This is a genomic window from Pelagibacterium sediminicola (genome assembly GCF_003390885.1).
Classification (GTDB): Bacteria; Pseudomonadota; Alphaproteobacteria; order Rhizobiales; family Devosiaceae; genus Pelagibacterium; species Pelagibacterium sediminicola.
In genome coordinates this window covers 1-57,671 of sequence record NZ_QMEL01000006.1, presented here as the reverse complement: position 1 = coordinate 57,671, position 57,671 = coordinate 1, and the positions used below count along the sequence as shown (strand labels likewise).

General features: G+C 61.2%; 52 protein-coding genes and 1 riboswitch (1 of these 53 running past the window's edge). Of the genes, 22 read left to right on the top strand and 30 right to left on the bottom strand.

What is annotated here, in order from left to right; all coding sequences use genetic code 11:
* Window positions 1-2,255 carry the 3' portion of an efflux RND transporter permease subunit gene (locus tag DQG18_RS10940; protein ID WP_116654305.1) on the top strand. The gene continues 1,060 nt to the left of window position 1, outside the view, so 2,255 of the gene's 3,315 nt are visible here — the last part of the coding sequence; its start codon lies beyond the left edge, outside the window; its stop codon occupies window positions 2,253-2,255.
* Between the two features lie 211 nt (window positions 2,256-2,466).
* Here DQG18_RS10940 and DQG18_RS10935 read toward each other — a convergent pair whose 3' ends face one another.
* The 7 genes from DQG18_RS10935 to DQG18_RS10905 all read right to left on the bottom strand — a co-directional run bounded on the left by DQG18_RS10935 (window position 2,467) and on the right by DQG18_RS10905 (window position 11,380).
* Window positions 2,467-4,368, bottom strand: a complete 1,902-nt coding sequence (locus DQG18_RS10935; protein ID WP_116654304.1) for an ABCB family ABC transporter ATP-binding protein/permease — start codon at window positions 4,366-4,368, stop codon at window positions 2,467-2,469.
* Window positions 4,369-4,397: 29 nt separating this feature from the next.
* Entirely contained in the window at window positions 4,398-4,724 is a 327-nt protein-coding gene (locus DQG18_RS10930) for an ArsR/SmtB family transcription factor (protein ID WP_245958443.1), read from the bottom strand.
* Between the two features lie 89 nt (window positions 4,725-4,813).
* Entirely contained in the window at window positions 4,814-6,541 is a 1,728-nt protein-coding gene (locus DQG18_RS10925; RefSeq protein WP_198669741.1) for a LysM peptidoglycan-binding domain-containing protein, read from the bottom strand.
* A 62-nt stretch (window positions 6,542-6,603) separates the two neighbouring features.
* Window positions 6,604-8,199, bottom strand: coding sequence for a citramalate synthase (gene cimA, locus DQG18_RS10920; RefSeq protein WP_116654301.1), 1,596 nt, complete (start codon window positions 8,197-8,199; stop codon window positions 6,604-6,606).
* Window positions 8,196-8,609 (bottom strand): endonuclease domain-containing protein, encoded by a 414-nt coding sequence (locus DQG18_RS10915; RefSeq protein WP_245958442.1) that lies wholly within the window; start codon window positions 8,607-8,609, stop codon window positions 8,196-8,198. The genes cimA and DQG18_RS10915 overlap by 4 nt, the downstream gene beginning before the upstream one ends.
* Window positions 8,610-8,779: 170 nt before the next feature.
* Window positions 8,780-10,159, bottom strand: coding sequence for a cysteine--tRNA ligase (gene cysS / locus DQG18_RS10910; RefSeq protein ID WP_116654454.1), 1,380 nt, complete (start codon window positions 10,157-10,159; stop codon window positions 8,780-8,782).
* A 213-nt stretch (window positions 10,160-10,372) separates the two neighbouring features.
* Window positions 10,373-11,380 carry a fumarylacetoacetate hydrolase family protein gene (locus DQG18_RS10905; protein ID WP_116654299.1) on the bottom strand — a complete coding sequence of 336 codons (1,008 nt, stop codon included), beginning with the start codon at window positions 11,378-11,380 and terminating at the stop codon, window positions 10,373-10,375.
* A gap of 245 nt (window positions 11,381-11,625) precedes the next feature.
* On the opposite strand from DQG18_RS10905, the gene DQG18_RS10900 reads away from it, so the two are divergent.
* On the top strand, window positions 11,626-12,744 hold the full coding sequence (locus DQG18_RS10900; protein WP_157970108.1) for a DUF2865 domain-containing protein: 1,119 nt from the start codon (window positions 11,626-11,628) through the stop codon (window positions 12,742-12,744).
* Here the strand turns inward: DQG18_RS10900 and gltX are convergent.
* The 9 genes from gltX to rpiA all read right to left on the bottom strand — a co-directional run bounded on the left by gltX (window position 12,668) and on the right by rpiA (window position 22,245).
* Complete coding sequence (gene gltX / locus DQG18_RS10895; RefSeq protein WP_116654297.1) at window positions 12,668-14,017, bottom strand: glutamate--tRNA ligase; 1,350 nt, start codon at window positions 14,015-14,017, stop codon at window positions 12,668-12,670. The genes DQG18_RS10900 and gltX overlap by 77 nt on opposite strands.
* On the bottom strand, window positions 14,014-15,684 hold the full coding sequence (locus DQG18_RS10890) for an NAD+ synthase (RefSeq protein WP_116654296.1): 1,671 nt from the start codon (window positions 15,682-15,684) through the stop codon (window positions 14,014-14,016). Before DQG18_RS10890 ends, gltX begins: the two co-directional genes overlap by 4 nt.
* Window positions 15,685-15,808: 124 nt before the next feature.
* Window positions 15,809-16,633, bottom strand: coding sequence for a hypothetical protein (locus DQG18_RS10885; protein WP_116654295.1), 825 nt, complete (start codon window positions 16,631-16,633; stop codon window positions 15,809-15,811).
* Window positions 16,634-16,997: 364 nt separating this feature from the next.
* Complete coding sequence (locus DQG18_RS10880) at window positions 16,998-18,377, bottom strand: class II 3-deoxy-7-phosphoheptulonate synthase (protein ID WP_116654294.1); 1,380 nt, start codon at window positions 18,375-18,377, stop codon at window positions 16,998-17,000.
* A 121-nt stretch (window positions 18,378-18,498) separates the two neighbouring features.
* Entirely contained in the window at window positions 18,499-18,924 is a 426-nt protein-coding gene (locus DQG18_RS10875; protein ID WP_116654293.1) for a type II toxin-antitoxin system HicB family antitoxin, read from the bottom strand.
* Between the two features lie 88 nt (window positions 18,925-19,012).
* Entirely contained in the window at window positions 19,013-19,153 is a 141-nt protein-coding gene (locus DQG18_RS16090; RefSeq protein ID WP_157970107.1) for a hypothetical protein, read from the bottom strand.
* An 83-nt stretch (window positions 19,154-19,236) separates the two neighbouring features.
* Entirely contained in the window at window positions 19,237-20,616 is a 1,380-nt protein-coding gene (gene gor / locus DQG18_RS10870) for a glutathione-disulfide reductase (protein ID WP_116654292.1), read from the bottom strand.
* Window positions 20,617-20,937: 321 nt separating this feature from the next.
* Entirely contained in the window at window positions 20,938-21,456 is a 519-nt protein-coding gene (locus DQG18_RS10865; protein ID WP_157970106.1) for a DUF2059 domain-containing protein, read from the bottom strand.
* A 96-nt stretch (window positions 21,457-21,552) separates the two neighbouring features.
* A complete protein-coding gene (gene rpiA / locus DQG18_RS10860; protein WP_116654290.1) occupies window positions 21,553-22,245 on the bottom strand; it encodes a ribose-5-phosphate isomerase RpiA in 693 nt (230 codons plus the stop codon).
* A 253-nt stretch (window positions 22,246-22,498) separates the two neighbouring features.
* Between rpiA and DQG18_RS10855 the strand changes: the two genes are divergently transcribed.
* Together DQG18_RS10855 and moaA are read left to right on the top strand one after the other, a co-directional pair.
* Window positions 22,499-23,089 carry a L,D-transpeptidase gene (locus DQG18_RS10855; RefSeq protein ID WP_116654289.1) on the top strand — a complete coding sequence of 197 codons (591 nt, stop codon included), beginning with the start codon at window positions 22,499-22,501 and terminating at the stop codon, window positions 23,087-23,089.
* 101 nt (window positions 23,090-23,190) lie between these two features.
* Window positions 23,191-24,219 (top strand): GTP 3',8-cyclase MoaA, encoded by a 1,029-nt coding sequence (moaA, locus tag DQG18_RS10850; RefSeq protein ID WP_116654288.1) that lies wholly within the window; start codon window positions 23,191-23,193, stop codon window positions 24,217-24,219.
* Between the two features lie 204 nt (window positions 24,220-24,423).
* Here the strand turns inward: moaA and DQG18_RS10845 are convergent, their stop codons facing one another.
* The gene (locus DQG18_RS10845; RefSeq protein WP_116654287.1) at window positions 24,424-24,903 is read right to left on the bottom strand and encodes an Lrp/AsnC family transcriptional regulator; all 480 of its coding nucleotides are present in this window, start codon (window positions 24,901-24,903) and stop codon (window positions 24,424-24,426) included.
* Window positions 24,904-25,190: 287 nt separating this feature from the next.
* On the opposite strand from DQG18_RS10845, the gene DQG18_RS10840 reads away from it, so the two are divergent.
* Complete coding sequence (locus DQG18_RS10840) at window positions 25,191-26,714, top strand: sensor histidine kinase (protein ID WP_116654286.1); 1,524 nt, start codon at window positions 25,191-25,193, stop codon at window positions 26,712-26,714.
* Between the two features lie 320 nt (window positions 26,715-27,034).
* Here DQG18_RS10840 and DQG18_RS10835 read toward each other — a convergent pair whose 3' ends face one another.
* Window positions 27,035-27,718: a glutathione S-transferase family protein gene (locus tag DQG18_RS10835; protein ID WP_116654285.1), complete on the bottom strand. Its 684-nt coding sequence runs from the start codon at window positions 27,716-27,718 to the stop codon at window positions 27,035-27,037.
* A gap of 163 nt (window positions 27,719-27,881) precedes the next feature.
* On the bottom strand, window positions 27,882-28,895 hold the full coding sequence (gene cobT / locus DQG18_RS10830; protein WP_116654453.1) for a nicotinate-nucleotide--dimethylbenzimidazole phosphoribosyltransferase: 1,014 nt from the start codon (window positions 28,893-28,895) through the stop codon (window positions 27,882-27,884).
* A gap of 64 nt (window positions 28,896-28,959) precedes the next feature.
* On the opposite strand from cobT, the gene DQG18_RS10825 reads away from it, so the two are divergent.
* On the top strand, window positions 28,960-29,766 hold the full coding sequence (locus tag DQG18_RS10825; protein WP_198669740.1) for an adenosylcobinamide-GDP ribazoletransferase: 807 nt from the start codon (window positions 28,960-28,962) through the stop codon (window positions 29,764-29,766).
* A gap of 28 nt (window positions 29,767-29,794) precedes the next feature.
* Window positions 29,795-30,481: a retropepsin-like aspartic protease family protein gene (locus DQG18_RS10820; protein ID WP_116654283.1), complete on the top strand. Its 687-nt coding sequence runs from the start codon at window positions 29,795-29,797 to the stop codon at window positions 30,479-30,481.
* A gap of 249 nt (window positions 30,482-30,730) precedes the next feature.
* Here DQG18_RS10820 and dusA read toward each other — a convergent pair whose 3' ends face one another.
* Window positions 30,731-31,723: a tRNA dihydrouridine(20/20a) synthase DusA gene (gene dusA, locus DQG18_RS10815; RefSeq protein WP_116654282.1), complete on the bottom strand. Its 993-nt coding sequence runs from the start codon at window positions 31,721-31,723 to the stop codon at window positions 30,731-30,733.
* A 121-nt stretch (window positions 31,724-31,844) separates the two neighbouring features.
* Between dusA and DQG18_RS16325 the strand changes: the two genes are divergently transcribed.
* On the top strand, window positions 31,845-32,072 hold the full coding sequence (locus tag DQG18_RS16325; protein WP_198669739.1) for a hypothetical protein: 228 nt from the start codon (window positions 31,845-31,847) through the stop codon (window positions 32,070-32,072).
* Window positions 32,073-32,164: 92 nt separating this feature from the next.
* Here the strand turns inward: DQG18_RS16325 and DQG18_RS10805 are convergent, their stop codons facing one another.
* The 8 genes from DQG18_RS10805 to DQG18_RS10770 form a co-directional block, all read right to left on the bottom strand.
* Complete coding sequence (locus DQG18_RS10805; RefSeq protein WP_116654281.1) at window positions 32,165-33,055, bottom strand: ribokinase; 891 nt, start codon at window positions 33,053-33,055, stop codon at window positions 32,165-32,167.
* A 1-nt stretch (window position 33,056) separates the two neighbouring features.
* Window positions 33,057-34,877, bottom strand: a complete 1,821-nt coding sequence (locus tag DQG18_RS10800; RefSeq protein ID WP_116654280.1) for an ABC transporter ATP-binding protein — start codon at window positions 34,875-34,877, stop codon at window positions 33,057-33,059.
* Window positions 34,878-34,880: 3 nt separating this feature from the next.
* On the bottom strand, window positions 34,881-35,816 hold the full coding sequence (locus tag DQG18_RS10795) for an ABC transporter permease (protein ID WP_116654279.1): 936 nt from the start codon (window positions 35,814-35,816) through the stop codon (window positions 34,881-34,883).
* Window positions 35,813-36,790: an ABC transporter permease gene (locus DQG18_RS10790; protein ID WP_116654278.1), complete on the bottom strand. Its 978-nt coding sequence runs from the start codon at window positions 36,788-36,790 to the stop codon at window positions 35,813-35,815. The genes DQG18_RS10795 and DQG18_RS10790 overlap by 4 nt, the downstream gene beginning before the upstream one ends.
* Entirely contained in the window at window positions 36,787-37,767 is a 981-nt protein-coding gene (locus DQG18_RS10785) for a nucleoside hydrolase (protein WP_116654277.1), read from the bottom strand. Before DQG18_RS10785 ends, DQG18_RS10790 begins: the two co-directional genes overlap by 4 nt.
* Window positions 37,764-38,723 (bottom strand): nucleoside hydrolase, encoded by a 960-nt coding sequence (locus tag DQG18_RS10780; RefSeq protein WP_116654276.1) that lies wholly within the window; start codon window positions 38,721-38,723, stop codon window positions 37,764-37,766. The genes DQG18_RS10785 and DQG18_RS10780 overlap by 4 nt, the downstream gene beginning before the upstream one ends.
* Window positions 38,724-38,789: 66 nt before the next feature.
* Window positions 38,790-39,671 (bottom strand): dihydrodipicolinate synthase family protein, encoded by an 882-nt coding sequence (locus DQG18_RS10775; RefSeq protein WP_116654452.1) that lies wholly within the window; start codon window positions 39,669-39,671, stop codon window positions 38,790-38,792.
* A 25-nt stretch (window positions 39,672-39,696) separates the two neighbouring features.
* Window positions 39,697-41,244: an ABC transporter substrate-binding protein gene (locus DQG18_RS10770; RefSeq protein WP_116654451.1), complete on the bottom strand. Its 1,548-nt coding sequence runs from the start codon at window positions 41,242-41,244 to the stop codon at window positions 39,697-39,699.
* 126 nt (window positions 41,245-41,370) lie between these two features.
* Between DQG18_RS10770 and DQG18_RS10765 the strand changes: the two genes are divergently transcribed.
* Window positions 41,371-42,252 (top strand): LysR family transcriptional regulator, encoded by an 882-nt coding sequence (locus DQG18_RS10765; RefSeq protein ID WP_116654275.1) that lies wholly within the window; start codon window positions 41,371-41,373, stop codon window positions 42,250-42,252.
* Between the two features lie 166 nt (window positions 42,253-42,418).
* On the opposite strand, the gene DQG18_RS10760 is transcribed toward DQG18_RS10765, so the two are convergent.
* Window positions 42,419-42,718, bottom strand: coding sequence for a hypothetical protein (locus tag DQG18_RS10760; RefSeq protein ID WP_198669738.1), 300 nt, complete (start codon window positions 42,716-42,718; stop codon window positions 42,419-42,421).
* 142 nt (window positions 42,719-42,860) lie between these two features.
* On the opposite strand from DQG18_RS10760, the gene DQG18_RS10755 reads away from it, so the two are divergent.
* The 10 genes from DQG18_RS10755 (at window position 42,861) to DQG18_RS10710 (ending at window position 53,544) form a co-directional block, all read left to right on the top strand.
* A complete protein-coding gene (locus DQG18_RS10755; RefSeq protein WP_116654274.1) occupies window positions 42,861-44,021 on the top strand; it encodes a mandelate racemase/muconate lactonizing enzyme family protein in 1,161 nt (386 codons plus the stop codon).
* 19 nt (window positions 44,022-44,040) lie between these two features.
* On the top strand, window positions 44,041-45,213 hold the full coding sequence (locus tag DQG18_RS10750) for a M24 family metallopeptidase (RefSeq protein WP_116654273.1): 1,173 nt from the start codon (window positions 44,041-44,043) through the stop codon (window positions 45,211-45,213).
* A gap of 26 nt (window positions 45,214-45,239) precedes the next feature.
* On the top strand, window positions 45,240-46,682 hold the full coding sequence (locus tag DQG18_RS10745) for an amidohydrolase family protein (RefSeq protein WP_245958441.1): 1,443 nt from the start codon (window positions 45,240-45,242) through the stop codon (window positions 46,680-46,682).
* Window positions 46,683-46,719: 37 nt separating this feature from the next.
* A riboswitch (glycine riboswitch) is annotated at window positions 46,720-46,811 on the top strand.
* Between the two features lie 163 nt (window positions 46,812-46,974).
* Window positions 46,975-48,228: a D-amino acid dehydrogenase gene (locus DQG18_RS10740; RefSeq protein WP_116654448.1), complete on the top strand. Its 1,254-nt coding sequence runs from the start codon at window positions 46,975-46,977 to the stop codon at window positions 48,226-48,228.
* 120 nt (window positions 48,229-48,348) lie between these two features.
* Complete coding sequence (locus DQG18_RS10735; RefSeq protein ID WP_116654272.1) at window positions 48,349-49,437, top strand: NAD/NADP octopine/nopaline dehydrogenase family protein; 1,089 nt, start codon at window positions 48,349-48,351, stop codon at window positions 49,435-49,437.
* Window positions 49,434-50,324 carry a dipicolinate synthase subunit DpsA gene (locus DQG18_RS10730; protein WP_116654271.1) on the top strand — a complete coding sequence of 297 codons (891 nt, stop codon included), beginning with the start codon at window positions 49,434-49,436 and terminating at the stop codon, window positions 50,322-50,324. Before DQG18_RS10735 ends, DQG18_RS10730 begins: the two co-directional genes overlap by 4 nt.
* The gene (locus DQG18_RS10725) at window positions 50,321-51,667 is read left to right on the top strand and encodes a dihydroorotase (protein ID WP_116654270.1); all 1,347 of its coding nucleotides are present in this window, start codon (window positions 50,321-50,323) and stop codon (window positions 51,665-51,667) included. Before DQG18_RS10730 ends, DQG18_RS10725 begins: the two co-directional genes overlap by 4 nt.
* On the top strand, window positions 51,664-52,353 hold the full coding sequence (locus tag DQG18_RS10720) for a resolvase (RefSeq protein WP_157970105.1): 690 nt from the start codon (window positions 51,664-51,666) through the stop codon (window positions 52,351-52,353). The genes DQG18_RS10725 and DQG18_RS10720 overlap by 4 nt, the downstream gene beginning before the upstream one ends.
* 1 nt (window position 52,354) lies before the next feature.
* A complete protein-coding gene (locus tag DQG18_RS10715; protein ID WP_116654268.1) occupies window positions 52,355-52,555 on the top strand; it encodes a 2-hydroxymuconate tautomerase in 201 nt (66 codons plus the stop codon).
* The gene (locus DQG18_RS10710) at window positions 52,552-53,544 is read left to right on the top strand and encodes an isochorismatase family protein (RefSeq protein ID WP_116654267.1); all 993 of its coding nucleotides are present in this window, start codon (window positions 52,552-52,554) and stop codon (window positions 53,542-53,544) included. The genes DQG18_RS10715 and DQG18_RS10710 overlap by 4 nt, the downstream gene beginning before the upstream one ends.
* Before the next feature lie 262 nt (window positions 53,545-53,806).
* Here DQG18_RS10710 and DQG18_RS10705 read toward each other — a convergent pair whose 3' ends face one another.
* Window positions 53,807-55,153 (bottom strand): cytosine deaminase, encoded by a 1,347-nt coding sequence (locus DQG18_RS10705; protein ID WP_116654266.1) that lies wholly within the window; start codon window positions 55,151-55,153, stop codon window positions 53,807-53,809.
* Between the two features lie 175 nt (window positions 55,154-55,328).
* On the opposite strand from DQG18_RS10705, the gene DQG18_RS10700 reads away from it, so the two are divergent.
* Genes DQG18_RS10700 through DQG18_RS10690 form a run of 3 tightly spaced genes read left to right on the top strand, consistent with a single transcriptional unit; the run spans window position 55,329 to window position 57,537 of the window.
* Window positions 55,329-56,078 carry a GntR family transcriptional regulator gene (locus DQG18_RS10700; protein ID WP_116654265.1) on the top strand — a complete coding sequence of 250 codons (750 nt, stop codon included), beginning with the start codon at window positions 55,329-55,331 and terminating at the stop codon, window positions 56,076-56,078.
* Window positions 56,079-56,087: 9 nt separating this feature from the next.
* On the top strand, window positions 56,088-56,555 hold the full coding sequence (locus tag DQG18_RS10695) for a RidA family protein (protein ID WP_116654264.1): 468 nt from the start codon (window positions 56,088-56,090) through the stop codon (window positions 56,553-56,555).
* A gap of 1 nt (window position 56,556) precedes the next feature.
* Window positions 56,557-57,537 carry a CobW family GTP-binding protein gene (locus tag DQG18_RS10690; RefSeq protein WP_245958440.1) on the top strand — a complete coding sequence of 327 codons (981 nt, stop codon included), beginning with the start codon at window positions 56,557-56,559 and terminating at the stop codon, window positions 57,535-57,537.
* Window positions 57,538-57,671: the final 134 nt, after the last annotated feature.

Below are 57,671 nucleotides of genomic sequence, written 5' to 3'. Positions count from 1 at the left end.
GGGCCGCGTTCCTTATCGGCATGTCGATCCCACTCTCGTTCATGATCGCGTTCCTCTACATGCAGATGACCGGCATGACGATCAACATGATGGTCATGTTCGGCCTCGTGATCGCGGTGGGCGTGCTGGTGGACGATCCAGTCGTCGTCGTGGAATACGCCGAGCGCAAGCTTCAGGAAGGGGTTCCCAAGAAGGAAGCCTTCATCCAGGCGATGTACAAGATGTTCGTGCCGGTGATCGGGGCGACAGCGACGACGCTGGCGGCGTTCGTGCCGCTGCTGTTCTGGCCCGGCATCATCGGCAAGTTCATGACGGATCTGCCAACCATCGTTATCGTGGTAATGTCCGCATCGTTCATCTCGGCGCTGATCTTCATGCCGGTGCTCGGCGCCATCATCGCCTCGACCCATGTCGACCCGGCCCGCAAGGAAGCCGCCGACATCGTGATGTATCCCGAGAGATTTCACGTCGACAGAGTCAAGGGCCTGACGGGGGTGTATGTGCGGGTGATGTCAACGCTCCTGCACCACCCCATCCTGACTCTGCTCGTGGGCTTCGGCATCGTTTTCGGAGTGTTCTTTGCCTATGCGGCCAATCCCACGGGCGTCGAGGCCTTCCCTGCGTCCGAGCCTGAATACGCAACCGTAGCGGTCGTTGCGCGCGGCAATTACTCTCCCGAAGAAATCCGCGACATGCTGACCGAGGTCGAGGACGAGCTACTCAATGTCGTGGGCATCCAGGACGTCATCATGCAGTTCGGCACGACGGGCGCCATGGGCACCATGCCGCCCGACACGGTCGGCAATTTCCAGATCCAGCTCGTCAACTACAACAACCGGGTGCGGGCCGAGGAGATATTTACCGACATACGCTCGCGCGTTGCCGATATTTCCGGCCTGCAGGTTCAGGTGCTGGCCGCCGAAGACGGCCCTCCGGCGGGCAAAGACATCAACATGCGCGTCGAGAGCACCAATTACGAGACTCTCGCGCCTACCGTGGAGCGCATCCGGACATATCTGGAAACCGAGTTGCCCAACACAGCCGATATCGAGGACGGGCGCCCCTCGCCGGGCATCGACTGGCAGGTGACCATCGACCGGGTCGAGGCAGCGCGGTACGGTGTCGGCGTGCGGGAGCTTGCGCCCTATGTCCAGCTCGTAACCTCGGGTGTCAATCTGGGCACCTATCGCGATCAGCAGACCGGTGACGAACTCGACATCAAGGTCCGGCTTCCGATCGAGGAGCGGACGATGGATGCGCTCGATTCCATGCGGATAGCGACCCAGCAGGGCATGGTGCCGGTCTCGAACTTCATCAACCGCCAGCCGGTGCCCAAGGTTGCCAATATCGAGCGGCGCAACCAAGTCTATGTGATGCCGGTCGCGGCCAATCTGGTCAATCTGCCCGAGGGCGTATATCCCGCCGAGCGCGTCGCCGAGTTGCAATCGTGGCTCGATGCCCAGACCTGGCCCGATGGCACCACGTTCGCCTTTGGCGGGGCCGAGGAGCAGATGGGCGATGCCAATGCGTTCATCGGACAGGCCTTCATGGCGGCGCTGTTCATGATCTTCCTGATCCTGCTGCTCGAATACAACAGCTTCTATCAGGTGGCCGTGACGCTCTCGACCGTCGTCATGTCGGTGGCCGGGGTGCTGCTGGGCATGCTTGCGACGGGCATGAGCTTTTCGGCCATCATGACCGGGCTGGGGGTCGTCGCGCTGGCGGGTATCGTCGTCAAGAACGGTATCGTGCTGATCGATACCTATAACGACTACAACCGCGCGCAGGGCGTCGAGCCGATCACGGCCATGCTGCTGACCGCCGCGCAGCGCGTGCGGCCGGTGCTGCTCACCGCGTTCCTTACCGCGCTCGGCGTCATTCCGATGTGGGCGAATGTGGAATTCGACTTCATCCGCCGCGAGATCGTTGTGGGCGGCATCGCCGGGTTCTGGTTCGTCCATCTCTCTGCAGCGCTGGTGAGCGGACTGTTCTTTTCGACCGCGCTGACACTGATCATGGTACCGGTGATGGTCACCGCACCAGCCGTCATCAAGGCCCGCATCCGCGAGTTGCGCGACCGTTTCCGGAACCGCAGATCGGCCGATGACGAAATGCCCTCAGGCTTTGACGGCATGGCGGTCGAAGTCCCCGCCGCGCAAGGTGCGAGTGCGCATGTGGTGACCAAGGATACAACACTCGTCGAGCGTAACGAGAATGGGGTCACAGTGGTGTCGCGAAGACCGGCGGCTGAGTAAGACAAATCGAAAAAGCCCCGCTCTCAGGCGGGGCTTTTTTTATCGGGCGTTTATGGTTAGCATCGCAGCACCCCTCATCCGTCTCGGGCCTACGGCCCGATCCACCTTCTCCCTCAAGGGGAGAAGGGAAATCCTGTGGATGTTTCAGCTCTTGAGCCCCCCTTGAGGGAGAGGGGCTGGGGGCGAGGGGTGCTGCGGTGCCAGCCGGAACTTATTCTCCCCCCTCCCCCACTTCCTCGACCAGCCGCTCCCGCCGCGTGACGAAACCTTCAGGGTCGACCTGCGCGGCGCGGAGGCGTTCGCTGGCTTCGGCGGCTTCGCGCTGGCGGTTCCACATCTGGGCGTAAAGGCCGTTGGCGGAGAGGAGGGTTTCGTGGGTGCCGCGCTCGGCGATCGTTCCGTCACGCAGGACGATGATCTCGTCCGCGCTGATGACAGTCGAGAGCCGGTGGGCGATGACCAGCGTCGTGCGCCCCCTCGACACCTGGTCCAGCGCGGACTGGATGTCGCGTTCGGTCTGGGTATCGAGGGCCGAGGTGGCTTCATCGAGGATGAGGATGGGTGGGGCTTTGAGGATGGTGCGAGCGATGGCGACGCGCTGTTTTTCGCCGCCCGAGAGTTTCAGGCCGCGCTCGCCGACCTGGGTTTGGTATCCGTGAGGAAGCCGTTCGATGAAATCGGAGATCTGCGCCATTTCGGCGGCGGCGCGCACCTCGTCATCAGTGGAGTCCGGGCGGCCATAGCGGATGTTGTAGGCGATGGTGTCGTTGAAGAGGACCGTATCCTGCGGGACCATGCCGATGGCGGAGCGCAGCGATTCTTGCGTCACGTCGCGCACATCCTGACCATCGATGGCGATCCGGCCCGAAGTGGCGTCATAAAAGCGGTAGATCAGGCGGGAGATGGTGGATTTTCCCGCCCCGGACGGCCCCACCACGGCGATGGTCTTGCCGGCGGGCACCTCGAAGCTGATGCCCTTCAGGATTTTGCGATCCGCATCGTAGTGGAAATGAACGTCCTCGAATCGCAGGACCGGGCCGGCGATTGCAAGGGGTTGAGCCGCCGGAGCATCGGCAATTTCCGGCTTCTGACCAAGCAGGACGAACATTGCCTCGATATCGGCCAGCCCCTGCCGGATCTCGCGATAGACAAAACCGATCTGGTTGAGCGGGCGATAGATCTGCATCATGAAGGTGTTGAGCAGGACGAAATCGCCGACGCTGATGTCGCCGGCCATCACGCCCCGGGCCGCCATGATGGAAATGACGATCATGCCAAGCCAGAAAATGACGCCCTGTCCGAAATTGAGTACGCCCAGCGAGGTCCAGATGCGGGTGGCGGCACGCTCATAGCCCGCCATGGCGCCGTCGAAGCGGGCCGCTTCAAGCTTTTCGTTGCCGAAATACTTGACGGTCTCGAAGTTGAGCAGGCTGTCGACGGCCTTGGAGTTGGCGTCGGTATCGCTCTCGTTCATATCGCGGCGGATGGTAATACGCCAGTTGCTGGCGCTGACGGTGAACCAGAGATAGAGCGCGACCATGGCGAGCAATACCGCCACATACGTCCATCCGAACAGGACTCCGAAGACAACCCCCACGATCACGAACTCGATAATCGTAGGCGCGGTGTTGAGCATGGTGAAGCGCACGATCGTCTCGATGCCCTTGGTGCCACGCTCGATGATGCGCGAGAGCCCGCCAGTCTTGCGCTGGAGATGGAAGCGCAGCGAGAGACGATGGATATGGACGAAGGTCTCGTAGGCAAGGCGGCGCACCGCGTGCTGGCCGACCGAAGCGAACAGGATGTCGCGCAATTGCTGGAAACCCGCATCGACGATCTGTCCCACACCATAGGCAATGACGAAAACGATGGGAACGGCAAGCCCAAGGATCAACGCGGCGTCCGGGCCGGTGGCGTCGAACGCGTCGATGACGCCCTTATAGGCGAACGGCACCAGCGTCGTTGCCACCTTGGCGGCGAGCAGCGCGGAAAGGGCCAATACCACCCGCCTGCGCAGGTCGGGGCGGTCGGCGGGCCAGATATAGGTCCACAGGTTGCGGATAGTCGAAAGGGTGGCGCCCGCATCGGCGCTCACTTTGGGCGCAGTCGCCATTTGTTATGCCTTGAAGTCGGAGTGAGGTATCAGAATGTGCTTGCGAGCGTAGGGTTGCAGGCCGCTGGCACCCGCCCAAGTTTGTCGAGATAGGCGGTGACGGCGGTGCCGAACGCGGCGAGCCGGTCGATGCATACGCAATAATTGTTACGCGTGCCCCGCGCCTCACGCTCAATGATGCCAGCATCGAGCAGGACCTTGAGATGCTGGGAGACCGTGCTCTGGGCCAGAGACAGGCAGTCGGTGATGTCGTTACAGCAGCAACTGTCGGCCCGCGCCATCAGGATGCGCAGAATCTCGAGCCGGACCGGATGGCCAAGCGCCCGCAGGGTCAAAGAAAGCTGTTCGTCTTCCATGCCATCATCTTCCATCGTTATTTTACGATAGAAGAAATTTCCGCCGGAAACAAGTCCGGCGCGGATGGGTCCATCCCGACTTAACGGGATCAATCCTGTTCGCCGATCACCATATCGCTGCCCGGCAGGTCGAACACCTGACCCGGGTAGATCAGATCTGGGTCACGGATATGGTTGGCATTGGCCTCGTATATCTGGGTATAGCGAAGCCCCTCGCCATAAACGCGCCGCGCGATGGTCCAAAGGTTATCGCCACGCCGGATGATGACATGGCCCGATGTGGTGCGCTCGCCTTCGATGACACCGACAAGGGTTGGAACCGGTTCCGCCGCTGGCTGTGGCTCCGGGGCAGGCTCCGATACTCCCTCGGGCTCAGGCGTTGTCACGGGAGCGGCCTCCGGTTCAGACGCCACCTCGGGTGTGGGCTGGGACACAGGCGCTGGCGCAGAGTCCACGACAGGTTCGGGTTCCACAGCAAGCTCGGGCGCTTCGGCCACGGCGCTCACCTGTTCAGCTCCCTCAACGGGTGCGTCTACCGGATCGGGCTCGGGCAGATCGATGACGAAATCAACTTCCGCCCGCCCCACGACCTCGCCCTCCGCATCGATCATGTCGGCGCGGATGCGCTGCGATTGCGCCGTGAGCACGTTTTCCGCCTCGATCAGCCAACGGCCATCCTGAACCTCGGCCGTGCCGACCGGACGATTCTCCACGTAAAGACGCAGGACCAGATCTTCGGTGCCGCCACCGGCAAAGAAGTTGCGGTCGCCATCGATTTCAACGGCATCTATGGTGGGCGGCACGATCGCGACAGCGGGCGTCTCGGGCGCTTCCGGCGCGGCGGGTTCGGCAGGCGCGGCCACCGCAACCGTTTCCTCGACAGCCGGGCGCGGCTCCACGACGTCCTCCTGGACATCCGGCTCGGGCGCCGGCACCTCCTCTGCAACCGGAGTTGCATCGGGGGCTGAAGCTTCTTCCATCGCCGGAGTTTCTTGTGCGACCGGGGCTTGTTCGACGGCAGGCGCTTGCTCGACAGCCGGGGTTTCCTCGACAACCGGCGTTTCCGCCACGGCGAGCGCTTCCGTCTCGACGGGCGCAGGCGCTTCGGCCTTGGGCGTTGTATCGTTCGCCTCGGCAACGGCGACGATTTCCTCGGCTGGCGGCGCGGGTGTTTCAGCTTCGACCGGCTCGGGTGCCGGTTCGGCGGCAGGCTCGATCGCCGCTGGCGCAGCGGGCGTTTCGAGTCCCTGCAGTATCTCGCTCGCCGCCCCCGGTTCGGAAGCGACCACAAGGGGTTCACTGGTCCTGTCGTCCTGCACGATCACGACGATCGAGGTGGTGGCAAATTCTCCGGACGCCACGTCGAGCAGCCGCAGTTCCACGCCGCCCGAGGGCAGCGGCTCGGCGGTCACGTATGCAAAATCGCCGCCGGATTCGGTGGCCTCGCTGCCCAGCAGATCGTCATTGGCAAAAATGCGGACTTCACTGTCCGGGGTCGCGGCCCCCGCAATGACCGCTGATCCATCCGGCTCGACGCGCACGAGCGTGAACTCAGGCACCACAAGCGCCGCAACCGGTTCCTGCTCCTCGGGCTCGGGCTCGACAGTCTCCGGTTCAGGTTGCGCATCCGCTGCCACGGCGGCGGGTTCCGCCCCGAAATAAGCCTCGCCGATACATTGGCTGAAATCGCCGCGTTCGATGCAGCCCATGACCGTAGGCCCGGTGACGACACCTGCAACGACGACACCCGTGGTGACGGCGGCAATGACGGCAAGAACGACGGGAGTAAATGGGCCGGCCAGAGTTCCCTCCTCCAAAAAGCGGGCGACGCCTCAGCGCCGGTCATGAAGAATCGGCGATAGGTCTTCTGTTTTATGAACTATAGCGCGCCCTGCGTCTTCATCAATTTATAGGTAAAAGACTCATACAAAGCCTCGAACGAGGCATCAATGATATTGGGGGAGACGCCCACCGTGAACCAGCGCTCGCCCGTTCCGTCGCTGCTTTCGATCAGCACGCGGGTGATGGCGCCGGTGCCGCCATCCAGAATACGGACTTTGAAATCGACAAGCTCGAGATCGTCGATCCGTTGCGAATACTTGCCCAGGTCCTTGCGCATGGCCAGATCGAGCGCGTTGACCGGGCCGTTGCCTTCGGCGACCGACATGAACATCTCGCCCTCGATGTCGATCTTGACCACCGCCTCGGAGACGGTGATCAGATCGCCCCGCGCATTGTGGCGGCGCTCGACACCGACGCGATAGCTCGTGACGTCGAAGAAAAAGGGAAGCGTTCCCAACACTTTGTGAGCGAGAAGATAGAACGAGGCTTCGGCCCCGTCATAGGAATAGCCGCGCGCCTCGCGCTCCTTGACCTGCCGGAGCATCTTGTCGAGGCGCGGGTCGTCCTTGGCAAGATCGATTCCGAAACGCGCCAGCGCGGTCAGGAGGTTGGATTTTCCCGCCTGCTGGGAGACCATCACCGCGCGCTCGTTGCCTACGCTCTCTGGCGCCACATGCTCATAGGTCGAGGGGTCCTTGGCGAGCGCCGAGGCATGGATGCCCGCCTTGGTCGCAAAGGCCGATGCGCCGACATAGGGCGCCTGGCGATAGGGGGCGCGGTTCAATATCTCATCGAAGACGCGCGAAACATGGGTCAGGGTCCTGAGTTTTTCCACAGTGATGCCGGTCTCGAAACGCTCGGCGAACACCGGCTTGAGCACGAGAGTGGGAATCAGCGTCACGAGATTGGCGTTGCCGCAGCGTTCACCCAGCCCGTTGAGCGTGCCTTGTATGTGCCGCACGCCCGCGCGCACGGCGGCAAGCGAATTGGCCACGGCCTGACCGGTGTCGTCATGGGCGTGGATGCCAAGCCTGTCGCCTGGCGCAACGCTCAGCACATCGGTGACGATTTCCTCGATTTCCGAAGGCATGGTGCCGCCATTGGTGTCGCACAGCACCACCCAGCGCGCGCCGGCCTCCAGCGCGGTGCTGACAGAGGCGAGCGCATAGTCCCGGTTGGCCTTGTAGCCGTCGAAGAAATGCTCGCAATCGACGAACGCTTCCTTGCCCGCCGCGATCGCGGCGGCGATGCTTTCTGAAAGGCTCTTGAGGTTTTCCTTCGTCGAGATGCCCAACGCGAGCTTGACCTGATGGTCCCAGGCCTTGGAGACGAAGCATACCGCGTCGGCCGCCGACCCCACCAGATCCTGAATGCCGGGATCGTTGGCAACCGAACGCCCGGCCCGCTTGGTCATGCCGAAGGCGACAAACTGCGCCGATGTCGTGCGCTTTTCTTCAAACAGCGCGGTATCGACCACATTGGCCCCCGGATAACCACCCTCGACATAATCGATCCCCAACCCGTCGAGCAGCCCGGCGATGGTGATCTTGTCCTCAAGCGAAAATTCAACGCCCGTGGTCTGGGCGCCATCGCGCAGGGTCGTATCGAAAAGATAGAGGCGTTCTTTGGTCATTGAGTATCGCTGGATTGGAGTGGATGCCGGCCATGGGCGCTCGCGTCAAGACGGTTCCAGATAGCGTCGGAAACAGCGGCTTCCCCGGATGTGAGATCGTTGTTCCAGACACGCAGCACCTCAAACCCCTTGGCGGCAAGCCATTCATCGCGCCGGATATCGACCCCGTCGGCGTGCTGGCTGCCGTCGAGTTCGACGATCAGGCGCGCGGAATAGCAGACGAAATCCGCAATATAGGGGCCAATGGGCACCTGGCGGCGGAACTTGTAGCTGGCAAAGCGGCGATCCTTGAGGAGCAGCCAGAGCTTTTGTTCCGCCTCGGTGGGGTTGCGGCGCATGGTTTTGGCGAAACCGCGATTGCGCCTGGGGGTTTCGTGCCGCCATTGCGACCCGGCAGGTTGCCGGGGCACCGCAGCACCCCTCATCCGACCCGGCTGCGCCGGGCCACCTTCTCCCTCAAGGGGAGAAGGGCAACCGGGGCTCTTCGGTTCTTGAGCCCCCCTCTCCCCTTGAGGGAGAGGGGCTGGGGGTGAGGGGTGCGCGATCCCTCCCCCCTCGTCCGGCCTATCCCTCTTTCCACTCACCGCCTGACCTCCCACTTCGTCCGGCGCTCGCCGCTCTCGTCCTTGTAGTCCATCAGCTGGATACCCTGTTCGAGCAGTTCGGCGCGGATGGCGTCGGCCTTGGCGAAGTCTTTTGCGGCCAGCGCGGCAAGGCGTTCGGTGACGAAGTGTTCGGGGTCGAAGGCAGGTTGCACGTCCCGGCGAGCCAGCGTCAGGCCCAAAAGCTCATAGGCTGCCCTGAAATCGGCCGGGGTGATGGCACTGTCCTTGCGCTGGGCGCTCAGCCAGTTGATGGCGCCGGGGGTATTGAGATCGTCGGCCAGAAGAGCCACGAATTCAGTAGGCGCTGTTCCGGCCTCCACACCCTCGACATATTCGTGGGCACGTAGCGCGATGCGTTCGGCCTCCTCCAGCCGCGCCACGGAAAAATCGATCGGCTCGCGGTAGTGGGTCATCAGCATCGCCAGCCGCAGCACTTCGCCGGGCCATTTCCGGCCACCGAACGTGTCGGTTTCCAGCAGGTCGTGGATGGTGATGAAATTGCCCTCGGACTTGCTCATCTTCCGGCCCTCGACCTGAAGATAGCCGTTATGCATCCAGTAGTTGGCCATCATGTTGGTGCCGTGGGCGCAGCGGGACTGGGCGATCTCGTTTTCGTGGTGGGGGAAGATCAGGTCCAGCCCGCCGCCGTGAATGTCGAAAACCTGGCCCAGAAACGTCTCGCTCATCGCCGAGCACTCGATGTGCCAGCCCGGCCGTCCCCGGCCCCAGGGGCTCTCCCAGCCCGGTTCGTCCTCGCTCGAGAGCTTCCAGAGCACGAAATCGGCGGGATTTTCCTTGTGGGCTTCGACCGCGACACGGGCACCTGCGATGTTGTCCTCGAGTTTGCGCCCCGAAAGCTGGCCGTATTCGGGCATGGATTCGACGCGGAACAGCACCTCGCCGCCCGCCTCATAGGCGTGGCCCTTTTCGATGAGGCTTTCGATGATCGCGATCATGTCGCCGATATGTTCGGTGGCGCGCGGCTCGTGGGTGGGCTCCAAGCACCCGAGCGCCTGCGCATCCTCGCGGAACCGGGACGCGGTGGTTTCGGTCACCTTGCGGATCGCTTCGTTGAGCGGCAGACCGGGGAAGTCGCGGAGGGCGCGGGCGTTGATCTTGTCGTCGACGTCGGTGATGTTGCGCACATAGGTGACGTGCCGGTCGCCGTAGAGATGCCGGAGCAGGCGGAACAGCACGTCGAACACGATAACCGGGCGCCCGTTGCCGATATGGGCGAAATCGTAAACCGTGGGGCCGCAGACATACATGCGCACATTGGCGGGATCGATCGGCTTGAACGCCTCCTTATTCCGCGCGAGCGTGTTGTAGAGCCTGAGACTGGTAACGAGCGCCATCGAAAAGAGTCCCCACATGCGGTGTTTCACGCTGGCAGCGGGTCCAATCCGGTCTTGGGGATCAAAGAAAACCGCGCCGCCAGCGAGTGGTCAGCGAATAATGATGCAGCCGATAATGCAGATCGGTTTAACGGTTTTCATGGCGTGCACAATGGACTCGGGAGACGCGCAAATCAAGCGCGAAAAGGACGGCGCGCCAGCAGGTTGGGCAATTCAGCGGGCCAGCAGCGTCACGTCCTGTTCGATGGCGCCGAACACCGAGCGGCCATTTTCATCGACGGCCTCGATACGCACCCTGTCGCCGGGCTTGAGGAAAGGAGTGCGCGGGGCGCCGATCTTGATCTTTTCCATGGTCCTCGCCTCGACGATGCAGGAAAAGCCGATGCCGTTGCCCCGGATGGGCAGGATTTCCTCGTGGGCGTTGGCGACGGTGCCCGAGCCGATGATCGTGCCGGTGCCCAACTCGCGCGTGCGGGCGGCTTCCACGATGAGGTCAGCGAAATCGAAGCGCATGTCGATGCCTGCGTTGGGCTGGCCGTAAAGGCTCTTGTTGACGTGCGAGCGCACCTTGAGGTGCACGCGGTTGTCGCGCCAGTTCTCGCCAAGCTCGTCGGGGGTGACGAATACCGGGCCGAAACTGGTCGAGGGCTTGGCGTGGAAGAACCCGAAGCCGTTCTGGAGATCGTCGGCCACCAGCCGCCGCAGGGAGACATCATTGCAGATGCCGATGAGGCGGATGGCCGCCGTAGCCTCTTCTTTTGAAGGCATCATCGGCACATGGGCGGTGACCACAGCCACCTCGGCCTCGAAATCGATGGCCAGATCACCCTCGGGGACGACGATGGGCGCGGTGGGGCCGGTCAGGCTGTCCGAAGCCCCCTGATAAAGCAGCGGGCGCTGGTCCTGCAATTCGGCGTCCCTCGATCCCTTCAATGAGCGCACCCGGTCGAGGTGGACCATATAGCCCGCGCCATCGATCCACTGGAAGGCGCGAGGGATCGGGGCCAGCGCCTCGGAGGGCACGAAACGCATTCCGGCGATCTCGTTATTGTCGAGCTGGTCGGAGACGGCGCGCAGGATCGGGGCGCAACGGTCCCAGTCGTCAAGCGCCGCCTGAAGGTTGGGGGCGATCCGCCCCGCAGAAGCGAAGCGCGACAGGTCGCGCGAGACGATGACGAGGTGGCCATCCGGGCGGCCATTACGGAGCGTTGCGAGTTTCATGGGGGGACTATACCGGACACGTGATTGGCGTGAAGACCGTTTCAGCAGTTAGAGCATTCCCTGTTTTGATGGAATCAAAACAGGGAATGCTCTAAGTCTTTGTTATATCGCGTTTCCGAACCGCATAAGTGGTATCCACTTATGCTGGAAACGCTCTACAGTCTTGCTTTGCGGGAAAACGCCGCGTACCCCAATTGGCGATGCGGCGCGGGTTTGGTTTCATGGGACATGGCAGGGATTTGCGGTTGAGTTCCCTTGCACGGCTGATGCTGGCGGTCATGGCGGCGCTTACGCTTGTTGCCGCCGACATGTCGGTGGCGCTGGCCCAGAACCAGGCCTGTACGCAGATCATCGCGCTGTTGCGCGGGATCGAGCGCAATGTCGCCTATACCAACTACCAGAACATCGTTGCCAGCCTGCGCCAGACCGAGAACCGCGTGCGCCAGGACGAAAGCACGTGGATTCGCGGCGGGTGCCAGCAGGCGCTCAATGCCGGGCAGGCATTGAGCGGACAATGCCGGACGCTCGCCCAGGCCATCACCAGCGGGCGCTCGCAGGTGCAGCAACTGACCGGCGCGGCGCGCGAGGGGCAATCGCTGGCCCAGAACCGGGAGCGGCTGCTCCAGGATTCGGCACGGTTCAATTGCAGCGCGGGCGGCAACCAGAGCGGGGCCGCCTTCCCCGGCCAGCGCCAGCCGCTGCTCAACCAGATCTTTGGCGGCAACGATCCCTTTTTCGGCGACGACTACAGGGAATCCCCGTTCGATCCGTGGTCGACCATGGCCACGCGCCGTACGGTTTGCGTGCGGACCTGCGACGGGTTTTACTGGCCGATCAGCTTTTCGACGACCGACGATTTCATCGGGCAGGACGCCATCCGCTGCCACGAGATGTGTCCGGGCACCGACGTGCTGCTGTTTTCATACCGCAATCCGGGGGAAGAGCCCGAGGACATGATTTCGCTTTCCGGCGCCCCGTACCGCTCGATGCCCTATGCCTTCCTTTTTCGGCAGGAGGTTGCCGAAAACTGCTCGTGCCGGCAGCGCGAGGCGCTTGGTTCGATCACCATGGGCGACGGCGAGGACGGGCAGTCGCGCGCCATCATCGCCTTCGACGAGGTGACCTTCCCCCTGCCCCAACGCGATCCGCGCCGTGCGGCGGAGACGGTGGTGGCCGATACCTCGGGGCTGGTCGATATTCCGCTACCGCGCCCGCGGCCGCGCGATGACGGAACCGTCGCCCCGGTCACGACGCCCGCCTCGCGCAGCGCGGCGGATCTCAGGATCGTCAATTTCGGGGATCGGCCCGTCCGGATAGTCGGCCCAGAGACGCCTTTCGTCCCACGAGCGGAAGAAGCGTCCTGAGTTCAGGCCCATCGGGTCGCCCGGTCAGCGCCAACCGCAGCGGCATGAACAATTGGCGCCCCTTGCGCCCGGTCTTTTCCTTGAGCGCGCTGGTCCATGCCGCCCAGGTGGTCTCGTCCCACGGCTCGGGGGGTAACAGGCCGGTCGCGGTTGCGATGAAATCGGCGTCATCGGCTTCGATCACGGGCGTGATGCCGCCATCGACCAGCTTGCGCCATTCGGCGATGTCATCGAAGCGGGTGAGATTTTCCTTGAGCACGTCCCAGACCGCCGGATCGGTGATGCCGTAATCGGCAAGCCGCGTCCTTGCCGTTTCAAAATCCATGGCGTGGATCATGCGCGCGTTGAGCGTCGCCAGTTCCGCCGGATCGAAGCGGGCGGGGCTGTGGGAGATCATCGCAAAATCGAGTTTTTCCGCGATCGCCTCAAGGCCGGGATAGGGCTCGACGGGCAGCGACGTGCCGGTGACCGAGGCCATGATGGCAACCGCCAGAGGCTCATAGCCTTCGGCGCGCAAATCCCGCAGCGAGAGCGAGCCCAGCCGTTTGGAAAGCCCCTGCCCTTCGGCGTCGGTCAAGAGATTATGGTGGCCGAAGGCCGGGGCCGTCGCGCCAAGGGCCTCGAACAGCTCGATCTGGACACCGGTATTTGAGATATGATCCTCACCCCGGATGATATGGGTGACGTCCATCTCGATGTCGTCGACGACGGAGGTGAAGGTATAAAGATAGCTGCCGTCCTCGCGGATGAGGACGGGATCGGACATCGACGCGGTATTGACCGTCTGAACACCCCGGACAAGGTCGGGGAAGGTGACGGCGCGGCCATCGAGTTTGAAGCGCCAGTGCGGCTTGCGGCCCCCCGCTTCAAGCTCTGCGCGATCCTCGGGGGTGAGGTTCAGCGCCGCGCGGTCGTAGATCGGCGGGCGGCCGAGCGCGCGGGCCCGCTTGCGCTTGCGGTCGAGTTCGTCGGCGGTCTCGTAGCAGGGATAGAGCCGGCCTTCCGCGATCAGCCGGTCGCGAGCCGCATCATAGAGCGGCAGGCGGTCGGACTGGCGGACCTTGAGGTCGGGAACGATGCCCAGCCAGGCGAGGTCCTCCTCGATGGCATTCGCGAATTCCTCTTTCGAGCGCGCGGTGTCGGTGTCGTCCAGCCGCAGGATATATTTGCCGCCATGGCTTTTGGCAAACAGCCAGTTGAGGACAGCCGGGCGCGCATTGCCCAGATGCAGCAGGCCCGTGGGGGACGGCGCATAGCGCACGACAACGTTCATGGCGAAAGGCTCCCGTCGCGATAGCCCGAGGTGATGGGGTATCTGCGCCCGATGCCGAAAGCCTTGGGCGTCAGCTTGGGGCCGGGCGCCGCCTGACGGCGCTTGAACTCGGAGATATAGATCAGCCGCTCGATGCGCGCGACCAGATCGGCCTCGAACCCCTCGGCGGCCAGTTCGGCAATGGAGCACTCTTCTTCCACCAGCCCGGTGATGATCGCATCGAGCACGGGATAGGGCGGCAGGCTGTCCTGATCGGTCTGGTCGGGACGCAGTTCGGCGCTGGGGGCCTTGGTGATGATTTCGGGCGGAATGACGATGCCGGAGGGGCCGTGCACGTCGGAGGGATGGTAGCTGTTACGCCACGCGGCCAGCTCGTAAACCTGCGTCTTGAGCATGTCCTTGAGCGGGTTGTAGGCCCCGTTCATGTCGCCATAGATGGTGGCATAGCCCACCGCTACCTCGGACTTGTTGCCGGTGGTGATGAGGAGCGAGCCGAGCTTGTTGGAGATCGCCATCAGGATGGTGCCACGCATGCGCGATTGCAGATTTTCCTCAGTGATATCGGCGGGAAGGCCCGCGAAGAGGCCCTGAAGTTCCCTATTGGCCGCATCGACCGCACCGTCGATGGGTATGATGTCATAGCGCACCCCGAGCGTTTCCGCGCAGGCCCTCGCGTCGCGCAGCGAGGCCTCGGTGGTGTAGCGGTAAGGCAGCATGATGCAGTGGACGTTTTCCGGCCCAAGCGCATCAACGGCGATGGCTGCAACGACGGCGGAATCGATGCCGCCCGAAAGACCCAGCACCACGGACTGAAAACCGTTCTTGTGGACGTAATCGCGCAGGCCGAGCATGGCCGCGTGCCACGGCGCTTCCTTGACCGGCACGAGGTCGGTGACGAGACCCTTGACGCAGCGCCAGCGCCCCGCATCCTTCTGCCAGTCCGACATCACCATGTCCTCGATAAAGCTCTTGCCCTGAAAGGCGAGCGACCCATCCGGGTTGATGCCGAAGCTCGCGCCGTCGAACACCAGTTCGTCCTGCCCGCCAACCTGGTTGGAATAAAGGAACGGGATGCCGGTTTCCCTGACCCGCCGGCGCACGAGATCGAGCCGGATGTGCTGCTTGTTGCGCCAGTAGGGCGAGCCGTTGGGACAGAGCAGCATCTCGGCGCCGCGCGCGGCAAGCGTCTCGCAGACCCGGTCATGCCAGGCGTCCTCGCACACCGGAACTCCGATGGTGAGGCCCTTGATCGTCATGGGATCGGGGAGAGCGCCGGGGGTGAAATAGCGCTTTTCGTAGAACACGTCGTCGCTGGGCAGTTCGACCTTGTAGCGCCGGTCGATGATCGCGCCGTCTTCGGCAAGGATGACCGCGTTGTAGAGCTTGCCATCCGCGCACCAGACCGTGGGCAGCAGGACGGAAACGTTGAGGCCCTTGGTTGCCTTGGCCAGCTCCCGCGCCGCCGACATGGCTTCGATGACGAAGCGCGGCTTGAACAGCAGGTCCTCCGGGAAATAGCCGGTAAGGTAAAGCTCGGTGAACATCAGGATGTCCGCCCCCGCCGCCTCGGCCTCGTCGAGCGCCTTCCGCGCCCTCGCCAGATTGTCGCCGATCGCGCCAACCTTGGCGTTGAGCTGGGCCAGGGCGATGCGGAGCGTTTCAGTCACGGGCGGGTCCGGGATGGAGGGGAACGGGTCGGCGCAAGACTTATCTTGCGCGGGCGATGAGAGCAAGGCGGCACGAAACGCCGGACGGCAAGCCCTCCGGCGTCAGTATCGCTCGTGATGAACGTCAGAAGCTGGCGGTGAGCTCGACCACGGGGCCCCAGCGGAAGGTTTCGACATAGCGCTGCGCGCTGCCGGGATCCGACATGACATGGCCGTTGAGATAGGTGCCGCGCACGCCGCCGCGGATGGTGAACATGTCGGTGGGATGGAACCCGACCATCACCTCGGCGGAGCCCCCATAGAGCGAACCATCGAGATTGGAGATGGTCGTGGGGCCGTCCGTGTTGCGCATGGAACCGGAAACGACAGAATAGGGGATTGCAGCCACTTCGGCGTTGATATCGAAAACGTCGGCCACCTCGACCCGGCCGGAAACGCCGAGCCTCAGGCTGTGAATATCGAGCCCGATATTGCTGGGCGCCTCATGGGTGAATTGATAGCCGCCGAAAACGCCGAGCCGCATGCTGCCCGTGTCGAGCGGCGTATATCCGAAATCGGCGACGCCGTACGAGATGCGCCCGATCTGGTAGGCGCTGGTCTGTACCCCGTTCGTGCTGTATTCGCCATCGGCGATGGCGCCGAACCCGATATGCCCCTTGAGATAGGTCGAGGTCGAACGATCATCGATCCGCAAATGCCCCTCGAAGGAATGGGCCGTATCATTCGCCGAATAGGTGTTGCCGCCCGTCTGGAACGACTGGCCGCCCCAACTATAGAAATAACGCAGCCCCGCCTCGAAGGTCAGCGGGTCGTCATAGGTATAATCGACGGGATAGGCCGGTTTGAAGGCGGGCTCTTCATAGGACGACACGCCCCAATCAGCCGCGTGCACGGCCCCTGCCCCGGATGCCAGCGCTGCTGCCGCAATTATGAGGACGTAACGGGACATCGGCCCCCTCCAGATCAATCGAGATACATGCCAATGCACCCGTTATGACGCTGTTAGGGTTAAAGTTATGCTAAGCGGTCTCTTGAACTCACCGCTGGCACCGTTGCTTTTGGGAGATGGCGAACGTCTCGGCTCTTTCGCTTCCTTGAGGGGGAGGGCAATCGCATATGTTTCGGCTTACGCCGACTCCCCCCCTCCCAACCTCCCCCACAAGGGGGGAGGTGCTGGCCTTGTGCGTCGGGAGACAACAAGGAAAAGGAAACACCCTCCCCTTGATGGGGAGGGCTGGGGTGGGGTGAAGCCACACACGCAGATCCAGATGCGATAGCCCTGCCTTGAAAGGGAACGCGAAGCCGGTTTCGGCTCAGTAGCCCACGGCCTGCCTGGGCTGGCCGTTGCGCTGGCCGTGCATTTCCTCGGCGATGAGGAAGGCCAGTTCGAGTGCCTGGGAGGCGTTGAGGCGCGGGTCGCAGTGGGTGTGGTAGCGATCCGAAAGCGAGGCTTCGGTCACTGCCGAGACGCCGCCGGTGCATTCGGTGACGTCCGCCCCGGTCATTTCCACGTGCACGCCACCCGCGATGGTTCCCATCTGGCGGTGAATGTCGAAGAACGACTTCGCTTCCGAAAGGATGCGCTCGAACGGCCGGGTCTTGTAGCCCGAGGATGCCTTGATCACGTTGCCGTGCATCGGATCGCAGCACCAGACGACGGTGCGGCCTTCCGTCTTCACCGTCTCGATGAGGCGCGGCAGGTGGTCATCCACCTTGTCCGAACCGAACCGCGCGATGAGCGTCAGCCTTCCTGCTTCGTCATCGGGGTTGAGCGTATCCATCAGGCGCTTGAGGTCCTCGCTCGACAGCGAAGGGCCGCACTTGACGCCGATGGGGTTCTTGATGCCGCGGAAATATTCGACATGGGCATGATCGGGATTGCGCGTGCGGTCGCCGATCCAGATCATGTGGCCCGAGGTCGCGTACCAGTCGTTGGTGATGGAGTCGCGGCGGGTCAGCGCCTCTTCGTAGCCAAGCAGCAGCGCCTCGTGGGAGGTAAAGAACCTGGTTTCGCGCAATGCCGGGGTGTTTTCGGGGTTGAGTCCCAGCGCTCCAAGAAATTCGATGGCGTCCTCGATCTTCCTCGCAACCTCCTCATAGCGCGGATACCAGTTGGAATCCTTCATGAAGCCCATCGTCCATTCGTGAACACGGGTGAGGTTGGCGAAGCCGCCCGAGGAGAAGGCACGCAAAAGGTTGAGCGTCGCCGCCGACTGGCGGTACGCTTCGAGCTGGCGCAGGGGATCGGGCGTGCGCGCTTCGGGGGTGAAATCGATGCCGTTGATGATGTCGCCCCGGTAGGAGGGCAATTCCACGCCACCGATGGCTTCGATATCGGCCGAGCGCGGCTTGGCGAACTGGCCCGCGATGCGGCCAACCTTCACCACGGGCTTGGAGGCGCCATGGGTCAGCACCACCGCCATCTGCAGGAAGGCGCGGAAGAAGTCGCGGATATGGTCGGCCGCGTGCTCAGCGAAACTTTCGGCGCAGTCGCCGCCCTGCAAGAGGAAGGCTCTCCCGGCTGCGACCTCGGCCAGATTGGCCTTGAGGTCGCGCGCCTCGCCTGCAAAAACCAAGGGGGGAAACGAAGCGAGCCGGGCCTCGACCGTCTCGAGCTCTGTCTGGCTCGGATAGGTCGGGACCTGCAGGATTGGCTTGTTCCTCCAGCTGTCAGGTGTCCACGTGCTCATCATTTCACTCGCTTGTTTCAATAGCTAAAGCCCCGCGGGAACGCCGCGAGGGTGAGGTGGTCTACCAAGTCGGGCCGCCAATGCCAAGTAGCCTATAGTATGGCGCGTTGTCTCATGGCCGGGGTCAGGCGGCGTCTACGGAAATCACAAGACGTTGACCCAGTGCATGGAGTGCTGCAGACAACTGCGGTATTTTGGTCGCGTGATAAGGATCAAGCAGACGGCGCACGGCTTTTTCATCCCAATCGAGGCGGCGCGCCAACTCCCTTTGTGAAATTTCCGCCGCCGCAAATGCTTCGAGCACCGCAATCTTGGCGGCAACATCGGGTTCTGGCGCAATAATGGTCTGCCCTTCCGATGGCATCGGTAGTTTTCTGCCCTGCCTGAGATATTCGAGCATGACAACACCGAGTGCGTCGGCTCCATTGGCGCGGGCTTCGATATCCCCAACGCCCTCGGTGATGGCCTCCGGGAAATCCGGGAAGGTCACGACCGTCACCGCCGGATCGTCTCCGGGCTCGAGCAGAACGGGATAGGCATAAGTTCGCATGTTCTCAAAACTCCATCGCCGGATAGCCTGCCTAATCGAGACCCAACGCCTTCCTAATCTTGCGCGCGGTCTTTGGATCAATCTCGCGCTACGGCAGGGTGGTAAAGCGACCGCCCACGTGGATCATCGCGTGACCGCCCTTCCCTCGCCCCTTATGGACGGAAAAGTAAAGGCCCAGAGATTTGGCCTCTTTCCTGATCGCAGCGATGAAACGGTCACGTTTTTCCATCGGCGATCCACCCGGCAAGGCTCAATTATCGGACAAATTTGTCCGCATCTCAAGCATATTCGGACAAATCTGTCCGCAGAATCTCACACCGTCACCTTCTCCCCGTCCACGACGCGATAGGTGGGCAGTTTGAGCGTCACCAGTTCTTCCGCCGCCGTTGGGTGGATGGCGATGGTGCGGTCGAAGTCGGCCTTGGTTGCGTTCATGCCCATGGGGATGGCGACGAGCTGGATCATCTCCCCTGCCCCCGGCCCCAGAATATGACAGCCGAGCACCCGGCCCGTGGCGGTTTCGGTGATGAGCTTGAACATCATCTTGTCGGGCCGCTCGGACATCGTATTCATCATCGGGCGGAAACGGGCGATGTAGACGTCTATAGAGCGGAAGCGTTCGGCGGCAAGGTCCTCGGACAAGCCCGCGGTACCGATTTCCGGCTCGGAAAAGACCGCCGTGGGAATGAGATCGTAGGGCACCCTGGTGGGGGTATTGTTGAAGACGGTCTGGGCGAATGCCGCGCCCTCGCGGATCGCTACCGGGGTCAGCGCGGCGCGGCCCGTGACGTCCCCCACCGCGTAGATCGAGGGGCAGGACGAGCGCGAATAGGCGTCGACGACGATTGCGCCGGTCTGGTCGCGTTCGACGCCCGCGCTTTCCAGCCCCAGCCCGGATGTGTTGGGGTGGCGACCGGTGGCGAACATCACGGCATCGAAGCATGCCTGTTCGTCATGGGAGAAGTTGACGCAAACGCCTTCGCCTTCCTTTTCGAGCTTGCTGATGTGATAGCCGTAGCGCAGGCGTACGCCGCGCTCGCGCAACGCGTCTTCCAGCCCTTCGCGCACGTCCGGGTCGAACCCGCGCAGGATGCGGTCGCCGCGATAGACGAGGGTCGTATCGACCCCCAGGCCCGAAAAGATCGTTGCGAATTCCACCGCGATATAGCCGCCGCCCTCTATAAGAATGGTTTTGGGCAGAGTTTCGAGATGGAAAGCCTCGTTGGAGGTGATGCCCAGTTCGGCACCCTCGATGGACGGCTTGAACGGCGCGCCGCCGGTTGCGACCAGAATGTGCCCGGCCTTGAGCGTCTCGCCCGATTTCAGCGCCACCGTATTGGGACCGGTGATCGTTGCACGGTCGTGGAACAGGGTCACGCCGGACCCGTCGAGCAGTTTTTCATAGATGTTTTCGAGCCGGGCGATTTCCTTGTCCTTGTTGGCAAGAAGGGTCGGCCAGTCGAATTTCGCATCCACCTGCCAGCCGAAGCTGGGCGCGACATCGAACAGGTCTGGAAAGCGGGAGGCATAGACGAAGAGTTTTTTTGGCACGCACCCCCTGATGACGCAGGTGCCCCCGAACCGGTATTCCTCGACCACCGCGACCTTTGCGCCAAAGCCCGCCGCCATGCGCGCCGCACGCACACCGCCCGAGCCGCCACCGATCACCACAAGATCAAATTCTTCACTCATTGCCCAGACTCTTCATTTTATCCGCCACTAGATCATTTCACGTTTTGATTGAACCGGCACAGAGCGGCGCGTTTTGAAGGATCGCGCTGGATTGCCGGTAATGAATACCGGAATGACACTGGTGATTTTGGCAAGCTGCTGCCTAAAACTCCACCGTCACCCCGGTACTTGTTACCGGGGGCCAGAGCACGGTTTCCACAAAGCGTACAGCCTCGGTGATTCCGTCAAGACCTGAACCGCTCTAATGTGGACCGCCGCTCCGCGTAAAAAAACCCCTCGCGCGGGGCAAGGGGTTTTCATTTGTCCCGGATCGGGGGCAAATCAGACGCTATAGCCTTCTTCGCGCAGAATGGCACGAACACGGGCGAGGAATTCGCTCTCGGTATTGTTCCTCCAGACACCGAGGACGATCTGCAGATCCTGGTTGATGCCGGGATTGTTCGCGAGCAGCTTCTGGCCCACCTCGCCATTATAGAAGACAAGGATTTCCTCGAGCTCTTCCTGGGTAAACCGCATCGCATAGATACGCGCGAACTGGTTATAAAGCTCGGACTTGCGTTCGAGATATTCGGCATAGGCGGCATCGATGGCCTCGATGACCGGATCGGTCAGTGCCGGGTCCTGCTGGACGAGCACGCGCATGGTGTTGAGCCCGATCTCGATAAGCTCGTTCTCGTAAACCGCGGCGCCATCGGTCATATCGACATATGAGCGGGCGGCGGCGAGGTGTTCGGGAGAGATTTCCTGCTGGGCGCGGGCAACCGACATGCCCGAGACCGCGATGGCGCCTGCGAGCAAGAGCGCCACGGGAAGGCGGCGCAAGGAAAACGTTGTGGTCATTGTGCGTTCGGTCCCTTCCAAGTTGCCGTTCGGCATCGTTGTTCAATCGCGGAATCGAACCGGAAAAGTCTCCAGCTTTTCCTGATCCCGCTTCAGTCATCGATCAGACAGGCGGATAACACCATCCGGTGCCGCAAGATAGGCCTCATGGCACAAATCGAGGAACAGGCCGTGCTGGACGACGCCAGGAATGTCCAGAAGAGCCCGCGAGAGTGCTTCTGCGTCGGAAATACGGCCAAAAGATGCGTCGAGAATGTAGTGGCCGCCATCGGTCATGAACGTCGCGCCGTCCCTCTGGCGCAGCGCAAACCCGCCTTCGGCTCCGAACCGGTCCATGACCCCGGCAACGGCGCGGCGCGTTGCCGCCAGCCCGAACGGATTGACCTCGATCGGCAGCGGAAACTTCCCAAGGGTTTCGACCAGCTTGGACTGGTCGGCGATAACCACCATGCGCGCGGAGGCGGCCGCGACGATCTTTTCGCGCAAGAGCGCGCCCCCGCCGCCCTTGATGAGACGGAAACGGGCATCGATCTCGTCGGCGCCATCGATGGTAACATCGAGACTGTCGATGTCCTCCAGCGTGGCAAGGGGAATATCGAGCTCGCGGGCCTGGGTGGCCGTTGCTTCCGAGGTGGGAACGCACAGGCATTCAAAACCCCTCGCCACTCTGGCGCCCAGAAGGTCCACAAAATGCCAGGCCGTCGATCCCGTACCCAGCCCGATGCGCATGCCGGGCCGGATTTCCGCCATGGCCGCTTCGGCCGCCTGCCGTTTCAGCGCATCGCTCATCGCGCCACTCCATCGTTGAAACCATAGCAGGTTTCCGGCCTTGGCCGGGCTATGTCAACCGGACGAAAGGGGGATAGCCCCACTTTGGCGCGACCTATTGTCGCCCGATTGCAACACTTCACCGATGGGAGTGCGGAGGACTACTCAAGCTGTCGTGAAGTGCCTATGCGTGAATCGGCAATCAGATTATGCAGCGAAAGGTTTGACGAGTGGATTCGCGCGGGGCGGGCCATTCTGGAGGGGCTTGATAGCAATGAAATCTGTGTATCTGTTTTTGTCGGTCGTCCTGTTGGCGATCCTGTCGATGGGGGCAGCGTCAGCCAACCAGACCGTCCGTGTCTATGACGCCGACCTCAACACGTTCGTCGATCGCGAAACCACCGGCGCCTATGGCGGCGGAAGCCCGATCAAAAAACAGATCGTCGATTACGAGACCAACCTTGCCGTGGGCACGATCGTCGTCGAAACCAGCGAACGGCGGCTCTATCTCGTGCTCGATGGCGGCAAGGCCATGCGCTACGGGATCGGCGTGGGCCGCGAGGGCGCGACGTGGGCAGGCACCAACACCGTTTCGCGCAAGGCGGAGTGGCCGGACTGGCGCCCGACGGCCAACATGCTGCGCCGCGACCCCACCCTCCCCCGCTACATGGAAGGCGGACCCGACAATCCGCTCGGCGCACGCGCGCTCTATATAGGCTCCACCATGTATCGCCTGCACGGCACATCCGAACCCTGGACGATCGGCACCGCCGTGTCCTCGGGCTGCATCCGGCTTACCAATGACGACATCATCGACCTTTACAACCGCGTGCAGGTCGGCGCGCGGGTGGTCGTGCGGCGCTAACCTCTTCTCTTCCCCGAGTTTAAAGGCCGCCCCTTGAGGCGGTCTTTTTTTGTTATGCGGGTCTGTTTCTAAAGTGTGCGTAAAGACCTATAATCATAGCCATGCTTCATTCTGGTAGCCCAACAGCCTCATCCACGTTCCGCCCCCTGATCGACAGGTTCGGGCGGCAGGTGACGTATTTGCGGGTTTCAGTTACCGACCGGTGCGATTTCCGCTGCACCTATTGCATGGGCGAGGACATGACGTTCCTGCCCAAGAAGGACGTGCTGAGCTTTGATGAGATCCAGGCGATCGTTTCCGCCTTCGTTGCGCGGGGCGTACGCAAGCTGCGGCTGACGGGGGGCGAGCCGCTGGTGCGGCGCGACATCGTCAAGCTCATCGAAGCCATCTCCGCAACGCATCTGGCCTCTGGTGCGCTGGATGAATTGACCCTCACCACCAATGGCAGCCAGCTTGGAGTGCACGCCACGCGGTTGGCCGAACTGGGGATCAAGCGCATCAACGTTTCGCTCGATACGCTGGATGACGCGCGGTTCACGGCCATTACGCGGCGTGGGCGGCTCGGGCAGGTGCTCGACGGCATCGCGGCGGCGGATGCCGCGGGTATTGCCATCAAGCTCAATATGGTGCCGATACGCGGGGTGAACGACGATGAAATCATCCCCCTCCTCGAATGGGCGCATGGGCGCGGATACGACCTGACGCTGATAGAGGCAATGCCGCTGGGCGATGTGGCGATAGACCGTTCCGAGGCTCACCTCTCACTGCGCGAGGTGCGCGATCGGTTGGCTGAGACCTACGCGCTCGAACCCATGAACAAGCGCACCGGCGGGCCGGCGCGTTACGTGCGCGTAGGCGAGACGGGCGGAACGCTGGGATTTATCACCCCGCTTTCTCATAATTTCTGCGAAAGCTGCAACCGCGTGCGCCTGACATGCACAGGCCAACTCTATATGTGCCTGGGGCAAGACGACAAGGTGGACCTGCGGGCGGCCTATCGCGAGAGCGGGGCGGTGGGCCTCGACGCGGCGCTCGACCGGGCGATGATCCTGAAACCCAAGGGGCACGATTTCGAGATCGACCGCGCGGAGCCGGCAGTGCGGCGGCATATGTCGGTTACGGGGGGATAGACCCTATAAGCTGTTGCGCGTTTGCGGCAGCATCGCAGCCCCTCATCCGAGCTTTCGCTTTGCGAAAGCCCACCTTCTCCCACGAGGGGAGAAGGGCAACCCTGTGGAGGTTTCGGTTCTTGAGCCCCCCTCTCCCCTTGTGGGAGAGGGGCTGGGGGTGAGGGGGCCGGCGATACTTCCGCAAACGCCGGATGCCGATATGATCTACCCGTCGCTCAGCACCGCAAACTCCAGCGGCAAAGCCGTGGTGTATTTGATCTGCTCCATGGCGAAGGACGAACTGACGTCGCTGAGGGCGATCTTGGCGATGAGCTTTTTATAGAAGGTGTCGTAGGCCTGGATCGAGGGCACGACGACGCGCAGGAGATAGTCCACGTCCCCGCTCATGCGGTAAAATTCGACGACTTCGGTGAAATCCTCGACCACGGCGGCGAATTTGCGCAGCCAGGCGTCGTTGTGCTCGTTGGTCTTGACCGCCACGAACACCGTTACCCCCGCATTGACTTTTTGCGGATCGAGCACCGCAACGCGACGCTTGATGACGCCCTCTTCCTCCATCTTCTGGATACGGCGCCAGCAGGGGGTGGTGGACAGTCCCACCTTCCGCCCGATTTCGGCAACCGGCATGGTCGCGTCTTTTTGCAGCAACTGAAGAATTTTGCGGTCGAGCTTATCGAGCGCCATGTGAGCCCCTGAAATGAAATTCCGAGTCTTTGAGAAATTTTCCGCATAAATGGAAAATCATCCGCCCAGCTATAGCATTTGATGCGCTCGCATTGCCAGTGTCAAGGCGAGGCCGGAGGAAAACGCGTCACGCGGTCTCGTCCAAAACCGTTTGGGCTCCATCCGGCCCCTGACCCTAACCCTGTATTAACCATGCACGCCATAGGTTACGCCCAAGCGTAAGAGTAATCCGTTAGGCTTCGTCCGATGGATCGTGTTGTGTCCAGTTGAGTACCCGAGTTCCGATCATGCCCTCGAGTGTGGCGCATCAGGCGGCCGAAGCGCATAGAACGAGCCGCGACCAGCGGCGCAACGTGCAACGCACAGTTCTGGACGCCCGCCAGCGCCTGACGTCGAGTTCGGGCACCCGCGTTTCCTTCGATTACGACCTGCTCGACGACTATGCCTCGGCGCGTCTTTCCGGCTTCCTGCCCACCCTTCTGGTCATCGCCATTCTCACCGCCGCAGCAATCCTTTGGGTTTCCCCCAACATCGCGGCGATCTGGGCGGGGTTCGTGCTTACGGCCAATGCCGGCATTGCAATGCTGTGCCGCCAGTTCCGCCGGGCGCGGGCCGAGGCGTTCAATGCGCGGCGCTGGACGGCGATCTTCATCTCCGCCGAAACGATCAACGGGCTGGCCTGGGCGCTGATGGCGCTTCTGCCGGCGGTCGCGGGCGGGCAGGATATCCGCATCATCATCTTCGCCATGCTTCTGGTGGGGGTGGCCGTCAACGCGGTATCGACCCGCACCCTCCCCCGCGCAACGCTGGTTTCAACCCTCCCCCCTTCCCTTGCGGTGGGCGCGATGCTGGTCTGGTCGGGGGGGACGCTCAACTTTGCGCTGGCGGCGGTCGCCATGGGAGCATTCTTCTTTTTCCTCTTTCTTGCCAAGCAGTTGCACAGGTCCGAGTTGGGCAATCTCGAACACCAGCTCGAAAAGGATGCCCTAATCCTCGAACTGGAGGAAGCACGCAACATGTCGGATGAGGCGCGGCGGCATGCCGAACAGGCCAATATCGCCAAATCCCGGTTCCTCGCCACGATGAGCCACGAGTTGCGCACCCCACTCAATGCGATCATCGGGTTTTCCGAGGTGCTGAAATCCGAGCTTCTGGGTGCGCATACCGTGCCGCAATACAAGGAATATGCGGGCGATATCCACGCCAGCGGGCAGCACCTTCTCAACCTCATCAACGAGCTGCTGGACCTCTCGCGCATCGAGGCGGGGCGGTACGATCTCAACGAAGAGGCGGTGAGCCTTGGCGAGATCGCCGACGATTGCCGCCGCATGCTGGAAATTCGCGCCCGGGCCAAGAGCATCGAGCTGGTCTTTTCGCGCGAGGACGCCCTGCCAAAACTCTGGGGCGACGAGCGCGCCGTGCGCCAGGTGGTGCTCAACCTGCTCTCGAACGCCATCAAGTTCACCCCGCAATCGGGCCGCGTGGAAGTGACCGTAGGGCGCAGCAAGGATGGTGGGCAGTTCGTCAAGGTCAAGGATAACGGGCCGGGCATTCCCGAAGAGGAAATCGAGACGGTCCTGTCGTCCTTCGGCCAGGGCACGCTGGCCCAGAAGACCGCCGAACAGGGTGCCGGGCTCGGCCTGCCCATCGTCCAGAAGATCATGGACCTGCATCAAGGGCGGTTCGACCTGTTCTCCAAACTGCGCTTCGGCACCGAAACCATCGCCACCTTCCCCCGCGCCCGCGTGATGGAAGGCATGGCGCCGGTGGTCGAGCGCCGGACGCTCGAAATCTATTCGGAAGTCGGATAATTAGACGAATTGAACGGATCGCGTTCAGTTCGTTCAGTCATTTTTTTCGGGCTTCATCCTGTCGTCCCCTTTTCGATCAGCGAGCTATGGTTGGTGCCAGTGGCAGCATAGCGGTGCCGCGAAAGGCGAGGATAAATCCAGTTGGAAGCACGCGCCTGTGCCAGCACCCCTCTCCCTCAAGGGGAGAGGGGTGCTCAGGAACCGAGACATCCACGGAATCCCCTTCTCCCCTTGCGGGAGAAGGTGGCCGGAGAGAAGCGGAGGTCGGATGAGGGGTGCTACGATGCTTACTGGAAGGTGAATTGACCAGAGCTTTCGCGCTAAACCGCGCGCAAATCCTCGATCAGCGTGCCGATACCCGGGATTTCGGCGTCGTGGGGCTTGTCGCGGATGGTTTCGGCGATGCCAGCCTCGTACCAGTCCTTCATGGCGGGAAGATCGAGGAGGCGCTGGGCGTAGCGGTGTGCGGTTTCGCCCAGTTCCAGCCCGTAGGTCTGGATGCGGAAGGCGACGGGGCAGAAGAAGGCGTCCGCGGCGGTGAAATTTTCGCCTGCGAGGAACGGGCCGCCGAAGCGGCTGAGACCTTCGGTCCAGAGTTCGTCCAGGCGCGCGATGTTCTGTGCCAGCACCGGGGCGGTCTCGTGGAGCTCTACGCGCACGCCGACATTCATGCCGCAAATGTTGCGCAGGGCTGAAAAGCCCGAGTGCATTTCGGCGCTGGCCGAGCGGGCCCAGGCGCGGGCGGCCCGATCGGCGGGCCAGACCTGGGGGTGGTCCTCGGCCACATATTCAACGATAGCGAGCGAATCCCAGACGGTAACGCTGCCATCGACGAGGCAGGGCACGAGGCCGGTGGGGGAAAACTTTCGGAAGGTTTCGTAGCTGCCCGCGTCAAGGAACGGCATGAAACGCTCCTCGAAGGCAATGTCGAGCGCCTTGAGCAAAACCCAGGGACGCAGGGACCAGGACGAATAGTTCTTGTTGGCTATGTAGAGGGTGTACATGGTTTTCCTCCCAATAACGATGCCGCTGCGTTTGCCGTCAATATCGCCTGGGCCCCGGTAATGAATACCGGGGTGACATTGGAGGAGAGGTGGGCTTGAAAGCCAACCAAAACCATCATTGTCATTCCGGGATTTATTCCCGGAATCCAGCAAGCTGCAAGTGCTACAACTTTCCTTCTACCGCAGCTTCCGCGAACGTTGCCATGTTCTTGTGCAGATGCAGCGCGGTCTTGCACAGTATGGCGCCAAGCGCCGCGCCCGTCCCCTCGCCCAGCCGCATGCCCAGATCAAGCAGGCCCCTTTCGCCCAACGCTTCGAGAGCCCTTGCGTGGCCGTTTTCGGCGGAGGTGTGAGCGAAGAGGCAATGGTCGATGGCGGCGGGGTTGACGGCGTGCGCGATGGCGGCGGCGCTGGTGGCGACGAACCCGTCGATGATGACCGGAACCTTCTGGTGGCGGGCCGAAATGATGGCACCGAGCATGGCGGCAATTTCGCGGCCGCCCAGATGGCTGAGGATTTCAAAGGGGGTGTTCAGCCGCCCGGCGTGGCGCTGGAGCGCGCGGTCCACCGCATCGGCCTTGCGTTTCAGGCCCTCGTCATCGACGCCCGTGCCGCGCCCTACCCAATCCGCGCCGGTGCCGCCATAAAGCGCGGCGTAAATGGCGGCGGCGACGGTGGTGTTGCCGATGCCCATTTCCCCGATGCACAGCAGATCGACCTCGCCGGCGATGGCCTCCATGCCGTAGGCGATGGTGGCGGCGGTGGCGCGCTCATCCATCGCGGAAACGACGGTTATGTCGCCGGTGGGGACTTCGAGGGCGAGCTCGAAGACGCGCAGATTGATTTCATGCAGCGCGCAGATCTGGGAAATGGCCGCGCCGCCATTGGTGAAGTTGGCAACCATCTGCCGCGTCACCTCGCGCGGGTAGGCCGAAATGCCCTGATCGGTAACGCCGTGATTGGCGGCGAAAATCGCGACCATAGGGTCTTCGATGGTCGGCTCTGGCTTGCCCTGCCAGCGGGCGAGAAACTCGACGAGCCCTTCAAGCTCTCCAAGCGAACCGGCGGGCTTGGTGAGTTGGGCATCGCGCGCCCGCACCGCCGCAACGGCGGCTTCATCGCCATCGGGGCCGAGCATCAAAAGATCCTGAATGTCGGCAAAGGCTGAGGCGGACATGGCGACTCCGGAATTGAGGTGATAAGAGGAATGCCGTTTTGCGGCATGGAAAAGGAAAAGGCAATTGAGCCAAGGCGACACACCCTCGCCCGCCGCCCGATTTGCGCGGCCGCTTGCCGATCTGGTCATGGCGCTGCGGTTCTTTTCCCGCCTGCCGACGGGCAAGGGCACACACGAGAAGCCGGATCTTGGGCGGATCGCCCCCGTGTTGCCGCTGGCAAGCCTTGCGATCGGTGCGGGTCCGGCAGCGCTGCTTTTCGTCTTCGTCCATGCCGGGTTCCCTGCCCTTTTTTCCGCGCTTCTTGCCGTTGCCGCCGCCGCCCTCGTTACCGGTGCGATGAGCGAGGACGCGATTGCGGACGCGGCGGACGGGCTGTTCGGCGGGGCGACATCGGCGCGGCGGCTCGAGATCATGAAAGACAGCCGCCACGGCAGCTACGGAGTGCTGGCGATCGTCTTCGTCGTGGGGCTGAAGGTCGCGGCGCTCGCGGCCATCGCGGGCCACAATCCGCTGGCGGCGACGCTGGTCTGGCTGGCGGCCACGACGATGGCGCGCTCAGGGGCGCTCTACCTGCCCATGCGGCTCCCTCCGGCCCGCACGGATGGCGCGGCGGCGGCAGCGGGCGGGGTGCCGGGGAACGCCTTTGCGCTGGGGAACGTTTTGGCTCTTGTACTGGGGCTCGTCCTAGCGGGCGCTTTTACCGGGATATGGGGCTTTGTCCTCGCCTCGGGGTGCGCGGCAGTCGTGGCGCTGGGCTGGGCAAGGCTGTGCCGCAGGCTCGTGGGCGGGCAGACGGGGGATTTGACGGGGGCGGCGCAGGTGCTGCTCGAAATTGCCATATTGGGCGTGTTCATGCGCCTGATCGTTTGATGCTTTTCCTTGAGATAATGGACCCCGGATGCTGTTCGTCGCCTTTGCCATCCTGATCACCGTTGGCATTGCGCTGGCCATCAATGCGGATTTCGGGGCCATTTTCGGGCTGACGCAGGACCAGACGGCGCGGGCGATCCCGCTTGTCGTCATCCTCACGCTGCTGGCCAGCACGCTGGTGGGGCGGCGGCATCGGCTAGGCGAGATCGTTGGCGGCTTTGCGGTATGGATCGCGATCGGGGCGGTATTTTTCGTGGGCTATGCGTTCCGCGACGATTTTTCAGGAATCGGGCAGCGGCTGATGAGCCAGTTGCAGCCGGGGGTAGCGATCGTCAACCCGGAAACCGGAAACGTGGAGATCGCCCGCTCGTTCGGCGGCAGCTTCCGGGTCGATACGGCGGTCAACGGGGTGACGCTCCCGATGATCTTCGATACCGGCGCTTCGGCGGTGGTGCTATCGCTGGACGATGCGCGACTTGTGGGGATCGACACGGAAAACCTTTCGTTCCGCGTGCCGGTGCAGACCGCCAATGGCACGAGCTTTGCTGCCCCGGTGACGCTGGAGCGGATCGAGGTGGGCAACATCGCCCGCGCCCGCATCCGGGCGTTCGTCGCGCAGGAAGGTGCGCTGGAAACGAGCCTTCTGGGCATGACGTTCCTTGAAACCCTGTCGCGCTATACGGTGAGCCGCGACAGCCTCGAAATGCACGACTAAAGCCGTTGCGGGTTTTGACCGGATCAGCCTCAATCTTCTTTGCTGCCCCGGCGAAAGCCGGGGCCCATGCTGCAAAGTTCACCGTGTTGGATGGTTCGCTGTGGATCCCGGGTCGAGCCCGGGATAGCGGCGGAGACAAGCCGATCGTTTCGATCAAAATCCGACACGACCGCCCCGTCTCTCGCTTCGCCGGTGAACGCGGGAAGAATGTGCGGCTGCTTCCATCAGAATCTGAAACGATCCAGCTAACTACGCCGCCTGGGCACGGTCCAGGGTGGCGAAGGCCTCGGCGATGACCTCTGGGCACGCGCCGGGCTTGGAGGCGTCGACCGAAAGGATCTGGCGGAAGCGGCGTGCGCCGGGGCGGCCGTTGGCCAGCCCCAGCATGTGGCGAGTGATCTGGTTGAGGCGCGTGCCCCTGCCCCGTTCGGCCTCGGCATAGGCGGTCATTGCCTGCTCGATATCGAGGAGCGTAGGAGCGGGACGGGTTGCGCCGAAAAAGCGGGCATCGACATCGGCAAGGATCATCGGGTCATGATAGGCGGCGCGGCCAAGCATGACGCCATCGACGTGGGCGCGGTGAGCCTGGGCCTCATCGAGCGAGCCGATACCGCCATTGATATAGACCAGAAAGGCGCCCAGCCGCTGCTTGAGGCGGTAAACGCGCGGGTAGTCGAGCGGAGGAATGTCCCGGTTTTCCTTGGGCGAGAGGCCCTTGAGCCACGCTTTTCGCGCGTGGACATAAAGCGCATCGATCCCGGTGGGCAGGACCGCGTCCACGAAGCGGTCGAGATCGGCTTCGGTGTCCTGATCGTCGATGCCGATGCGGCATTTTACCGTGACGGGGGTATCGGTCGCATCGCGCATGGCGGTGAGGCAATCGGCGACCAGACCGGGCTCGGCCATGAGGCACGCACCGAACCTGCCCGATTGCACCCGATCGGACGGGCACCCAACATTGAGGTTGATCTCGTCATAACCAAACCGGTCGCAAATCCTGACGGCCGCGGCGAGTTCTGCCGGATCGGAACCACCCAACTGAACGGCGACAGGATGCTCGCTCGCATCAAAAGCCAGCAACCGCCCGGCATCCCCATGCACCAGCGCAGCGCTTGTCACCATCTCGGTGAACAGCAACGCATGCGACGACAATCGCCGGTGAAGAAACCGGCAATGGCGGTCCGTCCAGTCCATCATGGGGGCTACACTGAAACGCCGAGACGCTGCGACCGCTGATTTCATTGTATTTTCTTCATAAATTTGATGCGCGTGTTGCGTAACGTTGCGTTATCGACCATATGCGACGAGGTTTCAGACGAGGCAGGATCACAAAGTAACACCGCAATAGGGCTTTGTGATACTCGTGGAAACCATCGTTGCCAGACCTCGAAAGAACAACACCGCCGCCTATATGGCGAAGATCGTCCGCAAAAGCGAGGGCAAGGTGGTCTATCGTGAGACGGCGACATTCGATATCGGCTACATCAAGACCATTCCCGCTCATGCCGCAGCCGTTCACGGCGTGGTCCCGTCTACCGAAGGTATCGGCCTGGCGCGCGTCGCTCTGTGCTCACGAAGGATCAGGAGTTGAGCCCCACCAAGGCATCCGAAATCCTCCTTGGCCATGGCATTTAAGTCCGCCGTCGCGATCTACGGTAGAACACAGTCAACCTGAGGCCGAGGTCAGATCGTCTGCGCCAGCCGAGCCGTGGTCTCTTCGGCATAAGGGATGCTTTTCTGGCTGCCACGTTGTGCGCAGGCCAGTCCAGCCGCGCATGAGGCGCGTTTCATCGCGTCTTCCAGCGTCAGGCCGCGATCCAGAGAGGCGGCAAGTACACCGATGTAACAGTCACCCGCCGCCGAAGTATCAATGATATCAACGGAAATCGCAGGCGCGAAAGCATGCCTGCCATCGGCGAAGGCCTGCGAACCATTTCCACCAAGTGTGCACAGGACACCTGTACCAAGGCGTCGTGAAAGCGACTCACAATCCGGCGTGCAACCGAGCCATCCGCCGAGCGCCTGAGCTTCGTCCTCGTTGACGACAACGAGGTCAAACAGGGACAGTATTGCCGGTTCGACGGGGATTGCCGGTGCAAGATTGAGGATCGAGCGTTTTCCCGCCATTTTCACGCGACGCGCCAATTCCGCCATTTGCCGCGGATCCGTCTCCATCTGGAAAAGAAAAGTACTGGCCTCGGCAAGAAGCATATCGTCGACCTGGCTTGCACGGGCCTCCATGTTGGCCCCCGGGGCAACGGCAATCAGGTTGTGCCCCTGGTCATCAATGAAAATCGAGGTGCAGCCGGTCTGCTGTTCCACTCGCACCACCCTCGAAAGGTCGATCGCGTGGGAGTCAAGGCCGCTCAAGGCGGTGTCGGCGATTACGTCCGCGCCAACCGCACCCACCATCGCAACCCTGGCGCCGTCACGCGCAGCGGCAAGCCCCTGATTGGCGCCTTTCCCGCCCGGCTCAATGCGCAGGCCGCTGGCCAACAGCGTCTGACCGACAACCGGCATAACAGGCATATCGAAGATGAAATCACAATTGATCGAGCCGAAAACAACGATCATTTCAGGCGGCCGTTTCCAGCGAGTCGACCAGCACAAAATGTTGCTCTCCCACTTCGCGATAAAAATGCTCTGACGGCAGATAACCGGCATTGTGATAGGGGCTGCGGATTTCGTCGTTGGAGATGTGACGGACGCGCCGACGCTCAGGGTCCGCAATCGGCACGGCGGCCATCAACTTGCGTGTATATGCGTGCGCCGGGTTCTCAAATACCGCGTGTCGCGGGCCGATCTCGACGATTTCACCCATATACATCACCGCCACGCGATGGCTGATGCGTTCCACAACCGCCATGTCGTGGCTGATGAACAGGTAGCCGAGGCCAAGCTGTTCCTGAAGATCGAGCATCAGGTTGATAACCTGCGCCTTGATCGACACATCGAGCGCCGAGACGGCTTCGTCGGCGACGATGAGTTTAGGATCCAGTGCAAGCGCACGGGCGATGCAGACGCGCTGCCGCTGTCCACCGGAGAACTCGTGTGGAAACCGATCCGCCATAGAAGGAGACAGGCCAACTTGTTCGAGTAGCGAGCCGACACGTTGCCGCGCCTGTGCACCGTTCAGGAGGCCGTGTGCGATCATCGGCTCGGCGATAGCATCACCGATGCGAATGCGCGGGTTGAGACTTTCATAGGGATCCTGGAAGATCATCTGGGCGTTGCGACGTATGTCTGCCAGTTCTCCCTTGCCAGCACGCGCTACGTTGCGGCCGCCGATCTCAACCGTTCCAGAGGTCATGTCGGTGAGGCGGATGATCGAACGCCCGGTGGTGGATTTTCCGCAGCCGGATTCGCCAACCAGGGAGAGAGTTTCACCTGCCCGCAATGCGAATGAGACGTCCTCAACCGCATGGATATTACCAACGGTGCGGCGTAGAATCCCCTTTCTGACGGGGAAGCGGGTCACCAACTTATCAACCTTCAGGATAGGCTCGGCATCCATTCGGACGGTATCCGCCGTCCGCGGCACCGGCTGTACCTCACCCGTTGCCATGTCGACTATGGGAAAGCGCAGGGGACGCGGTTCGCCTATCATCGAGCCGAGTTGCGGCACCGCCGACAGAAGCGCGCGCGTGTATGGATGGGCGGCGTCGCGGAAGATGTGTTTGGTTGTATCGGTTTCGACAACCTCGCCGCGATACATCACCACCGTGCGGTCCGAGATTTCCGCCACCACTCCCATGTCGTGGGTGATGAACAGGACGGACATGCCTTCTTCGCGCTGTAGCGTCTTGATCAGCTCCAATATTTGCGCCTGGATCGTGACGTCAAGTGCGGTGGTTGGTTCGTCGGCGATCAGCAACCTCGGTTCGCAGGCGAGCGCAATGGCGATGACGACACGTTGGCGCATGCCGCCGGAAAAACTCATCGGATACTCGTTCAACCGCGCCTTGGCGGATGGGATACGCACTTTGTCAAGCAATCGTGCCGCCTCTGTCATCGCCGCCGTATGATTGAGGCCCTTGTGCTGCATCAGCACCTCGGTGATCTGGTCGCCAATCTTGAGGACAGGATTGAGCGACGTCATCGGCTCCTGAAAGATCATGCCGATGCGGTTGCCCCGGATGGCCTGCATTTCCTTTGCCGGCAGAGACAGCAGATCATGGCCCTCAAACTCGATGTTGCCGGTCGAACGGGCGTTGGGGCCGAGCAACCGCATGATCGACATAGCCGTCACGCTCTTACCGGAGCCGGATTCCCCAACAACCGCCACCGTTTCGCGTGCGGCGATACTGAAGCTGACATCGCGCACAACGTCGCGCCATTCGCTGTCCACCTTAAAGGCCGTGGTCAATCCGGAGATGGAAAGGATCGGTGCGGTCATGGGTCAGCCCTCCCGACGCGGATTAAGAATATCGCGCAAAGCATCGCCGATGAGGTTGATGCCGACGATGAGCAAAAGCAGCGTGATACCTGGGAAAAAGCTGATCCAGTAATCGCCTGACAGCAGATATTCAAAGCCGTTGGAAATCAGCAGACCGAGCGACGGCTCGGTTACCGGCAAACCAATGCCCAGGAAGGATAAAGTCGCTTCCAGCATGATCGCGTAGGCGACGCGCATCGTGGCAACGACGATCAGAGGCGGCACGCAATTGGGCAGGATGTGGCGGAAGATGATCCGCCGATCGGAGAGTGCCAACGAACGTGCAGCATCGGTGTAGGCCCGCTTACTTTCGACCAAAGCCGAGCCACGTACCGTGCGTGCATAGTAGGCCCATTGGGTGACAACCAGCGCAATGATGATCTTGTCGACACCCTGCCCAAGAATTGCGAGGAAGATCAGAGCGATCAGGATGGCCGGGAAGCTGAGCTGGATATCGACGATGCGCATCAGTACGGCGTCGGCACGGCCGCCGGCATAGGCGCTGAGCAGACCGATGCTGGTGCCGATTGCGAGTGCTATGGCTGCGCTGGCAAGGCCGACAAGGATCGAGGTGCGCAGGCCATAAAGGATCGCGCTGAAAAGGTCACGGCCCTGATCGTCTGTGCCGAGCAGGTAGGTCATGCCTGATATGCCCTGCTCACCTGGCGCCAGACGCCCGTCCATGATGTCAAGTTGGGCGAGATCGTAGGGATTTTGCGGTGCGAGAACGGGCGCCAGCACCGCCACAACGACCAGAATGCCGACAACGATGGTGCCAATCAGTGCAAGCCGGTCACCCAGAAGCGACACCACTACTCGCCTCAGCGGCGATGATGCAGGACTGGCGGCGGCCTCCATTCCGGCATGTACCGAAGCGGCCTTTTCGATTGGCTGACTCATCTTGAACCTCCCTCGAAACGAACGCGGGGATCGACGATCGAATACAAGATGTCGACCAGCAGATTGATGACGCTGAACATGACGACGGTGATCATCAGGTAGGCCAGGATCACAGGCCGATCGAGCACGCTGATGGCGTCGATAATGAGCTTGCCCATACCTGGCCATGCGAAGATCGTCTCGGTCACCACAGCGAAGGCGATGAGTGAGCCAAGTTCGAGTCCGATAACCGTGATGAGCGGGATCAACGTATTCTTGAGGACATGAACGCGCAGGATACGCTTTTCGGAGATGCCCTTGGCACGCGCGAAGCGCACGAAATCGAGTTGCATCACCTCCATTACACCGGCGCGGGTCAGGCGAATAATCAGCGAAATCTTGAACAGCGCGAGGTTAAAGGCGGGCAAGAGCAGATGCGACCATCCGTCCAGTGAGAGAAAACTGACGGGCACGCCGAAGAGATCGACGGTATCGCCGCGCCCCGATGCTGGCAGCCAGCCAAGCTGGACGCTGAACACCATAATCATGACAAGGCCGATCCAGAAGGTCGGCAGGCTAAAGCCGAGGATTGAGAAGGCCATCACAGACTTCGAGGCGAAGCTGTCCGGCTTTAGCCCGGCCCAGATGCCGAGCGGAATCCCCAGCACCAGCCCCATTGCCAACGCGGTGAAGGCGAGTTCCAGCGTTGCCGGCAAGCGTTGGAGGATGAGGTGGCGCGCAGGCTGATTGAAGATGAAGGAATTGCCGAGATCACCTTGCAGCGCGTTGGAAACGAATACGAGGTATTGCTCCCATACGGGGCGGTCGAGACCGAACGCCCGGATGATCTCCAGCCTTTCGGCCGGGGTGGCCATGGGACTCAAGAGCACATCGACCGGGTTGCCCACCATGTAGAGGCCGACAAACACCAGAACGCTCATGACGAACAGCGTCACGACTGTCTGGAACAGACGACTTAGAAGGTAACTGCTCATGCGACGATCTCCCTTCCTTCGGGCGCCTCTCGTGTCGCGCCCAATCCCGCGATGCGCTCCGTGACCAGCCGGCGATAGCCGGCCTCGTCGACCGCGTCGATTACGTGTGCATTGGGGCTTTGTCCGGTCACGCCGTGGAAATCCGCCCAGCTATGCCCGGCAGTTGGGCCGCAGGTCGTCACGCCGACTGCTGCCTCGCGACCGTGGAAAAGCTCCGGTCGTAGCAGCCATGCGACGGCCATCGCATCGTGAACCGGACCGCCGGGGCGGCCGAAGCGCTTTTCATCGCTGCGGTCATAAGCGCGCAGCAGTTCGGCCATTGCCCTACCGCACACACCGTCACGCGCTTCAAACGCGCTGAAATCGGCTTCCGTGAACAGCGCCTGAAACGTGACGTCGAGCGGCAGCAACGTGAGCGGGACGCCAGACCGCCAGACGACATCGGCTGCGTGCGGATCGGCGTGGATATTGTATTCCGACCACGGCGTGCGGTGACCAAGTGCTGCGAACGCGCCACCCATCATGACGATCTGCCTGATGCCGGGCGCCACCTCTGGATGAAGCCGCAACGCAAGCGCGATGTTGGTCAGCGGTCCGATGGCGCACAGCGTTATGCCGCCGCCCCGCCGCGCCGCTTCACGCGCCCGTTCGGCGATGAAGCGGATGGCCGAGTCAGGTTGCGGGACGAGGTCGGTCGGAGGAACCAGATCGTCGGCGAAGCGGCCGACATGCGCGTATTTACCCAGCACCGGCTCACGTATCAGAGGCCGCGAGGCGCCCGCCAGCACTGGCAGGTTGCAATATCCGGCAAGTGCTGCCAGCTTGCAGGCGTTCACCAGGCTCGCCTCCAGCCCGACATTACCGGCAACGACCGAAATACCCAAAAGGTCTATCTCCGGCGACGCCATCGCTAGCAGGATCGCCGCTGCGTCGTCGACGCCGGGGTCGGTGTCGATGATGACCTGGTGGCGGCTCATGCGGCAATATCCGGGTTGTAGCGGGAGAAGCGGTCAAGAAACAGGTCGATCACGCCCGCAGCGTCCACCTGAGTCACGATCTCGGCGTTGGGCGCGAGGCCGCTGCTACCGTACCAGTCGGCCACGGTTTGCCCCATGCACAATTCACTTTCGTGTTCAATGAAGATACGCGCGCGCTTCGTCTTGAAAAGACGCGGCGCCAGCAGCCAGGCAATCACCAACGGATCGTGCAGCGGGCCGCCGCGTGAACCGTATCGCTCAACCTGGTTACGATCCCAGAAGGCCATGAGATCCGCCACCGAAGCTGAGATGCGGCCGCTTGCTGCCTCGAATTTCTTCACGTGATCGGGTGTGAGAATGACCTGGTGCGTTGCGTCAAGTGGCAATGCCACGATCGGGATTCCGCTCGAAAACACTACATGTGCCGCGTGTGGATCGGTAAGCATGTTGTACTCGGTCGTCATCGTACGATTGCCCGGCTCACGATAGGCTCCGCCCATCATGACTATGCGTTTGATGCCATCAGCGATCTTCGGGTCTATACACAGCGCCATGGCGAGGTTGGTCATCGGCCCAAGGCAGCACAAGGTGACTAACTCTCCAGTGCGTCGAGCCTCGCCCAACCTGTCGACGAGATATTCGACCGCGCCGTTTTCTTCCGGCTCGGCAATCGGGGCAGGCAGGCATGTGTTGCCAAGGCCGGTATTGCCGTGGAACTGCCCGCGGATCGCCTCGCGCACGAGAGGACGATGGCTACCGGTGTAGACGGGAATGTCGGCTCGGCCTCCCAACTCGCATATTTGCAGTGCGTTACGCACCGTCTGCTCCACCGGCTGGTTGCCCGAAACCGCTGTGATGGCGAGGATATCGAACTCTGGCGACACGAAAGCCGCAAGCAGCGCAATCGCGTCGTCGATGCCGGGGTCACAGTCGATGATAATTTGTGTAGCAGTCATGTATCCGCCTATGCGACGGCGGTCTGCCGCCGGCGTCTGGTATTGTTGTATACTTGCCGTATCGAGCTAGAGCGCGCCGACCGACCGGAGCACCCCGGCGATCTCGTCGCGCGCGATATCGTCCAGCGGCACCTGCGGCGCGACGGGATCGCCCACTGCAAATCCCTGTAGCTGCAGCGCCGCCTTAATGCAGGCAGCAATGGAGTATTTGGCGAAGATCTCGTTCACGCGCCACAACGGGCGTTGCAGGTCCATGACGCGGGGCCAGTCGCCCGCGCGGGCGGCCTCGTAGAGATCAACGCTTTGCCTGGCGACGATGCAGGCGGGGCCGGCCATCCAGCCAACGCCACCTATCATCAGTACGCAGGCCGGAATATGCGCGGATGCCGAGAATACCTGCATACGCCCGTGCGTGCGCTCGATGATCGACAGGAGCCGCCCCGTATTGGTAGAGGCGTCCTTGATGTAGCCAATATTGCCGACATGGCTGAGCCGCTCAATTACCGGCAGGCTGAGATCGGAACGCTGGAACTGCGGATTGGTGTAGAGGACGACGGGCCGTCCGCCGGCGGCCGCAGCAACAGCCCTGAAATAGGCTTCGACGCCGGTATCGCCTACCGGGAAATAGGCTTCCAGTATGGCGAGAATGCCGTCGACACCGGCCTCGACCAGCGCCCTCGTCTGCGCCACGGCATCGGCCGTGGTGGTCGAGGCGACACCCGCCACCACCGGCACCCGCCTGCGATTGGCGTCGACTGTCGTTTTCACCACCTGCAGACGCTGTGCGTTCGACAGATAGGCAAATTCGCCGGTGCTGCCCAGCGGCGCGAGGCCATGAACGCCCTGCCCGACCAGATGCTCGACGAGATCGCCGAGGACGGCGGTGTTGACGCCGCCCTCCGCATCCGTCGGTGTCACCAGATAGGGGAATACGCCATGGAACGACATCGGCGACACCTCCCTGGCTCCCCGCCTATTCGGCGCTCACATAGTAGGGCAGCGTGTAGCCGTCCGAACGACCCTCATAGGTCAGACCGCCCTTGGCCGCCCAGGTGTTATCGAGGAAGAACAACGGAATGATACCAAGGTCGCCCATGGCAATCTCCGTTGCTTTCTTCAGAAGCATTTCGCGCTCATCGTCGTCCAGCGTCGCGCGCGCCTGACCGAGTATGCCGTCGAACTCGGGGCTGGAGTAGCGGCCGCGATTGCCCTGCCCTGCCTGCTCGCCGTAGGTCTCCAGAAGCGGCCCCAGCACGCCGGACGGCTCGCCGGTTTCCACCGCAGCGCCGCCCATGATGAAGCTGAATTCCAACGCCGAGGCGCGCGAGAAATAGACGCTGCCCGGCAGCGTCTCGACCGAGGTCCTCACCCCGATCCGGCTGAAGAACTGGCCGAGCGCCTGAGCGACCCGCGAGTCGTTGGGATAGCGGTCGTTCGAGGCATGGAAAGTCAGCGTGAAACCGTCCGGATAGCCGGCCTGGGCCAGCATTTCCCTGGCGCGGTCGGGATCATAGGGATCGACCGTCAGCGCGGCATCGTAACCAAAATAGCCTTCCGGAACGACCTGGCCGGACGGCGTGCCCTGGCCATCCATGACCCGGTCGACGATTGCCTCGCGGTTGATCGACAAAGACAGCGCGCGCCGCACTTCCGGCTTCAGCAGCGGGTTCTCGCCGCCTGGTCCGCTGGCGAATGGCGACTCTTCCCGATCCTGATCCATGTGCAGATACATCAGGCGGTTGCCCGTGGCCTTGATGACGTTGATTGACGTGCTGTCTTCCAGACGGCGGGTGTCGGCCGTCGGAATATTCTCGATCAGATCGACATCGCCCGACAGGATGGCGGCAACGCGGGCGCTGTTGTTACTGAAGATGCGGAACGTGACTTTTTCCCATTCCGGCGCACCAGCCCAATAGGTGTCGTTGCGCTCAAGAACGATCTCGGCATCTGGTGTCCACGACACGAACCTGAACGGGCCGGTGCCGATGACGCCATTGCCCCTGTTCATCTCCTCGGTCGAGGTCTCGCCCTGTGAAGCGGGAATGATGGCGATGCGACTGAGATTGTTGAGAAGCAGTGGCGTCGGCCCGTCGGTCACGATCCGAATGGTGTGCGGATCGACTACGATGACCTCACTGATTGCCCGGACGTAGGGCGTGAACGAACTCGGACTGTTGGTGGCCGCGACCGGCACGCGACTGATACTGGCGACGACGTCATCAGCCGTGAAGTCACTGCCGTCGTGAAACTTGACGTCGGTCCGCAGCTTGAACTGCCAGGTGATGTCGTCGAGCCGCTCCCAGCTTTCAGCCAGCGCGGGCTGAATCTGCTGGTGCGCATCCTGGTTAACCAGCCCATCGAAGATATTGCGCGCCATCGCACTATTGGGACCCACCACATAGAAGTGCGGGTCCATCGAGGTAGCAGAGGCAGACAGGCCAACCGTCAGATCACGTGCCGTCGCCGTAAGCGGCAAAAACACTACAGATGCGGCAAGCACGGCCGCTGCGATAATTCTCATGGTAAATTCCTCCCCGTTCGAACGGTTCTTAAACAAACGCATCCGCTTGCATAGATCTTTCGCAAGGTGATTAAAAATTGCATTTAAGCCTGCTATCATGCCTAAATATTATAAGGAGAGGCATTCATGCGCCTGAAACCGCGCCAGCTTGAAGCCTTCCGCCACGTGATGCTTGCGCACGGCGTGACCGCAGCGGCGGATGCGATGAACATAACCCAGCCAGCCGTAAGCAGGCTGATCCGGGATCTCGAGATGGCTATCGGGATGACCCTTTTTAATCGGCAAGGTGCAAGGCTCAGGCCAACACCGGAAGCGGATCTGCTTTTCCACGAGGTCGAGCGTCTCTATATCGGCATCGATCAGGTGGCGCGGGCGGCAAACGATATTCGTCAACACAAGAACGTCGTGCTGCGTATCGGGAGCGTCTCCTCGCTGGTACGGCCGTTTCTGCATCAGGCGCTCATCGATATCACCGGTGAACAACACGATCTGCCGCTGGTACTGGACGTCGAAAACAGCCGACACATCTGGGACATGGTCGAAAATAACCATTACGATCTGGGCTTCGTATTCGGGCCCCCGCGTCCCGGCGACATGCAAACGGTGCGTCTGTGCAACTCACAAGCGGTCGCAGTGATGCGGCGGGATCATCCACTTGTCGAGTGCGAGATCATCACGCCGTCCGATCTCGCCAACTATCGCGTGCTAACGGCCGGGCGCAATTCCCCGCTCAGACGCGGGCTCGATCTCGCCTTTGCGGCGGCCGAGACCGCGCCGCTCAACATGATGGAAACATCAATGCTCAACTGCTGCCATTTCGCGGCGGCGGGAATGGGGGTCGGCATCGTCGACCATATCACGATGCGAGCGGCTGGTGTCTCGCTATGCGCAAAACCCTTTCTGCCGCAAATCGACGTTTCCTATTATGCAGTGCGTCCAGCGGGAGGCCGCACTATCCACGTGCTCGATGAAATCGTCGCCCGGATGCAGAATCTGCTTTCGGGGTGAAACACATCCGCCAACTACAACAAATGTCGTATCGGCATGGACATAAAGCGTTCGAGCAAGGACGGATCTGCAGCATGGCTGGCGCAGATTGTCGCAACAGGCGGTGGCAAGTTCCTGCTTCATGGAAACAAGACGTTTGAGCGCCGTTCGACCTGCTCTTTTGTTGTCAATCGACTTCCTCGTGCAGATGTCGTTCAAAACGCTCGATCAGGGTATGCATCTGCGCCCGCGCTGCGGAAAATTCGGCCGATTCTTTCCTTGCCGCCATGTCTTCGCGGTAAGCACTTTCCGATGAGAACTCGCAGCGCCACTGCACGTTCGGACCTTCTGCTTCCAGCCGTGCAAATGTGCGGCCTTCCGGCAAGCCCAATCTCTTGCGGATAGCCGTCGCTCGCCTGCGCTGAAGAAGGACTTCTTCTTCCCTCCCGGGCTTGGCGTAATAGTTCGTCGTCTCAATTATCATCATTTCTTCCTTTCAGGGCCATCAGACTGCCTTTGCCCATAGCCGAAACTTCCATGCTTGACGAAGCACAATGCCACCAGTAGTGTGTGATCACAATTGGTGATCTCATCAAGCTATAACGTGCCTAGCGTCAAAAGGAAACTCCGTGCCCACGATCAAGACAGTCGAAACCCTCGTTGTGCAGCTTCCCACCCGGCGTGAACACAAATGGGCGGGATTAACCGAAGTGATCGGACGCTACGTGCTGGTCAAAATCACGGACAGCGACGGGCGTGTCGGGTGGGGCGAGGCCCCCGCACTCAAGGATTGGGGTGGAGAGTTCGGACGCTATTTCGGCGAATCCGCTATCACCGTGAAGGCGGTTATCGACACTTACCTCGCTCCGGCAGTTGCCGGCATCGAACTGGGAAACATCGCAGAGCTCCATGCCCGAATGGACGCAATCATTCGTGGATATCCTTATGCGAAAGCAGCGGTCGAATTCGCCGCGTACGACGTCACCGGCCGGTGGCTCGACGTTCCTGTTCACGTCCTTTTGGGCGGAAAGTCGCGTGACCGCATACCCGTCACCCATTCGATCGGCCTGATTTCCATCGATGAAGCGCGATCCGAAGCGGCTCAACTCGCAGCCGAGGGCATCAAGACGATAAAGATCAAGATCGGGGTCGACCCTGAACGTGACGTTGCCATGGTTCATGCTGTCCGCGAAGCCGCAGGCGATGCCATGGAGCTGTGCGTGGACGCGAACGAGGGCTACAAATCTCCCGGCGAGGCAGTCCAGATCATTCGTCGCTTCGAAGGCTGCCGCATCAAATATGTCGAACAACCCGTCATGGGGATCGAGCGGATTTCCGAGGTCGCAAGGCGGATCGACGCTCCGGTCATGGCCGACGAATCCGCATGGAACGCCCATGACGCGATTCAAATCATCAATCAGGGTCAGGTCCAGATCATCTCGATCTATACGACCAAAGCAGGCGGCCTCTACAAGGCCATGGAAGTGGGCGCAGTGTGCCGCGCCGCAGGCATTCTCTGCAACGTCAACGGTTCGATCGAAACCGGGGTAGGCAATCTGGCAAACGTTCAGCTCGCCGCCGCTTCGCCGGCAGTAACGCTGTCCTGCGTCATTCCCGTTTCTGTGCCCGCAGAAGCACAGCACGGTCAGATCGGAGGCCTGTACTACAAAGACGATCTTCTTGTCGCACCAATGCAATTTGAGAACGGTGCGATCGTCGTTCCCGATGGGCCCGGAATGGGCATCGAAGTCGACATCAAGAAAATCGAAAAATATCAAATCGCGATCTGAGTGAAGGGGAGTTTCATCAATGCGCGCGGAAATCATCGAGAAACAGACGCGGGCGATGCGCGAGAACGGCTTTGATGCCATCGTCTCGTGTTCACCGGAAAATTTTGCATATGTGACTGGCTTTGTGGTTCCCAGCCAACCCCTGATACGCCACCGCCACGCCGCGGCCATCGTGACCGCCGACGGCACCAAGGCGCTGTTCGGCGTCGATATGGAAGCAAGCACTATCAAGCGCAGACAGCCGGATGTGCCAACCTGCATTTGGGCGGAGTTTTCCGATGACCCGATGGTGGTCCTGGCCGACCAATTATCGGAACTCGACCTTTCATCCGCAAGAATCGCCATCGAGATGGACTACTTGCCTGCCGGTGATCTGATGCGCTTGCAGGCAGCCCTGCCCGCCGCGACTTTCGTTCCCGCCGAACGGGTTCTGGCGCGGCTGCGCCAGATCAAGACGCCCGGCGAGATCGCCTTGCTACGCAAGCTCTCGCGCATCGCTGATCAGGCCATCTACGACGCGCTTGCCTCGGTCGATGAGGGAGATTCGGAAATGGACATTGCCGGGCATCTGACCCGCAATGTTTATGCACTGGGTGCCGAACACTTCAAACTGCTGATCGTCGCCACCGGAGAGCGCAGCGTTCTGCCCAATGTCGGCCCGTCGGACCGCGTGCTCAAGAGGGGCGATGTATGCCGCGTCGAAATTTTTTCCGTTATCGACGGCTATCAGGCCGGTGTATGCCGTACGGCCGTGGTCGGCGAGGCGCCCGACCATGCCGAAGATATCTGGTCCCATCTCGTCGACTGCAAATACGAAATCATGGACAAGGTCCGGCCCGGCGCAAGCTGCCGCGCCATATATGACAGCTTTATCGCCAAGCTTTCGCAAATGAACTTGCCGCCCATATCCTTTGTCGGCCATGGCATCGGATTGCACCTGCACGAAGATCCTTATTTGGGCCTGACACCGGTTCTGGGCAAACCGGGTTCGGATGCGCCGATCGAGGAAAACATGGTGCTGGGCTTTGAACCGCTTTGCTATGACACCGGCCACGGGTTCGGCATGCAAAACAAGGATATGTTGTTAGTGACGGCAAGCGGGTCCGAACTGCTTTCCGACTACTCAGATACAGACAATCTGATCGTTTGCGGTCAGGGCATCCATAAGGCCCAGACCCGCTCGATCGCCTGATATATTCGACACGCTCCGGGGAGGAAATGTTGCGAACCCTAATCGAAAATCTGAACTTCATTTTCACCGTCGATGCCGACGATACTGTTTTACGCAAAGCTAGCGTTGTCTTGGACAATGATCGGATCGCCGACATCGGTGGGGCAGATGAGATCGCCGGGCGCCACGTCCGGGAGTCATTCGATGAGGTGATCGACGGCGCGATGATGGGCATGTGCCCGGGCTTTATCGACAGCCACGTCCACCTGTCCGAAACGCTGTCGCGCGCCGTGTTCCCCGACAATCTAAACACCCGCGCATGGGTGTTTCACTGGGCCAAGCCGTTCTACGCGCATGTGACCGATGAGGACGAGTATTGGGGTGCCCTTCTCGGGATCACCGAAATGCTGCGCTGTGGCACCACATGCTTTCTCGACATGGGCTCGCAGTATGATCCCGGCATCGTCATAAAGGCCATGGAACCCACCGGCATCCGGGGCATTACGGGGCGCCACGCGGCCGACAATCGCCCTGCCGAATTGCCAAAGGGCTGGACCGAGGAAATGGCCGACCACCATTTCTTTCCCGACGCGCAGACGGCGCTTGAAGAACTCGAGAAGTGCGTCGTCAAATATAACGGCGCCCTCGACGGGCGGGCGCGCTGCTGGGTTAACATCGAAGGTAAGGAACCGTGCTCGCTGGAGCTTCACGTGGGCGCGGTCGAGTTGGCCGAGCGTCTGGGCGTCGGCACCACCTACCACCTGGCGACCTCGATCGAAGAAGCCAAAGTGTGTGAAGGCAAGTACGGCGTGTGGCCTATCACCCGCATCGACAATGCGGGCGGCATTCGCAAGAACCTCGTGATCGCGCACGGTGCTGCCGTCACCGATGAAGAGGTCAAACTTCTCGCCGAACGTGGAGCAGCGGTGGCATTTTGTCCCTGCTCTTCTTTCAAATTGGGCAAGGGGGCGACCGCCATCGGAAAGTATCCCGAAATGGTCGCAGCGGGGGTCAAGGTCGGCCTCGGAACCGATGGCGTCTCGGCGGCCGGCAACATGAACCTAATGCGCCAGATGCTTCTGGTTGCGGGGATGTTCAAGGACGCCCGGGTTCAACCCGACATCTTCACCGCCCGACAGGCACTGCGTGCCGCAACGATCGAGGGCGCCAGGGCCCTCATGTGGGACGATGAAATCGGCTCGCTTGAGATCGGCAAGAAGGCCGACTTCATCCTGTTCGACCTCGACCACGTCGAATGGACACCGTTCCACGATCCGCTGCAGGCGCTTGTTTATTCCGCCTCTACCGCATCGGTGTGTCAGACATGGGTCAATGGCCGCAAGGTGTACGGTGACGGCCAAGTCTATGGCGTGGACGAGAAAAAAATCCGCAGCAAGGCTCGTGAACTGGCGGCAGAGGCGGTGATCCGCGCCGGCCTGCACAAAGACGACGTTGATACAACCACAACGCTTTACGACGAAGGAAATTGAAACCGCCGCCGGGTCAGCGCGATGGCCCGGCGACACATTCCGCTGCCGGGGAGAGACCGGCCAACAATGTCGGCGCCGACGGAGCAACCCCCCAGGAATCTCTCAGGCAAAGCTGACCAGGCAGCGAAAACATCTGGAGAGAGGCAGAGTGGATCGTTGCTATCCGCCTGCCCACCGAAGGGGAAACCGTGGTCATGGCCCACGGAAAGCTCTCAGGTAACAGCGACAGATTGGGGACCATCGGCGCGGCGAAAATCGTGGCGCTATCAAAGATCCAATTATGGGAACCACCATGCCCCAACTCGCTGTTATCGGCGCCGGCATCACCGGCATCACGACCGCTTATGCGCTCATGGAGCGCGGCCATTCCGTCACGGTTTTCGACCGAAACCGCTACGCGGCCATGGAAACCTCTTTCGCAAATGGCGGCCAGCTCTCGGCCAGCAATGCCGAAGTCTGGAACCATTGGTCCACGCTCCTCAAGGGCATGAAATGGATGCTGCAGCGCGACGCGCCCCTTCTGCTCAACCCTTCGCCATCGTGGCATAAATACTCATGGCTGGCCGAGTTCATGAGCAATATCGGCCGCTACCGAGAAAATACCGTCGAGACCACCCGGCTTGCCATTGCCGCGCGCAGCCACCTTTTTGAAATTGCCGAAAACGAGAACATCGCATTCGATCTCGAACGCCGCGGCATACTTCACCTCTATTGGGACAAGCCGAGCTTTGACCACGCCAAGAAAGTGAACGCGCTGCTCGCCCAGGGGGGACTGGACAGGCGTGCGATTTCGCCTGAGGACGTTCGGACAATCGAACCCACGGTTCGTGGCGACATCTATGCCGGCTTCTTTACCCCTTCAGATTCCACCGGCGATATCCACAAGTTCACCTCCGGGCTTGCAAATGCCTGCGAAAAAAAGGGTGTGCGGTTTGCATTCGACGCCCAGGTAACGCGACTTCGCACGGAAAACGGGCGCCATATAATTGAGTGGCAGGGATCGGAAGATCACGCACCATCAGTACGAAAGGAAGGGTTCGACGGCATTATCATTTGTGCCGGCTGCGGCAGTCGCGCCCTCGCAGCCATGGTGGGAGACCGGGTGAACGTCTATCCGGTAAAGGGGTATTCGATCACGGTTCATCTCGATGACGAGCAAAGCCAGAACGCAGCGCCCTGGGTGAGCCTTCTTGACGATAAGGCCAAAATCGTCACCTCGCGTCTGGGCAAGGACCGGTTTCGCGTGGCGGGAACGGCCGAGTTCAACGGCGTCAACCGCGATATCCGCAGCGAACGGATCGAACCACTTGTAGCCTGGACCCGCACGCTGTTTCCGGGAACCAGTACGCGCCGCGTGGTCCCTTGGGCCGGCCTTCGCCCCATGATGCCATCCATGCTGCCGCGTGTAGGCAAAGGCCGTCTACCGGGCATTTATTACAATACCGGTCACGGCCATCTTGGCTGGACGTTGTCGGCCGCAACCGCTGATATGATCGCTGAATGCGTGGACAGTGACGGTGTCGGCAGCCTGAAGCTTGCCGGGTAATCGAGGTCAGCGCTGCTTGACAATATAAATTGTGATCATAAGGTGTGATCTCACATTTTGACGCTTCGTATGGTTCGCCGCGAATTGACGTCGTACCTACAGGGTCTTGAGGAGGAAGCAATGAAGGTAGCAGTGCTGGGAGGAGGCGCGGGAGGCGCCGCAGCGGTTGCCGAACTGACACAGGCCGGACACGCTGTCTCGTACTGGGCCAGATCGGAATCGACGCTGGCGCCTTTCCTGGAGTTGGGCGGCATCGCATATAATGGCGTGCTGGGTTCGGGTGTCGCTCGCCCACAAACGATATCCTCCGATCTCGGCGCCGTGGTAAAGGACTGCGAGGTGGCGCTCGTAACTCTTCCCACGTTTTCGCACGCGTCTATGGCGAAAGCGCTCGCCGAAGCAGGCTGGCCGTCGGACAGGCTGGTTGTTCTCAATCCTGGGCACACCGGCGGGGCGCTGGAATTTGCCCACGCATTCGAGACAGCAGGCCGCACCGCGCCACCGGTCGTCGAATTCTCAACACTCACCTACGTTGCCCGCAAGCTGAAACCCGATGAAGTGACGGTGACCGGTCGTGCCGGCCAGGTTCGCGCTGCAGTCCTGGGGGGCGATGACAGTCATCTTACAACCGCAACCCTGCTCTTTCCCGGCGCCAGCCCGGTTAGCGACGTTCTGGCATCCGATCTTTGTAATGTTAACATGGTCCTCCACACGCCCGGCGCTGTCCTCGGCGTGGCCTGGGTAGAGGCGACCGCGGGCGACTTCACATTCTATGTGGACGCGATGACCGATGGTGTCGCGCGCGTCATGGAGCGGCTCGATCACGAGAGACTGAACGTTGCGGCGGCTTTCGGTCATAAACTGCCTAATCTGATTGAAGAAATGAAGCTGATCGGAACTGTGGAAGCCGATGTCGCCGACACTTCCGACTATCGCAGCGCAATAGCGGGCGGTGTCGCAAACGCCAAGATCAAGGCACCCGATTCACTCCAGCATCGCTATTATCGCGAAGATTTCGGGCATGGCCTTCTGCCCTTCCGCGAACTCGCGCAAATCGCTGGAGTGGCTGTGCCGGTGGCAGACGCGCTCTACGCGCTAGCAGAGGCCGCCGTCGGCATCGACTACCACACCGGCGGACGCACCGCCGATGCGATGGGCATTGCCGGCCTGTCAAAAGACGCACTGATAAGAAAAGTGAGCGCACGATGAGCTGGAACGATCTTACTATCGCAGTCGTGGCAGGGGATGCCCGCGAACAGGAAATTGCCCGCTGCGCCGTTCGCGCCGGAGCCAGGGTCCGTGCTTTCGGCTTTCCGTGGCCGGAAAAGGGTATCGAAGGCGTTTATCATGCATCCGACGCCGCTGATGCACTCAAAGGTGCCGATATCGCGCTGTTTCCCATTCCCGGTATCGCGCCGGACGGCGGATTGTTCGCGCCGTCCAATCCGGACCGGATCATTCCCTCGCATGAAATGCTGGCGGGTATGAACAAGGGCGCAAATATCATTCTGGGCTGGGCTGACGACAACCTCAAGTCCCACTGCGACGCCCTCGGCATTTCGCTCCATGAATATGAGTGGGACGTCGACCTAATGCTCCTTCGTGGCCCGGCGATTGTAGAAGGTGTCCTCAAGGTCCTGATCGAGAACACCCAGATCACCGTTCACAGGGCAAACGTCTGTCTTGTCGGCCAGGGCACTATAGGCTCTCTCCTGACCCATACGCTTGTCGGCCTTGGCGCCCGCGTGAGTGTGGCTGCCCGCAATCCGGTGCAGCGCGCCGCCGCCTATGCCGCCGGCGCAGAGGCCTACACGCTCGAAGAACTGCCCGAGATCTTGCCGCGAATGGACATCGTGATCGGAAGCGTACCCCGTCAACTCATTGGCGAAGACCTGCTCAAGACCATGAGGTCCGACGTCCTTCTCGTCGACGTCGCGGCCCCTCCGGGCACGATCGACCGCGACAAGGCCGGCGAAATGGGGATCAAGGCTGTTTGGGCGCGCGGCATGGGTGCGCGCGCGCCGATCACCGTCGGGAAAAGCCAGTGGACCGGCATCGAACGGCGCATCAAGGACATCATGGAGAAACAGAAATGAAGGCCGATCTCGTTATCAAGAATGCCCGGGTCATACGCCATGATGGAGAGTTCTTTGGCGGAGTTGCCATAAAGGACCAGAAGGTCATCGCCACCGGCGCCAACGACGTCCTGCCCGAGGCGGCACGGACGATCGATGCGGCGGGGCGCGTGTTGATGCCGGGGCTGATCGATCCACATTGCCATCTGGGCGTGAAATTTCCCTTCGATGAAGACATGCGCACCGAAACGGCTGCCGCAGCGTCCGGAGGCGTGACCACCGCCCTGCTCTATATCCGCAATCTCAAGGAATCCTACCTGCCCTTTTACGATGAACGAAAAGCCATTGGCGAAGCAAACTCGGTCATCGATTTTGGGTTTCATTTCGGCATTCAGCGCGAAGAGCACATCGCTGAAATCCCCAAAATCATCGAGCATACAGGGGTAAAATCCTTCAAATGCTATTTCGGATACGAGCCCGACAATCCGATCGGCATCGTGCCGGCGACCGACGGGTGGGTCTATGCGGCAATGCGAATTCTCGCTCAAGTGCCGGGCGGCGTGATCAATGTTCACTGCGAAAACACCCAGATCGCATCCTGGATCAAGAAGGAAATTGCGGCAACGGGCCGCCAGGATCTGGGTGCCTACACCGAGTCCCGACCTGCCTTTTGCGAGGTGGAGACCATTCGCCGAATGATTTTTCTGGCGGAAAAGACCGGATGTTCGCTCCATCTTGTCCATACCTCGGTGGGAATGGGCCCCATTCTCGCCGCAGAGGCGCGGGCACGCGGCGTTCAAGTGACGGTCGAGACCTGTCCGCACTATCTGACCCGCACGTGCTACGACGAAGATCTCGACATGAAGGCCAAGATATCCCCGCCCCTGCGCGACCGCACGGAACTCGAGGGGCTTTGGGACGGCATGCTCAACGGCTCGGTCTATTCGCTGGGAACCGATCACGTTCCGTTCCTGCCCAAAAAGGGTGAGGATCTGTGGACAGAATTTCCCGGCGTGGTCAGCTTCCCCTGGGAACTTTCACTCATGCTGCATTTCGGCGTTCATCAGCGCGGCCTGCCGCTTTCAAGACTGGTCGAGGTCAATTCGTACAATCCTGCGCGCCGCTTCGGCCTCTGGCCGCGCAAGGGCGACATCGAGGTCGGCTTCGACGCCGATCTGGTGCTTGTCGATCTCGACGAAGAGCGTGAGGTCGTGCACACGGGCAAAGGCACCTGCATCTATGAAGGCTGGAAACTCAAAGGCTGGCCGGTGCTCACTGTGGCGCGCGGCGACGTGGTCTACGAGAATGGCCAAGTGTCCGATGAGCATTATGGTCGCGGCCGTTGTGTGACGGTACCCGCATGATGATCAGGCAAGCGGACAGCACTGATCTGCCGCTAGCCGGACGAACGCCTATTCTGGGTGAGCGCCCGCCGCTGTCCACGCTTGTGCGTTCACTGCAATCGCGTCCAGACCTAATGCAGGAGCAGCTTTCGGGCATCCACAACCCCTGGGGATCTGCGGCCAACTTTACCGATCCGTGGCGCTTCCTGGAAGCTTGCGAATCATCGGAGTTGATCGAACGCGCCCGCAGCATCCTCGGCAACGACATCATCTTGTGGGATAGCGAACTCTATCTGCGTGGAGCCGACTATATTTCAGTCTCTCCACGCGATGCCGAGGGCCGCTACTGGCCAGCGGTCCAACTGCAGGGAGCGATAGTGGTTCTCGCCATATCCGAGACCATCGAGATACTGGCCTGCGTAGACCATGCCGAAATCGTGTCTGCCCTGGAAACGCTCACGCTTGACCGCACCCCGATACTCGTCGTCCGACTCATGTCGGCAAGATGCCACTTCATCCGAGACCCTGCCTTCCCGGCAAATCGTATCTGCATGCAGGAACAGGTTCTCATCAATTACACCAACCGCCCACTCTGGCTGATCTCCGGCGAAAACCGGGGCGACAGCGATCTGGTCACCGGATTCGCTCCGCCTGTCCCCACCTGGGCAAGAAATGCCAGCAGCCAAGCCCAAAAAGAGGAGAACTGAGATGCCATTCGTGATTGTCGAATTCTGGGAGGGGCGCACTGTTGATCAGAAGCGCAACCTCGTCAAAGCCATAACCAAGGCCATGGTCGAAGAGGCTGCCTGCAAACCCGAGCACCTGCACGTGGTCATCCACGATACGCCCAAGGACAGTTGGGGCCGCGCAGGTGTACTGGGGATCGATATGGAGGAAAACAAGAAATGAGCCTGGACCAACTCGACGTTCGGAAGTCGGCGCTGCTCGTGATCGATCTACAGAACGCATTCATCCATGAAGAAGGCACGCTCGGCGTATCCGGGATCGATACCAAACGTCTGTCGACCATTGTCTCACCGCTCCACAAGCTGATTACGCGCTGCCAGAATGCCGGAGTGCCGGTTATTTGGACCAAACAGGAGCATTTTGCCACCGATCACAATCGGGCGCGCAAGAAACTTGCCGGTCACACCTCCAAACGCAAGCAGGTTTCCGCACTGGCAGGGTCATGGGACGAAGAGTTCGTAGATGAACTCAAGCCCCTCTCGGAGGTCAATCCCGAATTCGTCATTCGCAAGCACCGCTTCGGCGCGTTCTATGAGACTCGGCTGGAGATGATGCTGAAGATGTTGGGCGTCCAGCACCTTTTCGTCACCGGGGCTACAACAAATGCGTGTGTTGAGACATCGATCCGCGAAGCCTATCTGCGCGATTATGACGTTATTGCCGTCGACGACTGCATATCGGGTGTAAATGGCGAATGGGAAGAAACCGCCAAGAAGGTCTGGGCGCAGTATCTTTGTGAGATGTCCGATTCAAGCGCCATGATCGAGTGGATCGACAGCCAGACCGAGCCGCGCGTGCTTGAATATGGCCACCAGCTCATTTTGGTCGATAACATCGACACATCTGTGAAATTTTATACTGAACAGCTCGGCTTCACGATCCGTCCGGCCAAGCCTCTGGCGGACGGCCGGGCGTTTACAGCATTTCATCAGGGCATTGCCCTAACACAAGGGCGCGAAGGTGGTCATCGGCAACTCGATCATATCGCCTTCGAGGTCAATGACGTGCGCGCCATGTCGGCCAAACTCAAATCTGCCGGTGTGAAATTCTTTAACGAGCTGCACAACGGTCCATATGGATTGACGATCTACATCGCGGACCCTGACGGCACGAAGGTGGAACTCTACCAAGTCGGAGCAACCGCGGACTGATACCTGCCTAGAGCGTTTCAGGTCTTGATCGAACCGGCACAGAGCGGCGCGTTTTGAAAGATCGCGCTAGTTTCCGAGAACGAGTCCCGGAACGACATTGGTGGCTATGGCCGATATCTGCCCCATGCCCGCCTGTCGCCCCCGGGATTCATTCCCGGGGTCCAGACCGGACCCGCCGCAATCAGGGGAGTCTCGACGATTCCGTCAGAACCTGAAACGATCCAGATATGACCATACGGCCGGGGCGCGTCTCGGGCCGCTTTCATCTGTGCTCGAATGGGCCGTCGAGTTCTCGATAGGAAGGCAATGCCGCGTTTATGGCTCGCCCATCACGCATGACAATCCGATCGGGCTCGCGTCGGGCAAGCACTTCGGTAAAATCGCGCCCTTCAAAGATCGTGAAATCTGCCCGCTGGCCGACAGCGATCTTGCCCGCATCGATCCCCAGCATAGACGCCGGTTTCACGGTGACAGCGTCGACCCAAGCGCTAACCGGGCTGTCCAGATGGAGCGCTCGAACGCCCAGTCCCAACGTTTCGAGCATATCGAGATCGCCGAAGGGGTGGAATGGATCACGGATATTGTCCGAACCGAGCGCCACATCGATACCGCGCGCTCTGGCCTCCTTGAATGCGGTGACGCCCCTCCAGCGCGGGGTTGTGCCGTCGAACCGCCGATCCTGCAAATACAGATTGCACGCAGGCAGGCAGATCAACCCGATCCCGGCCTCTGCAACCAATTCGAGCGTCCGGTCGCGTTCGAGCGCATCCTGCAATGCCAGCGAACAGCAATGGCCGGCCACGACTTTGCCTTTCATGCCGTGACGAAGACAGGCAGCTGCGATCCGAGACAATGTATCAGAGGCCGCATCGCTGGTTTCATCGGCATGGAAATCGAGCGACAGGCCATAACGGTCCGCAGCCCGAAACATCGTATCGAGCAGTGCGTCAAGATCAGGCAGCGGAAAGGTCACTGCGCCCAACGATCCCCCTGCCCGCGCCACTCGCCGGGCGACCATATCGATGAACGCGGCATCACGCGCAAAGACAATCGAGAACAGGCTGGAGCCGTGCAGTGCGAGCCTGTCACGCCAGTGATCGCGCAGGTGCTCGAAAACGTCCCAAGATATCTCGAACTGATCGGGCTGTGAATCGATATGGGTCCGCAGCGCAGCCGTGCCATAGTGATGGGCGCAGGCCAGACCGAAGGCCATACGCGTGCTGACGTCTTCACGCGACCAATTGTCCACGCGGTCTTTTGAGACCAGGTCGATGGCAGTTTCCAGCGTGCCATCGCCAGCACCGGCCCGCCCGATTAGGTGACCTTTGTCGAGATGGGTGTGTGGATCGACAAAGCCTGGCAAACATAGACGATCGGCAAGGTCGATCCGTGGCCAATCAATCGGGGTTTCTGGCGCAGATCCAATGAAGGCGAACTTTCCGCCCGAAATGCCGATATCGCCCGGCGACAGCCGGCCCTCGATTACCAGCGTTGCATTTGCCAAAACGACATTACCCTCAGGCGCCAGACCGGCGAGTTGACGGTTTAGGCCGGCATTGGAGACGGGAAATGGCAAACTGGTACCGCTGGGCTTTTCAGTCGAAATCATAGCGCCTTTGCCCTGTGACAACTTGGTATATACTCGCCAGCCAAACGGAGGGCTGCAAAGCTGCGACAAAGGACTTGTCGCTGCCGGCTTTTTATGATCACATACTGAGATCACAAATCGGCGCAAGTCAAGGTTAAACGCCTCTTTCTCTCCTGAACGAAACGGGACATTGCGGATGCAGAACGCCAAGGCCATTTCGACACCTGACCTCGACCAGCCCCCCCAGAAAAAGGGCGAGCGCAGGCAGGTTCACGAACACGTGCTGTCGCGTATGCGCAGGGGGTTGATGGTCGGCGCATTCCTTCCCGGTCAAGTCTTGAGCCTGCGCAAGCTTGCTGCCGGGTTGGGCACTAGCCCCATGCCCGTGCGCGAGGTGTTGAGCCGCCTGATCGCTGCCGGTGCGCTCGAGGAAACAGCCAACGGTTCGGTTGCGCCCCCAAGGCTCGGCCCCGACAAGCTTGAGGACCTGTTTTCGGTCCGCGAAGTCCTCGAAGGCATGGCCGCGGAAATGGCGGCGCGAAAGGCGACGCCAGCACTGATCGAGGAACTAACGGCGATCAATACAAAGCTCTTGGTGGCTATCGAAAAGCGCGACATCTCTGGCTGCCTCTCGTTCAACCAGGAATTCCACTTCACACTGTATCGCGGCTGCGGATCGGACGTCATTCTGCCTCTGATCGAAGCACTTTGGCTTCAGTTCGGCCCAACCATGTACATGTCGCTGCTGGTTCCCTCCATGCCGTGGAATGCTGCCGATCATGGGGCGATCCTCGATGCACTGAAAAAGGGGGAACACGCAGCGGTCAAACGCGGCATCGTCCACGACATCCGCACCACCAAACGCGCGCTGCTCACCGTTCTGGGCGAAAACGGGATGGCCGATCTGCCGTTCGCCGCACGTTCCGATCTGTTCGGCGACTTTTAGGAGATCCTTATGACAGGAAAGATCGAAAGCCGGCTTGCGGACCTTGGCATTACCTTGCCGGCCACATCCGCCCCACTCGCCAATTATGTCCCTACCCGGGTGCTCGGTACGAGCCTTTATGTATCGGGCCAGGTGCCCGCGCGTGACGGCAAGGATGTCTATACCGGCAAGCTAGGTGCGGATTATTCGATCGAAGAGGGCCAGGATGCCGCGCGAATCTGCGCCATCAACATCCTCGCCCATCTGCGCGACGCGGTGGGCGGCGACCTGGACCGCGTGGTCAATGTCGTCCGGCTCGGCGGATTCATCAACGCCGTGCCCGAATTCACCGATCATCCCAAGGTCCTCAATGGCGCCTCGGACCTGATGGTCGAGGTGTTCGGCGATGCGGGCCGCCATGCCCGGGCCGCCGTCGGCGTTTATTCGCTTCCGCGCAATGTCCCCGTCGAGGTCGACGCGATCTTCGAGATTGCGTGACGTGACTGACGGCCCGGACGCCCCAATACCGGTCTACGTTCTCACGGGCTTTCTGGGCAGCGGCAAAACTACGCTGCTCGCGAAGTTTCTGGCGCGGCCCGAATTCGCCGACACCGCAGTTCTAATCAACGAGTTCGGCGAGGTGGGGCTCGATCATCTAATCGCGCGCGAAGTCAGCGAGGATGTGGTGCTGCTCGATTCCGGGTGCCTTTGCTGCAGCGCGGGGGACGATCTTGCCTCGACCCTGCTCGAACTTTATCACCTGCGCCATCATGCCGATGCGCCGGCCTTTAACCGGGTGGTCATCGAAACCAGCGGACTGGCCGATCCGGGCCCGGTACTGACATTGGTCATGACCGACCGGCGCCTAAACACGATCTTTGAAGCCGGGCCCGTGCTGACAGTGATCGATGCGATCAATGGGGCAGAAAACATCACGCGCTTCCCGGAAGCAGAGCACCAATTGGGCCTGGCCGATACCGTCGTCATCTCCAAGACCGACCTCGTGCCGCCCGACCTGGTCACCATGTTGGAGCAGCAGATCAGGACGATCAACGCCCAGGCAGTACTGATCGACTCCGAGACCACGCACGACCCCTTCAGGTTCTCCAACGAGCCACGCGCGCTGCTCGATGCGCCTGTCTCTCATGGGCATGACGAGCATCTGCATCACGACCACAGCGGCGACATCGGCTCGTTCGTGGTTCAGATTGAAGATGATGTCGATTGGCCCCGGTTCGTGACATGGCTCGAATTGCTGCTATCGGCACGCGGTAAATCAATTCTACGGGTGAAGGGTTTGCTGGCAGTGCGCGGGGACCATCGTCCCCTGGTGCTCCAGGCCGTGCAGACCATGGTTTATCCGCCGCAGTTTCTGCCACGATGGCCCGTGGATGTTCGTGCCTCCCAAATCGTCTTCATCGCCCGCGATCTGACGGCGGCCGCAATCGAAACGTCATTGCGCAAGCACGTGCTTGCCTGACACATATCCAGCGCCGGCCCAAACAAAAAAGGGAGCCTTGGGGCTCCCTTTTGCGATTGCGTATGGCGCATGTTTCAGTGGTGCATCGACTTGACGATAGCCTCGGTCACTTTCTTGGCGTCGCCGAACAGCAT

Bases quoted from the DNA above. Each gene is read 5' to 3' on its own strand.
- DQG18_RS10935 (WP_116654304.1), bottom strand. From the start codon at position 4,368: ATGGCGACTGCGCCCAAAGTGAGCGCCGATGCGGGCGCCACCCTTTCG.
- DQG18_RS10930 (WP_245958443.1), bottom strand. From the start codon at position 4,724: ATGGAAGACGAACAGCTTTCTTTGACCCTGCGGGCGCTTGGCCATCCG.
- cimA (WP_116654301.1), bottom strand. From the start codon at position 8,199: ATGACCAAAGAACGCCTCTATCTTTTCGATACGACCCTGCGCGATGGC.
- cysS (WP_116654454.1), bottom strand. From the start codon at position 10,159: ATGGCGCTCGTTACCAGTCTCAGGCTCTACAACACGCTCGCGCGGAAT.
- DQG18_RS10905 (WP_116654299.1), bottom strand. From the start codon at position 11,380: ATGAAACTCGCAACGCTCCGTAATGGCCGCCCGGATGGCCACCTCGTC.
- gltX (WP_116654297.1), bottom strand. From the start codon at position 14,017: ATGAACGTTGTCGTGCGCTATGCGCCGTCCCCCACGGGCCTGCTGCAT.
- DQG18_RS10885 (WP_116654295.1), bottom strand. From the start codon at position 16,633: ATGTCCCGTTACGTCCTCATAATTGCGGCAGCAGCGCTGGCATCCGGG.
- DQG18_RS10880 (WP_116654294.1), bottom strand. From the start codon at position 18,377: ATGATGAGCACGTGGACACCTGACAGCTGGAGGAACAAGCCAATCCTG.
- DQG18_RS10875 (WP_116654293.1), bottom strand. From the start codon at position 18,924: ATGCGAACTTATGCCTATCCCGTTCTGCTCGAGCCCGGAGACGATCCG.
- DQG18_RS16090 (WP_157970107.1), bottom strand. From the start codon at position 19,153: ATGGAAAAACGTGACCGTTTCATCGCTGCGATCAGGAAAGAGGCCAAA.
- gor (WP_116654292.1), bottom strand. From the start codon at position 20,616: ATGAGTGAAGAATTTGATCTTGTGGTGATCGGTGGCGGCTCGGGCGGT.
- DQG18_RS10865 (WP_157970106.1), bottom strand. From the start codon at position 21,456: ATGACCACAACGTTTTCCTTGCGCCGCCTTCCCGTGGCGCTCTTGCTC.
- rpiA (WP_116654290.1), bottom strand. From the start codon at position 22,245: ATGAGCGATGCGCTGAAACGGCAGGCGGCCGAAGCGGCCATGGCGGAA.
- DQG18_RS10855 (WP_116654289.1), top strand. From the start codon at position 22,499: ATGAAATCTGTGTATCTGTTTTTGTCGGTCGTCCTGTTGGCGATCCTG.
- moaA (WP_116654288.1), top strand. From the start codon at position 23,191: ATGCTTCATTCTGGTAGCCCAACAGCCTCATCCACGTTCCGCCCCCTG.
- DQG18_RS10845 (WP_116654287.1), bottom strand. From the start codon at position 24,903: ATGGCGCTCGATAAGCTCGACCGCAAAATTCTTCAGTTGCTGCAAAAA.
- DQG18_RS10840 (WP_116654286.1), top strand. From the start codon at position 25,191: ATGCCCTCGAGTGTGGCGCATCAGGCGGCCGAAGCGCATAGAACGAGC.
- DQG18_RS10835 (WP_116654285.1), bottom strand. From the start codon at position 27,718: ATGTACACCCTCTACATAGCCAACAAGAACTATTCGTCCTGGTCCCTG.
- cobT (WP_116654453.1), bottom strand. From the start codon at position 28,895: ATGTCCGCCTCAGCCTTTGCCGACATTCAGGATCTTTTGATGCTCGGC.
- DQG18_RS10820 (WP_116654283.1), top strand. From the start codon at position 29,795: ATGCTGTTCGTCGCCTTTGCCATCCTGATCACCGTTGGCATTGCGCTG.
- dusA (WP_116654282.1), bottom strand. From the start codon at position 31,723: ATGAAATCAGCGGTCGCAGCGTCTCGGCGTTTCAGTGTAGCCCCCATG.
- DQG18_RS10805 (WP_116654281.1), bottom strand. From the start codon at position 33,055: ATGATCGTTGTTTTCGGCTCGATCAATTGTGATTTCATCTTCGATATG.
- DQG18_RS10800 (WP_116654280.1), bottom strand. From the start codon at position 34,877: ATGACCGCACCGATCCTTTCCATCTCCGGATTGACCACGGCCTTTAAG.
- DQG18_RS10795 (WP_116654279.1), bottom strand. From the start codon at position 35,816: ATGAGTCAGCCAATCGAAAAGGCCGCTTCGGTACATGCCGGAATGGAG.
- DQG18_RS10790 (WP_116654278.1), bottom strand. From the start codon at position 36,790: ATGAGCAGTTACCTTCTAAGTCGTCTGTTCCAGACAGTCGTGACGCTG.
- DQG18_RS10785 (WP_116654277.1), bottom strand. From the start codon at position 37,767: ATGAGCCGCCACCAGGTCATCATCGACACCGACCCCGGCGTCGACGAC.
- DQG18_RS10780 (WP_116654276.1), bottom strand. From the start codon at position 38,723: ATGACTGCTACACAAATTATCATCGACTGTGACCCCGGCATCGACGAC.
- DQG18_RS10775 (WP_116654452.1), bottom strand. From the start codon at position 39,671: ATGTCGTTCCATGGCGTATTCCCCTATCTGGTGACACCGACGGATGCG.
- DQG18_RS10770 (WP_116654451.1), bottom strand. From the start codon at position 41,244: ATGAGAATTATCGCAGCGGCCGTGCTTGCCGCATCTGTAGTGTTTTTG.
- DQG18_RS10765 (WP_116654275.1), top strand. From the start codon at position 41,371: ATGCGCCTGAAACCGCGCCAGCTTGAAGCCTTCCGCCACGTGATGCTT.
- DQG18_RS10760 (WP_198669738.1), bottom strand. From the start codon at position 42,718: ATGATGATAATTGAGACGACGAACTATTACGCCAAGCCCGGGAGGGAA.
- DQG18_RS10750 (WP_116654273.1), top strand. From the start codon at position 44,041: ATGCGCGCGGAAATCATCGAGAAACAGACGCGGGCGATGCGCGAGAAC.
- DQG18_RS10745 (WP_245958441.1), top strand. From the start codon at position 45,240: ATGTTGCGAACCCTAATCGAAAATCTGAACTTCATTTTCACCGTCGAT.
- DQG18_RS10740 (WP_116654448.1), top strand. From the start codon at position 46,975: ATGCCCCAACTCGCTGTTATCGGCGCCGGCATCACCGGCATCACGACC.
- DQG18_RS10735 (WP_116654272.1), top strand. From the start codon at position 48,349: ATGAAGGTAGCAGTGCTGGGAGGAGGCGCGGGAGGCGCCGCAGCGGTT.
- DQG18_RS10730 (WP_116654271.1), top strand. From the start codon at position 49,434: ATGAGCTGGAACGATCTTACTATCGCAGTCGTGGCAGGGGATGCCCGC.
- DQG18_RS10725 (WP_116654270.1), top strand. From the start codon at position 50,321: ATGAAGGCCGATCTCGTTATCAAGAATGCCCGGGTCATACGCCATGAT.
- DQG18_RS10720 (WP_157970105.1), top strand. From the start codon at position 51,664: ATGATGATCAGGCAAGCGGACAGCACTGATCTGCCGCTAGCCGGACGA.
- DQG18_RS10715 (WP_116654268.1), top strand. From the start codon at position 52,355: ATGCCATTCGTGATTGTCGAATTCTGGGAGGGGCGCACTGTTGATCAG.
- DQG18_RS10710 (WP_116654267.1), top strand. From the start codon at position 52,552: ATGAGCCTGGACCAACTCGACGTTCGGAAGTCGGCGCTGCTCGTGATC.
- DQG18_RS10705 (WP_116654266.1), bottom strand. From the start codon at position 55,153: ATGATTTCGACTGAAAAGCCCAGCGGTACCAGTTTGCCATTTCCCGTC.
- DQG18_RS10700 (WP_116654265.1), top strand. From the start codon at position 55,329: ATGCAGAACGCCAAGGCCATTTCGACACCTGACCTCGACCAGCCCCCC.
- DQG18_RS10695 (WP_116654264.1), top strand. From the start codon at position 56,088: ATGACAGGAAAGATCGAAAGCCGGCTTGCGGACCTTGGCATTACCTTG.